Annotated in this window: 33 protein-coding genes and 1 tRNA gene (1 of these 34 only partly in view); 4 read left to right on the top strand and 30 right to left on the bottom strand. The window is 50.4% G+C overall.

What is annotated here, in order from left to right; all coding sequences use genetic code 11:
• Positions 1–287 precede the first annotated feature (287 nt).
• Both HZB31_04715 and HZB31_04710 read left to right on the top strand, forming a co-directional pair.
• Positions 288–755 carry a DUF3617 domain-containing protein gene (locus HZB31_04715; GenBank protein ID MBI5847241.1) on the top strand — a complete coding sequence of 156 codons (468 nt, stop codon included), beginning with the start codon at positions 288–290 and terminating at the stop codon, positions 753–755.
• A 134-nt stretch (positions 756–889) separates the two neighbouring features.
• A tRNA-Ala gene (locus tag HZB31_04710) sits at positions 890–965 on the top strand.
• 14 nt (positions 966–979) lie between these two features.
• Here HZB31_04710 and HZB31_04705 read toward each other — a convergent pair.
• From HZB31_04705 to HZB31_04690, 4 genes are read right to left on the bottom strand one after another with little or no spacing between them, the layout of a single operon-like run.
• Positions 980–2,098, bottom strand: coding sequence for a site-specific integrase (locus HZB31_04705; GenBank protein MBI5847240.1), 1,119 nt, complete (start codon positions 2,096–2,098; stop codon positions 980–982).
• Between the two features lie 58 nt (positions 2,099–2,156).
• A complete protein-coding gene (locus tag HZB31_04700; protein ID MBI5847239.1) occupies positions 2,157–2,456 on the bottom strand; it encodes a helix-turn-helix domain-containing protein in 300 nt (99 codons plus the stop codon).
• Positions 2,449–3,408: a helix-turn-helix domain-containing protein gene (locus HZB31_04695; GenBank protein MBI5847238.1), complete on the bottom strand. Its 960-nt coding sequence runs from the start codon at positions 3,406–3,408 to the stop codon at positions 2,449–2,451. Before HZB31_04695 ends, HZB31_04700 begins: the two co-directional genes overlap by 8 nt.
• Entirely contained in the window at positions 3,405–3,989 is a 585-nt protein-coding gene (locus tag HZB31_04690) for a sigma-70 family RNA polymerase sigma factor (protein MBI5847237.1), read from the bottom strand. The genes HZB31_04695 and HZB31_04690 overlap by 4 nt, the downstream gene beginning before the upstream one ends.
• A 133-nt stretch (positions 3,990–4,122) precedes the next feature.
• Here HZB31_04690 and HZB31_04685 point away from each other — a divergent pair, with 133 nt between their 5' ends.
• Positions 4,123–4,881, top strand: coding sequence for a helix-turn-helix transcriptional regulator (locus HZB31_04685; GenBank protein ID MBI5847236.1), 759 nt, complete (start codon positions 4,123–4,125; stop codon positions 4,879–4,881).
• Positions 4,882–4,909: 28 nt separating this feature from the next.
• Here HZB31_04685 and HZB31_04680 read toward each other — a convergent pair whose 3' ends face one another.
• From HZB31_04680 to HZB31_04610, 15 genes are all read right to left on the bottom strand, one after another.
• Positions 4,910–6,982: a DEAD/DEAH box helicase gene (locus HZB31_04680; GenBank protein MBI5847235.1), complete on the bottom strand. Its 2,073-nt coding sequence runs from the start codon at positions 6,980–6,982 to the stop codon at positions 4,910–4,912.
• A gap of 8 nt (positions 6,983–6,990) precedes the next feature.
• Positions 6,991–7,374, bottom strand: a complete 384-nt coding sequence (locus tag HZB31_04675; protein MBI5847234.1) for a hypothetical protein — start codon at positions 7,372–7,374, stop codon at positions 6,991–6,993.
• Entirely contained in the window at positions 7,364–7,594 is a 231-nt protein-coding gene (locus HZB31_04670) for a hypothetical protein (GenBank protein ID MBI5847233.1), read from the bottom strand. The genes HZB31_04675 and HZB31_04670 overlap by 11 nt, the downstream gene beginning before the upstream one ends.
• 113 nt (positions 7,595–7,707) lie before the next feature.
• Positions 7,708–7,869, bottom strand: a complete 162-nt coding sequence (locus tag HZB31_04665) for a hypothetical protein (GenBank protein ID MBI5847232.1) — start codon at positions 7,867–7,869, stop codon at positions 7,708–7,710.
• 17 nt (positions 7,870–7,886) lie between these two features.
• On the bottom strand, positions 7,887–8,636 hold the full coding sequence (locus tag HZB31_04660; protein MBI5847231.1) for a TatD family hydrolase: 750 nt from the start codon (positions 8,634–8,636) through the stop codon (positions 7,887–7,889).
• 13 nt (positions 8,637–8,649) lie between these two features.
• Positions 8,650–10,014, bottom strand: a complete 1,365-nt coding sequence (locus HZB31_04655; GenBank protein MBI5847230.1) for a hypothetical protein — start codon at positions 10,012–10,014, stop codon at positions 8,650–8,652.
• Positions 10,011–10,886, bottom strand: coding sequence for a hypothetical protein (locus HZB31_04650; GenBank protein MBI5847229.1), 876 nt, complete (start codon positions 10,884–10,886; stop codon positions 10,011–10,013). Before HZB31_04650 ends, HZB31_04655 begins: the two co-directional genes overlap by 4 nt.
• Entirely contained in the window at positions 10,886–12,847 is a 1,962-nt protein-coding gene (locus HZB31_04645) for an NTPase KAP (protein MBI5847228.1), read from the bottom strand. The genes HZB31_04650 and HZB31_04645 overlap by 1 nt, the downstream gene beginning before the upstream one ends.
• Positions 12,848–12,877: 30 nt before the next feature.
• Positions 12,878–15,673, bottom strand: a complete 2,796-nt coding sequence (locus HZB31_04640) for a site-specific DNA-methyltransferase (GenBank protein ID MBI5847227.1) — start codon at positions 15,671–15,673, stop codon at positions 12,878–12,880.
• Positions 15,674–15,727: 54 nt separating this feature from the next.
• Entirely contained in the window at positions 15,728–16,843 is a 1,116-nt protein-coding gene (locus HZB31_04635) for a DUF1016 family protein (protein ID MBI5847226.1), read from the bottom strand.
• Positions 16,836–19,901, bottom strand: coding sequence for a DEAD/DEAH box helicase family protein (locus HZB31_04630; protein ID MBI5847225.1), 3,066 nt, complete (start codon positions 19,899–19,901; stop codon positions 16,836–16,838). The genes HZB31_04635 and HZB31_04630 overlap by 8 nt, the downstream gene beginning before the upstream one ends.
• A gap of 1,011 nt (positions 19,902–20,912) precedes the next feature.
• Positions 20,913–21,449 carry a hypothetical protein gene (locus HZB31_04625; GenBank protein MBI5847224.1) on the bottom strand — a complete coding sequence of 179 codons (537 nt, stop codon included), beginning with the start codon at positions 21,447–21,449 and terminating at the stop codon, positions 20,913–20,915.
• A gap of 18 nt (positions 21,450–21,467) precedes the next feature.
• Complete coding sequence (locus HZB31_04620; GenBank protein ID MBI5847223.1) at positions 21,468–22,211, bottom strand: hypothetical protein; 744 nt, start codon at positions 22,209–22,211, stop codon at positions 21,468–21,470.
• A gap of 276 nt (positions 22,212–22,487) precedes the next feature.
• Positions 22,488–22,715 (bottom strand): hypothetical protein, encoded by a 228-nt coding sequence (locus tag HZB31_04615; GenBank protein MBI5847222.1) that lies wholly within the window; start codon positions 22,713–22,715, stop codon positions 22,488–22,490.
• A 47-nt stretch (positions 22,716–22,762) separates the two neighbouring features.
• Positions 22,763–23,152 (bottom strand): hypothetical protein, encoded by a 390-nt coding sequence (locus tag HZB31_04610; protein ID MBI5847221.1) that lies wholly within the window; start codon positions 23,150–23,152, stop codon positions 22,763–22,765.
• A gap of 210 nt (positions 23,153–23,362) precedes the next feature.
• Between HZB31_04610 and HZB31_04605 the strand changes: the two genes are divergently transcribed.
• Positions 23,363–23,593 (top strand): transposase, encoded by a 231-nt coding sequence (locus HZB31_04605; GenBank protein ID MBI5847220.1) that lies wholly within the window; start codon positions 23,363–23,365, stop codon positions 23,591–23,593.
• 100 nt (positions 23,594–23,693) lie between these two features.
• Here the strand turns inward: HZB31_04605 and HZB31_04600 are convergent, their stop codons facing one another.
• From HZB31_04600 to HZB31_04550, 11 genes are all read right to left on the bottom strand, one after another.
• On the bottom strand, positions 23,694–24,083 hold the full coding sequence (locus tag HZB31_04600; GenBank protein ID MBI5847219.1) for a response regulator: 390 nt from the start codon (positions 24,081–24,083) through the stop codon (positions 23,694–23,696).
• Positions 24,084–24,123: 40 nt separating this feature from the next.
• Positions 24,124–24,546, bottom strand: a complete 423-nt coding sequence (locus tag HZB31_04595; protein ID MBI5847218.1) for a hypothetical protein — start codon at positions 24,544–24,546, stop codon at positions 24,124–24,126.
• Position 24,547: 1 nt separating this feature from the next.
• Positions 24,548–25,516, bottom strand: coding sequence for a zinc dependent phospholipase C family protein (locus HZB31_04590; protein MBI5847217.1), 969 nt, complete (start codon positions 25,514–25,516; stop codon positions 24,548–24,550).
• A 104-nt stretch (positions 25,517–25,620) separates the two neighbouring features.
• A complete protein-coding gene (locus HZB31_04585) occupies positions 25,621–25,911 on the bottom strand; it encodes a hypothetical protein (protein ID MBI5847216.1) in 291 nt (96 codons plus the stop codon).
• A complete protein-coding gene (locus HZB31_04580; GenBank protein ID MBI5847215.1) occupies positions 25,895–26,413 on the bottom strand; it encodes a hypothetical protein in 519 nt (172 codons plus the stop codon). The genes HZB31_04585 and HZB31_04580 overlap by 17 nt, the downstream gene beginning before the upstream one ends.
• A complete protein-coding gene (locus tag HZB31_04575; protein ID MBI5847214.1) occupies positions 26,404–26,565 on the bottom strand; it encodes a hypothetical protein in 162 nt (53 codons plus the stop codon). Before HZB31_04575 ends, HZB31_04580 begins: the two co-directional genes overlap by 10 nt.
• 223 nt (positions 26,566–26,788) lie before the next feature.
• The gene (locus HZB31_04570; protein ID MBI5847213.1) at positions 26,789–32,446 is read right to left on the bottom strand and encodes a hypothetical protein; all 5,658 of its coding nucleotides are present in this window, start codon (positions 32,444–32,446) and stop codon (positions 26,789–26,791) included.
• A gap of 51 nt (positions 32,447–32,497) precedes the next feature.
• Positions 32,498–33,901 (bottom strand): hypothetical protein, encoded by a 1,404-nt coding sequence (locus HZB31_04565; GenBank protein MBI5847212.1) that lies wholly within the window; start codon positions 33,899–33,901, stop codon positions 32,498–32,500.
• A gap of 113 nt (positions 33,902–34,014) precedes the next feature.
• The gene (locus HZB31_04560; protein ID MBI5847211.1) at positions 34,015–45,255 is read right to left on the bottom strand and encodes an Ig-like domain-containing protein; all 11,241 of its coding nucleotides are present in this window, start codon (positions 45,253–45,255) and stop codon (positions 34,015–34,017) included.
• Between the two features lie 154 nt (positions 45,256–45,409).
• The gene (locus tag HZB31_04555; protein ID MBI5847210.1) at positions 45,410–45,886 is read right to left on the bottom strand and encodes an Ig-like domain-containing protein; all 477 of its coding nucleotides are present in this window, start codon (positions 45,884–45,886) and stop codon (positions 45,410–45,412) included.
• 205 nt (positions 45,887–46,091) lie between these two features.
• Positions 46,092–51,692, bottom strand: the 3' portion of a protein-coding gene (locus HZB31_04550) for an Ig-like domain-containing protein (GenBank protein MBI5847209.1). The gene runs 4,671 nt beyond the window's last position; only the last 5,601 of its 10,272 coding nucleotides appear in the window; its start codon lies beyond the right edge, outside the window; the stop codon is at positions 46,092–46,094.

The raw sequence follows: 51,692 nt of genomic DNA, 5'->3' as shown, positions 1-51,692 counted from the left end.
TCGTCTCCCGTAGCGGCAAAAGAGACCGCTGAGGCAGCAGCCAAGAGCAATTAAGACAACAAAGAAACCAAAAGACAGAGCAGCCATACAGAGGAAGGGGAGACAGACTGTCTCCCCTTCCTTGTGTACATACCTAAAACCATCTCCTTCGTTTCGGTGAAAAAGACCTCCTCAACCAATGACCGAAGCCTGCTGATCTGCTGAAATAAAAACGGTTTCTCTCAAAGATGTCTATCCAGTATAATGGATGCACAAATTATCTGAGACCGGAAGAAAAGGAGAATACCATGAAGATTACAAAAGGGTTATTGGCAGTTGTTGGTCTGGTCGCGCTGGGGCTGATCTCGTTCGGCTGCGGCAAAAAACCGGAGGGTTCTGCTCCGGCAGAAAAGCCTGCTGCGGCTGTAAAGGGTGTAAACATGAAAGAAGGCAAGTGGGAGATCACCTCTACGGTCGAGATGAAGGGTATGCCTGCCGGCATGATGAAACCACAGACCTTCACTACCTGCCTCAAACAGACGGACTATGTGCCGAAGAACGCTGACCAGAAAGACTGCACCATGAAGGACGTTAACGTCAGCGGCAATACCGTATCCTGGGAAGCGGTATGCAAGGACACGAGCGGCAAAGGCACGATCACGTATGCTGGCGACACCTACGACGGTAACATGGAGATGACCATGAAACAGGGCGGCAAGGATATGAACATGAAGATGACCATGAAGGGTAAACATATCGGTCCCTGCGACAAATAGCATTAAGAACATTGAAGACCGGCCTGGAGACTATCCAAGCCGGTCTTTTATTCTCTGTATCTCTCTGTCCATGCACAGTCACCTGCTGACAGGTTGCAAAGATTACCTGCAAATCGTTATATTATCAGACCTGTGGGGCTGTAGCTCAGTTGGGAGAGCGCTTGAATGGCATTCAAGAGGTCGTCGGTTCGATCCCGATCAGCTCCACCATTAAAATCAATGACTTACGCGGTTGAAGCTTTCCTCTCATCCTTGACTGTCAGAAAACTGTAAGAATTTTGCCCTTCCTGGGCCAACATCTCGACTGCTTTCACCTTGTGGCTTGGTGCAAGGTGTGCATACCGAAGGGTCATCTTAATATCCTTATGTCCGAGCAACTCCTTGACCGTCACGAGATCCACGCCTGCCATGACAAGCTGACTTGCGAAGGTATGCCGCAGGTCATGGAATTTGAAATCGTAGATTCCTGCCTTCTTCAGTGCTGTATGAAAGGTCTTTTTCCAGTCCTTAGTGAAAGGCCTGCCGGTCTCGGGGTTGCAGAAGACATAAGGAACATCAATACGCCTTACGATTCCCTGCAAAGTTTCAAGTAGGACTGAGTTAATGGGGATCTCTCGGCGCTCGCCATTTTTGGTCTTGTCGAGAAGAATGAACCCGTGCTTCAGATCGACCTGAGACCACATGAGATTCAGGATCTCACTCTTTCTCATTCCGGTATTCAAAGCCACGATGACGACAAATTTTATCATGCCGACGCAGGCGTTGATAAGGGCCTGTGACTCCTCGCGAGATAAATACCGTAGCCGCTTGTTGTGCTCCGGCAGCATCTTGACGTTAAGAGAGTCTTTGACAGTCTTGTCCATCATTTTCCAGTCAACGGCTTTGGTAAACATGTGAGAGAGAACAGCAAGCAAGCGATTAACCGTAGAGGGCTTGTTCGGTGCGTCAATGAACTCCTTCCCCTTCTTAAACTTCCTCACGCCAGCCTTCAGCCGATCACTCTGAAGCTGTTCGAGCATGTGAGTGCTGAAGTTGTTCAATGGCTCATCGCCAAAGCGATCTGTGAGCTGTTTGATCATAACTTCCTTAAACTGGATCGCTTTATACCGGCACTGAATCCATGCCTTGTACTTTTCCGCAAGTTCGGAAAATGCGTGCTGTTCAACTTTCTCTTCCTTTCGATCAAACCAAACTCCCGCAATAATTTCAGCATTGACCCGTTGTAGAATTTTCTCAGCCAAGGCCTTGTCAGAAGTCCCCGTAGATCTCTGATACGACTGTCCATTGGCAGTAAAATTCATCCAATAAAAACTGCTATTTTTTCTCCTGTATAGTCCTTTCACTTGTTATCCTCCTTTCCGAAAGGATAATCAGGAGCCTATAAATACCGGTTCAAGTATATCATGGGAGGGCCTCCTTCTTTGATCGCTCGACAAGGTCATCAATAAATCTATTTCGATGGCCATATTTGCTCTTTGCAGGTTTTGGTTTGATTGGCGCAGGCTTTGCTGAGACACTCTGAGACTCATCAGTTCCTTGGCTGCGATCACGAAGCCACTTCATAACATCCGTTTCGCGGAAACGAATGAGTCGACCTACTTTCATATAGGGCACTGTTTTTGCGTGAGTCCACGCATAGACCGTTGACAGTTGAATGCCGAGTGCGACTGCAAATTCTTCTGGTGTCAGCAATTTATCCATGATTTAACTCCTTCGAAAATTTCGAAAATTCTCCAAGTGCACCGGCCTCTATGGCTTCGGGGTGAGACGCAATATTTCGGCGACGAAATTTATTGCGAAATTCTTCTTTCTTGGCATCAGATAGAGTGGCAAATTCGGCCTCGATTTGAGTTCTCTTTTTGGTCGCTTCTTGTTTGCGAATTTCTACTTTGGCACGGTTCTTTTCTTTTCGGTGATTCGTTTCGAGGACCTGCGAGGGAGTTGGGCAATCCTTCAAATGTTCGAGGCTATGTTTGATTATGCCTTCAAGATATTTTTTTCGAGACACCTCGATTTTAAAATCTTTGATATTTTTTTCCTTCCATCCGAGAATCCATGCAGCATGATATATTTTGCCGATTGGCCATTCTGGGTTAGATGCATTTACTTTTTGTGCCGCTTCTAATATTTCACTGGGAAGAAGAGGAATTACGACATCGGGGTGGTATTCTTTTTCTTCCTCCGCGCAAACAACTACGATATGAGTGCCTGTTGTTGTTTTACTATTGTTTTTATTTGTTTTGTTAGGGTGCATGATATGCACCACCTCTGGCACTGCCGGTGCACTACAGTGGTGCATATCATGCACGGGGCGGTGCACACAGTGCACTACCCCAATTTTGCTTTCTTCGGGTTTTTTTGCGGAATATATCAAATACAGATTTGATTCGCGGTCGCCTGCCGCGCCCGTTCTCGGCTCGATACCGATTATGCCTTTTGCTTGCAGGTTTTGGAGTACATATATAATTTTTCGGAGCGAGACTCCAACTTTTTTTGCAAGAGTTTTGCGTGAAGGAAAACACTTGCCTCCTTTCGCGAAACGGCAAAGTGCGCAGTATGTGAGTTTATCGGGCCCAGCGAGGTCCTCGCGATCAATCAAATCGTTTTCGCACCACCACCAGTTTCCCTCTCTCATGTCCCTCACTTCATTCATGCCGCCTCCTTTTCCCGCGAAAAGAGCGGCCCCAGATCGGCAATTGTTTGCCGGGGCCACGGGGCGTGGGCGAGGAGAAGTCGCCGGAGCACGCCAATCGCTGCACACTCACAAGCGTAGACTTCACCCATTTTCATGTCGAAGCGCTTCGCGGTCGCTTCGATGGTTATGCCCGAGAAATATCGGAGCTGGATGATCTCTTGGCAGCGCGGCGATAATTTCGCTATTGCCGCGGCTACGGCCCCAAAAATCTCCGAGAGCTCCGCCATTTCCTCAGGATCATCTTCACCCGCTATATCGACAGCGAGCTCGTCTATGGTCATATAAATTCGAAGATTTCTCGCAGCCTCGTTAAGATACTTCTTGATGAGGCCATTCCAAGGGGTGGCATGGCGATTTCGTCGAAATAAAATCAGGGCTTCGTGGAATACGTCTTGACCGTTCTCTTTTCCATACATCTTAACGGCATACTTTTTGGCCGAACTTGCCAACCAGATTGCATCGTTTTCATCTTCGATCCTTGGGGAAATGCTATAATTCACCGAGGAGATGAAGGTGTTGCTTTTTTCAGGGTCAATCATCTTTGCCTCCTTTCAATTAATGGTTGCTACTATTAGCAAAATATAAGTAAATTGCTTATATTTTGTCAAGTATTGATTTAATATAGTCCAGTTGCTTATAATTAATTGCATTTTTATGGCGTAGACATGAGCTATGAACAAACAAATAAATAAACTTTTCCGTGCTCTTTTTGAGTATCAAAGAATAAGACAATCTCAGGTTGCAAAGAATATTCATATCTCCCAGCCTGCTTTGTCACAGTTCTTGGCCGGCGAATCTTCCCTGTCTATCTCAACGCTAAAGAAAATTGCCCCCTTGCTTTCTCTTAATCCAAATTACATAGAAGATATGAACGCTAATCCTTTTGGTGATGGTAATTTTTTTAAAATGATTATCCCTGAAAAATATTCACTACTTCCAGATTTGTCCCTTGTCGATCTGTTACTGGACCTAAATGATAAAGTTCGACTTATTTTTTTGTCTCCACCTCTTTTATCATTAGTAAAGTTCACTATGGGTCGAGAGTCTCCAATCTATGCAATTGCAGTCAAGGATGGTGACGGAAACTGTTTTCTCTTTCGAAGAAAACAGAAATCACCCCTTCACGCAATCATTGTTGGAGAAGAAGCATTAAAAAATAAGATTGACAGAATTGCGAATAAAGGAAGGAGCTTTCTTCATGAAACTAAAGTAATCGATAAAGAACTCTATTTGAAAATCAGGAATTGGGAAGCAGTTGAAAAAGCAGACATTGAGCCGCTATTCGATACAACGGAAGTATTGCCTCCGAAGCTTACTGATGAGCAAATGCAGGTTATCAACAAGATGACCGAATTAAATATCCCGGCATCGGAACTCCTCAAATATATACAAAATATAGCTACAACAAGAGATCATAACAAGGAGCAGTAGATAACTAAGTCATTCCGGAATAATATAATCACATCCTCAAGTCATCAAGAAACTCTGACGGTTCGTCGCCGCTCGTAACCAGCAGATGATCCCGGGCCCGTGTGCAGGCGACATACAAAAGATGGCGTTCGGTGTCGTAGACTTCCTGCAGATCAGCATCGTCTGAAACAGTTTCGATTCGGTCCTGAAGGGGAATGATCTCGTCATCGCAGGCCATTACGACAACAGCGCGAAACTCAAGTCCCTTTGCAAGGTGCATGCTGCTGATCGATATGTAACCGCTCGCTGTTTCCACATTCTCGTCAAGCACTTTGAAGGCAAGACCGGCCTGATTAACAGCTGCGCAGGCCCGTTCAAGTTCTGCCTCAGATCGTACAAAAACACCGATCTCATGGGGCTTGATGCCCTCACCAATCCGATCGACAAGCCATTTGCCGACAGAAGCAATTTCCTTATCCGAACTGTCCAAAACCATTATGACCGGTTCTGGTCCGTTAAACACCGAGATAGTGCCTTGCCGTTCTTCTGTGTTGCCATCAACATCTGACAGTTCTGGTCCCAACAGGCGATCAGCCTGCATCCTGATCTGATGAGAAGTCCGGTAATTGATTCGCAGGGTTCTTGAACGTCCGCGAATATCTACACCGAGTGATTTCCAGGAAAAGGGCTGCTGAAAAATCCGTTGGCCCAGGTCGCCGGCAAAGAAGAGAGCGTTGGGACTTCCGGCGCCCAGTGCAGCGAGAAATCGCAATTGGGGCACATTGATATCCTGGGCCTCGTCCACAACGGTGAAGTCAAATGGCGGGTTCTTGCTGTCTGCAATGCGTATTGCCAATCTGCTAAACATGTCGGCATAGGTCACAAGATTGAGACTCTTCAGTTTGGCTCTCACCTGCTCGAAGATTGACCAGAGCATCTGCCTCCTCTGTTCAGGAAGACGAGTTTTTCGACCTAATCGGGTGACGTCACGATACGCCTCCCAGCTTTCCAGTTGCCACGCATCCACCACCTGTTCCCACTCAGCCCTCAGAAAGCGCATACTGAACTTCTGCCCCTCAACAGTAGCAGCAGCTTCTTGCATAAGCTGACTTATAACCTCTCGCGATGCCACCTGTGGCCGACCAAAATTCAACTCATAAAGACGCCTGCCAATTGCATTCATGGCATGCACTTCCAATCTGTCTCCAAGCCGTGGTTCATTACCGATCAGTCGTTTCAGTTTTGTTCTCAAGGCACTTGCCAGGGTATCTGAAAACGTCGCAAGCAGTACACGAGCATCGGGGGTTGAACGGGTCAGGTATACAGCCCTATGCAGGGCAACAATGGTCTTGCCTGTTCCTGCTGATCCCGATACCCTCGCCGGGCCACCGTAATCTCTTTCAACAAGCTGCCGCTGTGCCGGATGAAGAAAGACAGCCCACTTTTCCCAAGGATATTCAAGCGCTGCTTCCAGTTCTTCAACGTTATTCATCACTCGGAACCTGCGTTGCGCGTCAGGATGATCGAATGGTCCAATATCGGCAGCCACAGGCTGCAATACTTGCGGTGTGACGCCGGTTGCCAGATCTAGCAGCGCTTCGGCAGCCTCACCAGGCAGATGATCGGTTAGAGCCAACAGGGAATCCTCGTCAGCCTTTTGGACATCTTCAATCCACTCTACTGGCACACCGTAGCTGAGCAATGCATCTTCGGAAATATGTGCAAACAAGGGAAGCTTGGATTGTACAGGTTGAACAGCCTCGACGTATTTGGGAATGATGATCTCCTGCACCGTCTCCCGAATCTCTACCAATTGAGCCGCTCCGGTCTTGGGATGGATCTCCAGCTTGCGTTTTTCAGCCCAGCGGTAGGCGTCATCATGATGGGCCACGTAGCACAGGAGCAGACTTTCGCTGGTTTTGTGAACGATCATTCGGATATCGCTGTTGACCCGAATCGACCAGAAGTTCTTATCCTTAGCCTTGTCGAGCTTATGGAACTGCATGCCGGGATTGGCAGGATTCAGTTGCAGGTCAAAGGCCGTGGTCTTTACAGCCTTCTGTTCTTCTCCTGTCAGTTTTGCCAAGCTATCGGTGAATGTGTCGGCGATGCGGAATTGCATAGGACTATCTATTCAGCTGCTTTCATGGATTCTTGCACAACCCGCTCAATATCGGGACGCTCAGAGGCAATTACGTCGTCAGGCAGATGTTTGTGATGAGGAAAACCCGGCAAGTCAGGAAAGTGAGGCGTACTGTCATAGCGAAAAATCAAACGATTTTGTTCATCCTGGCAATGATAACGATAATCAAGGGGAACAAGCTTGTTATCCACAATAACTACGGCTTCGTTGATTTCCAGAAGATGACCCTGTTCAAACCGGAGACGAATCCGAAGACTGGCCCGTTCCGGTGTCAGTATTTCCTCTGTGTAAATCTCAACATACGCATTGCGGCACTGGAGAATTGCGCGTTCAACACGATCCAGATAAGCAGACAGAACCTTATGCAGCATTTTGCAGCTTTTTTTCTAATTCCTGATGAAGATGCAGATAGTGTCGGTAATCATTAGCCCACTCAACAAACACTGCCTCATCCGACAGTTTTCCACGGCTGTATTGGTCAAAAAACTCCTCTGATCCCATCTGCTGCTTATTTTCGAAGGAATTCAGCCGCTTGGCCACCGCAACCAACGCATCCAGAGGTGATGTGTATTGAATCGTTTGCTTAAGCATGCAGACCTCCTTTGCTCACTCTTAAGTTATTATCACTATTTCAATCTACCATATAGATATCGGTATCGACAACGCTGAATCGCATCGTCACTTTTCACACCACACGCCTATTTCTACTGCCTGTCTTTCACCTTGTCGAGCTCATGAAACTGCATGCCGGGATTGGCAGGATTCAGTTGCAGGTCAAAGGCCGTGTTCTTCACGGCCTTCTGTTCTTCTCCTGTCAGTTTTGCCAAGCTATCGGTGAATGTGTCGGCTATGCGGAATTCCATCATTTCACTCTCTTCCAACCCTATGCGAGCAATTTATGAAGATTTTCTCGAATTCGCTCCACAATTGTTATCGCTGGTAGACCCAGCATTTGCCCCAACGTCTCAACAACTGCAGCTACGTCAGCAGGCTTTGAGTTACGACCTGCAGTTGTTGTGAACGGTCCATCTGTCTCTGTCAGTAGCCTCTCGAAGGGAACAACAGCAACTACCGCTGCATAACGAGCATTATCAAGCATCGCAGCGTTAACCGAAAAATAGCAACCCATATCTATAGCACGCTGTGCTTCTGCTTTAGTACCTGTAAACCAGTGGAGAACTACCTTTCCTCGACTGGAAGGTAGAAATGATTCTATATGATCCAAAACCATCTTAACAGCCCGAACACTATGTACTGAGATGACTTTGTCGCCAGCAGCTGCACATAGGCGTAACATCCGCTCAAAGACTTGTTTTTGCAAATCTAACGACTTATAGAAGCGTGGTCCGGCATCTAATCCCACCTCTCCGACATAGCGTGTTTCACCAAGGTGTGATTCCCAAAGAGTAATCTCGTCTGCGAGCTTGTCGACAAGCTGAGGATGAAGTCCAAGCGCAGCTCGCACATGGCGTGTTGCCTGAGCCAATTTATTGTTGCGTGCCCATGCTCTTGGAGTTGTCGTCACAGCAAGCGTATACACGCCAGCGTTGTCTGACTCCATAACGACCGATGGATAATTGGGGTACAAATCAAGATGGCAGTGAAAGTCCACAAGGCCATTTGTTGCGATCATAAATTATCCGACATCAGCTCGGTCTCGTTTCCACGCCATCGATTAGTTGAGCGACTTCGTTGAGGCCGCGCAGATAAACATTGGACAATTGATCGAGCCGTGAGATCTCATCAGTGAGCGGTCCCGGCTTGTGAATGAGCAGCCTTGCTAAATCTGGATTTCCACGCAGCCGCTCAATTGCAACTTGAAATGAGCGCACCTGTTTGCCAATCGACTCACGCGTATCCAGAGGATGAGCTCGAAGATCGGGTATAGTATAGACAGTAGAATCACGGCCATGACCCCAGGCCGCATCGAGTGCAGCACGACGAATCAAACAGGGCAGACAATAGCCACAATGCTCAATGCCGTGCCCCTTCCATCGGCCTTTGGATGGCGATGAACACGACAGGGAGTCAGCAACGAGTGTCTCCAACAAAGGACCGTTCGCGCATGCAGCTACCATCTCCCCTTTGGTCTTATCCCAGTAAGGGTTCTCGACGCGGCCATCGATGCCTAACTCGACCAGCAAATTGTTCCATCTCGCCATGTAAAATGGATGAGTTGTCCTCGTGCTATTTGAGCCAAGACGCAAAGGATCCAATGGGACATTAAGTGCGATCAGTCCGTTCTCCGGTACACGCAATACGAATTTCGAGCCGAGGCCAGTGCACGCAAAGACACCGAGGGCGAAGAATAGAAATGAACGACCGCGAGTTGTGTTCTCAGAACTCACGTTCCGCACCAACCCATTCTGAAAAGCCATCCACACACGAAGACGGTCAAACGATAACGCACTGTAATGTTGTTTCAACTTACCAAACAGTGTGTTCTGCGCATCGCTGGTTGCTCCATCACCTGCGTGACTAATAAGGAGAGGTGAGTGACCACTCTCTAAGATATCGACCGCGCTAATCAAGCTGTCCAAACCACCGGAAAACAAGCTTATAGAGTCGAACGTTGAAGATAGCAGCGTAGCTGGTACCGCGGTGATACTGACAAACCTATCGGGGCGGCGGCGAAATCCCACTGTCCATCGATCTCCTGTCAAGAATTCCAATATCCGGGTCAGCGTCGGGGTAGCAACCTGCCAGAGACCAGGATCGCTAACCGGCACGACCACCCTGATTTCGCGTGTCCATGAGTCTTGAGATTGTTCGGTTCGTGAGATTCTCGTATCGGCGGCATGAACATGGGCGGCGACAATGAGCAGATCAAGTCCGATTTCGGAAGGGAACACTCCCAAACCTTTAAGAATGACCAGAGCTCCGCCTATCCCGTGATCAAGGGAGGTCTCGCCTGCGACAAGTTGTAGTTGCGTAACCTGTTCGTCGGCAGCATACGGGATGTCGGCCTGATCGTCTGGGCCGAAGCGCCCTACGAGGAGGTGTCGCTTCATTGGTCGGCCTCCGCATCCCCAAGCGCCTGGAGAATGCCGAAAGCTCGCTCATAAACAGAATCAACGAACGATTGGACGCGATCTTGCGTCAATGTCGGATTCGCCGCACGGGCCTCGGTCAGTGCATCACTCACCCCATTGCGAATGAAATCACGCAACTGTTCCTGGACGCGTAGCGCAGCTTGTGCATCAGTAGGCACGGTGACAAGCTTGGCCCCAATGTCGTTGCACAAGCGAGCCTCAATGGCATGGGTCGCATACAGCTCGAATACCGTCTGCATCTGATCGGGAGTGAGTGCGCCCAGGTCAGTTACTTCCAGAGTTGTTAACTCAATTATCGTTTCGACAAATGCCTCCCGGGCTATGCCTTCGTCAACAGTCCCGGCACTCGGGCATATGTAGTCAGCCAACCCGACGAAGACTTCATCGATTGGACGCCCCGCCAACCCCTCCAGATTCAATGCGCGGAGAGCTTCCCTGGCGCCGCGAGCTTGAACATCCGTAAGAAAACTCAGCAGCCGAGCTCCGGTGCCTCGTGAAGCGCCCATGCGCATCGCGGCCTGTCGAGCACCACCCGAGGCTGTAGACACGTAGCCGGAAACCGCACGACCTAAACTTGCTCGATCACTGCCACCAGAATGAGCAAAGCGAGTGAAGTTGCTACGTGCACCGGCGAACCGATTGGGGTACGTCGGCACAGGTATATCGGGGCGATTCTCCGGTGCAGGGGGTAAGGGTGCTGGAGTCGTCGGGTCAGCGCCGGGCACTCCATCAGGAGCGGCAGGTGTATCACCTATGCCGTCAGCGCCGAGCCAAGATGGAACCAGTGGCGTGCCGCCGCCTGGTCCTCCGTATGGGGAAGATGTTCCCACTATCGAGTTCCTTTCGGCGTCTTGATAGCAGCTTGTGCTGCATGCTTCAGCATCGAGTTGTTCGTGACCTTTGACCAGCCGTCGAGTAGGTGATCGAAACGGGAAAGTGCGTCGGATTCCTTGATCACACCTTGCCACCCACCTACGATCCAAGGACCGCACTTACTGCTGGGTATCGCATGAAGAAAATCGAGTAATCTGCTCTGCAAGCTTGGATGTGCCTTGAGCAGCACAACCATTCCTTCGATCCCAGTTGGTTTGGTATCAAAAGAGTCGCCACTCATGATCTTGGTTCGCACCGCTTCAAATACTTTCTCCGCTTCGGGCTGAGCCAGTTGCTTCAGCTCCGACTCCAACGCTTGAACGGAAAGTTTTGGCCCAAAGAGCTTCTCGGCAACAATCGCAAGATGTCCAAGCGCTGATGCTGGTCCGAAATAGTCCTTTTTATCTTTTGTCGCGAACAAGTAGGGGCGAAGATCTGTACCTGCAACCGATGGCTGTACACGCCCCCAAGCCATAATTGCTGGCGATGCCTTCCATTCGGTAAGAACGGCGCTCTCTGTTACAGCGGCAACTTCTGCTGCCTTGGGTTCTTTCCTATCAGTAGCTTTCGTCGGTATAGTTGCGCTTTGAGCAATGGTACCGTCCTCCACGTTGACCTTCTCTAACTCCGCCAAGTCCATGCATTGCCCCTGCGGATGAGTCACCGCAATGGTTGCGATCTGATCAAACAGACTGGGCAAAAATCTCTCGGCAAGCATTAACTTCGCCAGTATCGGCAACTTGATCTCATCGCCGAAACCACGCGCATCTGCTGTCTTCTTTCGCAGAAGCAGTGTATTAAGGAACCGTTTAATTTGTCTTGGATTGCCTCTCGATCCACTTGCCAGAATCGGACCGATCTGATCACTGAGCATCAAGGCGTTATTAGCTTTTTCGGCATTCACGCCGAGCGCTGCATTAATTGCAGCGGCATCCAATGGCGCGCTTTCCCATGGGCGTTTCAAGCGTTCCCTGGCGGCTGCAATGAGTTCTACATAACCCTCATCGTCTTCCTCGATCTCTGCACCCGCAAGCAGTAAGGTCACATAGATTCGTGTTTCGGTTTCTCCCAGTGCCGGAATCCGAAATGGTATCTGAATCAGCTTCTCCAGATAGTTCCTGGCGTAGTCGCGTGGCCCCGTGGTTTCCGGTAAGTCTGGGAAGTGCTTGCGCACTGCATACTCGATCATTGCCTCGTCAGCAGCTACGACGAACGCTGTGCGTGAGGTAAAGACAAACAGCCGTATGGCTTCAAGTGTTTCAATGGCAGTGTCCGGCAAACAACGATCGAGGTCATCAATCAACACTACAAGTTGCTCGACGCCGGCATCCTTTAGTAGATTATCGAATGCCTTACGAAACTCCTCAACCTCCTCTGGAACATTTTTGCTTTCGTCCGGCTTTAATATCGACTTCACGCCGTCGATTGCGGAGGACATGTTTTCTTTAGTCACGAGTCCGCCAGGGTTTGCGAGCAGACCTTCCAAGGTGCTAACGATGGAGCCTATTTGGTCCGGTGTCGGCATGCCTGTGAATGCGGTCATTGCTAAACCTCCGGCTTTCTTCGCAACTTTCAGCCAATCGATGCGTTTAAAAACTTCTTTGACTGCTGTTGCGGCTTTCGTCATTAATGGGCGCTTCTTAATAAGGCCTGTCACAATACCCTCGATCAGCGCAATCTTCGCATCCTCGAAACCCTGAAACCTCCATCCATTGAATTTGAGACAGAGGACTTTTTCATGCTTATCAAACCCAGACTCAATCATCTCTAAGATGCTTGACTTGCCTGCCCCCCAGTCACCATGGACACCAATGGTAACTGGACAATCTGGGCGCTCCCTCAACAATCCAATGATTGTCGCAGCGATAGCTTCGTTATTCAGTAGATCGACTTTAGTTTCGTTGTCTGCCAGAATCATTTATTCCCCCCAAAAGTTCCGGATGGATATTTAAACCCTAAACACCTTCATAACCTCATCCCCCAAATGGTTTATAACCTTCACTGCAATGCGGCCGGTTTTGGGTTTGTCAAACGGGCGGGAGGTGTCGCTGTTCAGGGTTGCCCATGCGTCTTCGTTGATTTCAGCCTTAAGGGTAGTCTTAAGGGCTTTGTAAGGATCATTTGCCCCCAAGAAATAGGCATGGCGGACGAAGAAGCTTTCTTCGTTATAATCCGTGTCGATGAACCAACAGGCGATTCCTTCTGCACCATCGCTGCGGACTTCGCCTGTATTTGGATGAAAGACATCAACGCCGTTTACCTTCACCTTAATCTGTTCGTCTTCGGCATCAAGAATATCAATATCAGGTTCACCAAAGATTACGAACAGGTTACCCTTGCCAGTGTTCTTGAGATCATCGGCCATGTGCAGATCGGCGTTCATCCTCGCCTTGAGAACTGGGATGCGTCCGAGTTTGTCGAACTCTGAGGAGTGGGCATCGTAGTTAAACGCACAGGCGATGAGAACATCAAAGCCGGCATCTCCTGCCTCACGGGCAGCAGCCACCAGATCGGGGCGTGAGACGGTCCCAAACTCTGGGCCGATGAAGATTGCAGCGCGTTTTTCGCTGCCTGACTCCTCATATCGTCCTTCGGCGCAGACCATGTCACCCGGCCACGGGGCGAGTGATGTAAAGGTGATCTTGTCTTCCTTGTGTGCCTGCTGCACGCCAGCGGTCTTGAGGTTTTCAAGAATCATCTGGACGAAGTCTCGTTCTCCACCGTAGCTATCCTTTGATTCGCTCACTGTATCAATCAGCTCGTCGTCAGCGCCGACAGTCAGTACGCGGTGAGGTGACAGACTTTCCACAGTAAACGGCCCGGCAACGCGGACCTTTTTCTTGTCATCGTATGGTTTATCGTAAAGATACTCGAACTCAGCCTTCGCAGCAATGGAAGCGTCGATTTCCTTCTGCCGACCTATACGCTGCTCCCACCAGTGGGCATACAGTGTCTTCGCCTTTTCTGACCATTTCTCATCTGCTTCGCGAGGGATTTCCCATTCTTCCCATTTCTTGTTAAGCGCCTTATTGAGCTGCTCGCGCAGCGGGTCCAAGATTCCCTGAAACTTCTCCCAGATAACGTCTATCTCTGTATTGTTAGCGATGGACCTGAGAGTAATGTGAGGTACCCGCTCGTACACGAAGCCCTGCCTGATATCACCTCGCGTAGGCTGGTTTGATGGGACAGAGCGAGTGACCTCAGCCTCTTTGTATTGTCCCTCAGGCGAGTCGGCAAGGAGATAATATGAATAACGTGCCCCCATGATGCGGGCACGAGCAAGTGCAAGCGCGACGCGAGACGTGTCAATGGTAATCCAGCGACGACCCCATTGTTCAGCGACATAAGCTGTTGTTCCAGAGCCACAGGTGGGATCGAGTACAAGGTCACCGGGATCAGTTGTCATGAGGATACAGCGTTGTATAACACGCACAATTGTTTGAACAACATAAATTTTCTGGTCGCCAAATCCACTGCCGCCAGCGTCAAGCCAAATATTCGTTAGATCGGTAACCTGCCAGTCATCGAAATAACGTCGGTACTCTAATGTGTTGCCAACCAATTCCAACCGATCACTTTTGTTAAGGCGTTGCAAGCCAGAGATTGGTGTCTTCCATTGGCGAGTTACACCAGGGTGAAATTGCCGGCCCTCAAAATCAATGTTGATCGTAGCCGTGTTACTAAAGCCTTGGCGTCTTAGGTCTGCTGTTCGATATATTGCCCATTCTTTGTCAATTAGTCCAGGTCGCAGTTTCTCTTCGCTTGTCAGTCGTCTAACACTACGGTTTATTAATGAAAGTTTTTTGTCGTACTGGTCACCAGCACCGAAACCAACCTCCTTTTCGAGAAAAAGAGCACGATATTTTACTTGGGATTTATCCTTAGCCGCCCAAAGTATATAGTCGGCTTGAGATGTAAGAATCCCTGTTGTATCTCCAGCGGTTTTTCGAATAGTAATGACGCGGCAGAAGTTCTCATCACCAAATACTTCCTCGATCACTGCCCTAACTCTATGGAGGTTTTCATCCCCAATCTGCACAAAGATAGATCCTGAATTAGTCAGTAAATCCCGCGCTACAGTCAGCCGATCCCGCAAATAGGTGAGATACGAATGAATCCCATCCCGCCAGGTATCCCGGAACGCCTTCACCTGTTCCGGTTCGCGGGTTATATGATCAACGTTGCCGTCCTTCACATCCCGGCTGGTGGTTGACCACTGAAAGTTGGAGTTGAATTTGATGCCATAGGGCGGATCAAAATAGATCATCTGCACCTTGCCGCGCAGGCCTTCCCTCTCAGCCATAGACGCCATAACTTGCAGGCTGTCACCAAGAATCATACGATTGGCCCAGTGAGCATCGTGCTGATAGAACTCGGTCTTTGCGCTTTCGCTCGGCAGTCCATTGAAGTCAGAGAAGAGGTCAACCTGGGATGCGGCAGCTTTTGCCTCTGTCTGGCTGCGGCGCATCAGATCGTCTATCAACACCTTCGGCTGCACCTTCTCTTGTATATAGAGCGGTGGGGCATGAACTATCAGATCAGACCAGTCCTGCTCATCCTTGCCTCTCCAGACCAATTGCGGGTCAAGATCGCGGTTTCGCCGCTCATAGGCTACGCGGATAGGGTTCATTTCGACATCGTGCATGACCGACTGATGCTCTGCAGTGGGAATATTTTTACGCGTCGCATCCTCATGCTTGAGGGTTTCGACGGTCAGTTTGTTTTTCGCTGGTTTCTTTGCCATTGTTTATCCTTCAGCCTTTACTTTTTTTGCCCCTTTGCCCTTCCGCATGATGAGTCATTCCTCACTCTTCAACTGTTCCTCAATAAACCGCTGCATATCTTCTTTCTTTGGCAGCTCCAGCTGATATTTGGATACAAAGAGATTATTATCCATTCCAGCCAAGGCATACTCAGCCAGGGCATGATTTTTGTCTGTGCAGAGCAGCATGCCCACGGGAGGATTGTCTCCCTCGGTCATCATATTTTTTCGATACCAACTCACATAGGTGTTGAGCTGGCCGATGTTTTCCTGGCTAAATCTCTCCAGCTTCATCTCCACCAAAACGTGGCATTTGAGGATACGGTGATAAAAGACCAGATCAACAAAAAAATACTCGTCGCCGATAAGGATGCGTTTCTGTCGGGCCTCAAAACAGAAGCCGTGGCCCAGCTCCAGAAGGAACTCTTCGATCTTGTCAATCAGCTGGTCCTCCAGATGGGATTCACTCATCACCTCTTTCGGCTTTAATCCCAGAAACTCAAATATGTAGGGATCGCGTATAGTAAGCTGTGACTTCGCTGATTCAGTTTCCTGTCTTGTTAATTCAGACAGCTTCTTTTTATCGAAGGAGAGACCGGAACGTTCATAATAAAGGCTGTGAATCTGGCGTTTCAGCTCCCTTACCGACCAGTTGCCCTGGAGAGATTCGATTTCGTAGAATGCGCGTTTAGTGTCATTATCGATGGCAATCAGTTGCTCGATATGCGTATAGGAAAGCCGCTGCAGAAGCATCTGAGGATCAATTTGGAAAAGTGCGGTTGTTGACTGCACTTTTTCCTGTACATCTACCATGCCATGTGGGGCAAGATACTGTAATTGTGCGGGCAGTGACCGCACAATCTGAGGATAGGTCTGATAAAATCTAAGATATTGATAGAGTTGCCGTTTCCCGCATGAGCTTACGTTAAGTTTTTCCAGCTCAGCCGACAAACTCAACAAAAGCCGATCCCCATACTTAGCCCTATCTGCACCGTGCAGCTCATATTCCTCTATGTAGCACCCGATCAGCCAGTTGCGTATCGTAAGACTGACATTCACCGCCCGGCTCGCCTGAGCGGCGAGTTCATCATGAATCTGTCGGATTGAGCCGATCAGAGAGGTAAATGTCATATTATTTTTGATTTCATTCATTTGAACACTGCTTTTCAAGCATCTTATCAAATTCAGCTTCTACCTTTTTTGCAAAGTCCGTCTCGATCTGATACACCTCGGTAAACTCGGCAAAGGCCCAGCGCCCGTAACTCTTCAGGTTATTCACACCAGGAACCCAATAGACATCCATCGTAGACTTCTTCTCCTTGGCATCCTCTCGTCTGTAGCCCTTAATTTCGACAATAAGGTGCAGCAGATCATTCTCTCCGTGGCCATCATCCACCAGCACGATAAAGTCAGGCAAATATCTGCGCGTCTCGGAACCAAAGCGATATGGAACTTCCAGCCCGAGATTGTGGTTCTTGACGTAGGCCTTAACCTTGGGATGGGATTCGGCAACTCTGCAGAATTCAGCCTCCCAGTCACTGTCGAGGATAATCCAGTTGATGTGGCAGCGTCTGGCGTCTGTCTCCCAACGACTCATTTTCGATGTATTGAAGTTTACGTAGCTGGTGGAACCGGCAGGGTTATAGGGGTCGAGAACTGCCTTGATGGGACGCTTGCCTAATTCTGAACGGGTAATGCCTGCAGTAATCCGCTCACAGGCCATGTCAGCCAGTTCCTGATATATGAGCTGCGCAGGATAGGTGCCGCCTTTACAGACCAGACAGGTGTCGAGCCATTGCTTGGTGATCCGCTTGAGCTGGCCAAACAGGTGCAGCTTTGCCTCCTCGCCCGGGTCGCGCCATTTGGTGTAAAGAAGGCGCTGAGTAATATGGAACAGCAGCGTGGAGCGGCGCATATCTTCCAGATGCTTCAGGCTGAGATCAACATCCTCTCCGATGATTCCTGCATTCTTGGTAATTGAGGGACCCACAATATCCGGTGTCAGTTCCAGCACAGAGTCGTCATTGAATTCGGCAGTCAGCCTTTCTTCGGGGAGCTCTACACGATAGCCTGCAACACGCGGGAACCTGATTTCGAATGGATCGCGTTCTGGGCGAACGGCCTTGACATGGATGGTCTCACGCGGCGGCTGCGGGGGCGAGATAACAGGCTTGGCAGTGAAGTCAAAAGGAATGCCGAGCACGTCCGCATATTCAACATTGAACAGACCAATGTCAGGTCCGTCCTCATTAAGGTCATATGACTGGCGGCGCAGGGCGCGACCAATGACCTGCTCGCACAGAAGCTGGGTGCCGAAGGCGCGAACACCGAGAACATGGGTAACAGTGTTGGCGTCCCAACCCTCGGTGAGCATTGAAACAGATACAACACATCGGATTGATTCGCCAAGGCGGTTCTGCTTACCTACGGTGTTCATTACTTCCCGCAATAGTTCCTGATCAGTGAGGTTCTCTGCCTGCCTAACGTCACCGGTGCGTTCGATGATCTCGCGCCTGAAGCGGCTGATCTCATCTTCCGCCATTTTTCGGAAGTTATCGTCCAGAGCATCCCCTGATTCGAGCTGCTCGCTGTCTATCAGCAGTGTGCGAGGCCGGGCGATCTGGTTGCCATGCTCGTCGAAATTGCGGAACAGGGGAAGACGACCGTTCTCCAGAACAGTAGACCCGTCTTCATTTTCCCTCTGGAAGCCTGATATGTAGTCGTAGATAAGTTTTGATGTTGAGGTATTGTTGCATACGACAATAAAACAGGGCGGTACCTTGATGCCGCTCTGCTGCCACAGGGTATAGGTCTTTTCGTAGTGGCCATAGAGTGCCTCCAGCGCGGTCTGGAGTTCTACAGGAATGCTCAGAGGATCAAGGGCATTGGACTTTCCCCGGCCCTTCTTCGGCATGCGCTTGCGGATATGCTCCCAAAGGTTGCGGAACTTAGGCATGTCACCGCCGGGAATATTGTCGGCAACCGGTACGCGGGGCAGCTTGACGATCCCGCACTCGATGGCATCCATCAGCGAAAAGTCGCTCATTGTCCAGGGAAAGAGTGTGCCTTCGGCATAGCCGGAACCGCTCAGGAAAAATGGCGTTGCCGATAGATCGATAATACGATTCAACCCAAGTTTTCGGCTCACAATCTCAAGGCCGGAGATCCAGAGACGGGCAGCCTCATTGTTCTTTTCTGCTTCCTTCCTGTCATCGCCTTTCAACTCTTCTGCTTCATCTTCGTGGTTGGGCTTTTCGCGGTAGCAGTGGTGGGCTTCGTCGTTAAGCACCATGATGTTTTTGAGACCCATCAGGCCAGGCATGACCCGTTGCAGCATCTGGCCTTCTGTTTCAAGGGTATTGAGCTCCTCACCACGGCCCTGCAGGAGAGAGCGCCCACCTTTTGATAACTCCATCCGTTCGCGAAGCTTGAAGGCATGGTAGTTTGTGATGACGATCTTTGCCCGTTCAAGATCGGCAAGCATATCGCCAGGGACAAGTTCCCGGCTCTGGTAATAGCTGTCCGGATCGTTCGGCTGAAGCACTCGCAGGCGATCGCGGATAGTCAGTCCAGGAGTGACGACCAGAAATCCCCGTGTAAACCTCTTGCTGTTGGGTTTACGCACAGCATTGATCGTCTGCCAGGCAATCAGCATGGCCATGACAGTTGTCTTGCCGGCACCGGTAGCCAGTTTCAGTGCCAGTCGTATCAAGTCCGGGTTTGCGTCGTTGCTGGCGTTGACCAGATGCTCAAGAAAACCCTTACCGGCCTTTTCATTCGGTGCGACCTCAGTCAGCCAGATGGCTGTCTCTACGGCCTCGACCTGACAGAAGAAAGGCCGTATGCCGCTGAACGGATGATGCCGCCAGTGTTGAAGAAGCCGGGAGGTCTCGGGCGTAACCTGCCAGTTATTTGGATTTTGTATGCTGCGCCACTTGTCAACATGCCCGCGAAGCGCATTGATTATTGAGGTAGTGTCGTACTGCTGCTTTTGGGTCGAGAGCCCTTTGCCCTCATCAAAGACCATCTGCTGCTGTTCGCTGGCACTCTTGCGCTTTCTTGGCTTGGGTATGGGAGTGATGAACTCTGCGAGGCGGCGGTTCTCGATAATTTCCTGCGTCGGCTGACCACTGGCGTCAAGTTCCCAGTGACGAACGGGATATTCGTATGGAGAATTGAGGATAGGATGCTCGAAAAAACGATTATCCAAACTCAACCTCAATGCCCCCTTGTTCTATCTTTTCTCAGATTATTCAGGTTCTGATAGTCCATATGTCCCCATAAAATATAGCATATCGGTTGCCAAAAAAACTGACCGCCTCCTGCCTATATAGGTAAGGAGGTAATAGAAATACCAAGCTCGCAAAACCCTCTGACTTATGATAGTTTTTGAGAATAGTCAATATTCACTTCAAATGCCAGTATGCACGTAATCGTATACTGAACCCTGTTCGGCACCCTGTACGTGACCGTGAATACAATTCCCACATAACTTGCTGTGGATATTGCCTTTTTCTCCTGACTTATACTGATTCCACTCTTTTTTTAGGCTATGAACCTTTTGCGAGAATTTTCGCTATCTGTCAGCTCATTCGACCTATAGCTGAATTGTGAGCTATGTGGTTACAGACTGGAATGTGAGCCCATTAGGCCCAGTCCTCACAGGCAGAAATTTCACTGCCTGCCCATCAGCTGCCTTGAAAATAGTGTCAAAAAACCACTCCTCCAAAATTCATGAAATAGTGCGAAATATAAACCGTCAGAGACAACTTTGGTCTCTTTTACGGCTACAGGGCACATTTTTGTGAGCTGCTCAATTCTGCAATTATTGGGACACAACAGAATCCCAAGACCAAACATTCCGACCATCTTTTGCAGCACTTTTTTACTTGGCCAACGAGAGTCCAGCTCAATTTTGAGCAGTCTTATATGAGTCTTACCATCCTGGCGTATACTTAAACAACAAATTGACAAGGCCCGTATTTGTTATTAATATTATCTTATTCAACATTCAAAGAGGAGGATGGCAATTTTATGATCGAGATTCTATCCATTGTTGCTCTGCTCGTTGTAGCTGATGTCTTTTTTCTTCTTGTGGTGCAGCCCCGATTGAAGCGTCGTCCGGTGAAGGGAGCCTTTGTGAGGCCTCGACAGCATTAAATTGCTGTATTTTATCTATTCACCACCAGACGTCCCACTCACCAGACAGTCGTATCCTGAACTACTCATTTGCCAAAGACAATATCTCGATTCCTTCTGGCCCTAATCTCACAGGCAGAAATTTTACTTCCTGACCATCAGTTGCCCTGAACGTTGTCTTGAACAGACCGCCCATCAGGAATTCTCGATGAAGTGCAAAATAGACTCCGTCGGAGATAATCTTTGCTTCCATGGCGACTGAAGGGTAGGCTTCGATGAGCTGCTCGATTCTGCTCCTTTTGTCGCATAGCAAGACCCCAAGACCTGGCATCCCGAGCATCTTTCTCAGTATCTTCTTTCTTGCCCAGAGAGTATCGATCTCAATTTTCAGCAGCCTGATATGTGTTTTGCCATCGGGAGAGATGTCCGTCATAACGGTGAGATGAGGATATTCCAGGGTCCTGTCAGGCTCACACATATCGATAGTCCAGATCGAGTAGCTAATACACCTGATCTTCTGGCTCACACTGCTGACCTTGACTACTTTTGCAACCTTCATTACCTCCTTCTGCAGTTTTGCCTCTCTTTGCGTTTTTTGCTCTTTAGTGATCTTTTTCATGTGACTCCTTTCTTTGGCCTAATATATTTTGATAACGGTCGGTTCCTTCGAGGAATTTGAATACCACGTGCACGTCAGAAAGCTGTTGTCCGAGAAGTTCTTATATGTTGAGAAAAAAACCGGTCCGCTGATCTTCTCTGCCCGGAGGTACCACATGAGTAGGTCAATTCTTGCCAATGTCTTTGTAATAACAAGGACCCTGTCTTTGAAATAGTTGATCTTGCCAATGAAATCCCGACGACAAACTGTACCGCAGTCCATCTCAAGATAAAATATATTCAATCTTCCCGGTCCATCGATACCGAAAAGAATGTCAGGAAAATAAACTCCTTTCTTCAGTTTCCCGTTCTTTAGGCCACATTCGAGCACGAGGGCGTTAAGTTTAAACATCTTCTTCTCTTCGGCCTCTTTAATGATTTTCTTCGCACATCCTGAGGTGTATAGGTCATGCTCAATGGTCTTCTCACTATAATTCACCCAGATATTGGAAAGTTCCATGCCATAATGTGATGCAACGATAGGTGCCGCTTTCTTTGTGAGAAAATAGATTGTGTCCTTAACATTCGGACAGGTTGCGGACTTGATGAGGCCCTCCAGCTCATGTTTGGCGAGTCGCCTCAACATGACCCTCTCACGAGTCTTCTTATTTGACTCCTTCACCTCGAAAATATTCGAGAAGATACTTTTTCTGGTCGTGGGCCCCACCGACAGGTGCTTCAGCAAGGTCATGTCTCTGCCAGTCATTAATAACCCTTTTCTCATCTTTTCCTCCTGTACTCGATTTTGTACGCCTTCCTATACATATAAATGCATCGAGCACGGCATTTTTTCAGAATTTTCTTGGATAAGGTTGTTTTTGAGATCTTTCATGAAGAAAAGGCGCTTTGATTGCAACACAACTTGGCATGAATTTCACAAAACCTGACAGGAAATCTATGGCTAGCCAGGTTTTGTGAAGTTCACCTATTTCTGGCTGGATTCCGGATATTTCTTAACACAGCTTGTTCCATCCCCAACTTGCTATCTTCCTCTGCCCTTCTAATGGAAGATAATTTTGATGAGATAGAGTAAGGCTATCATCAGTTCGCAGATCGTTCCTGTGTTCATGCTTCTTCTTCCTCCTTGATATGTCAGTCGATCATGGGATTCATCACTTTTTTTGTTGCCCGTCTTCATGAACTCACCCAGAATCAGTCTTTTTGTTTCTTCGTCAAGCATCTCGTATAGCTCCTCGAAGTTATCATAATTTTCTTTCTTGATGCGCATGTACATTCCTCCCTCTCTTGTCCTTACAGAATCCTTAATTTCGTCACTCAGGCCACATCCTCTTCACTATCCCTCCAAAGGTGAAGCTGTTCTGTCCTTTTCATTGCTTTTTCCCCAGTTGTCTTCAGGTAGCAGCCAATCTCATTATCGTTTGCCTCCAATTCCGTCGCTATTCGTATCTGTTTGATCACAATCAGGGTTGTGTTGTTCAGGCTTTTTACATACCCTTTTACCTTTACGTGACATCCTGGCCTGATCTTATTGCCCATTTGGAGTGCGGACCATAGGTAGCCATTAATAACACATGTATCCCGCGTTAGCTCAAAGACCAAGTAATCTCTGTCATTTCTGCTCCTCTTCCTGATTAATGATTTGACTGTGAAGATAGCGGTGATTTCATAACCTGCTCTCAGTTCGTTGACCTTCATCTCGTTCATATTGACCTCCTTACAGGTATTCATACTGCGTATTAAGTTTTTAGGAGGTGATTGTCAAGTGCGAATGGAGGTTTCTTTATCAAAAAAAATGAAGTGGGGCCAAAATTCCAGGAGCCGAGAAATCGCAGAGATAATTGATGTCAGTCAGCGTAGTGAATTTACCTGCTTTGGAGCCAATATCTGTATTCAACTATGTGGAGTTTCCCCGGTTTGATAGACACAATTAAAGGTAGAATTGGAAGCAACAGAGGAGGTGTCTATGTCAAAAAAGAAGATCGGCGACTGGTCGGCTTAATTCAGAAACTTCATATGGCAAGCGATTGTTCCTATGGCAGCCCCCGAATAACAAGGGATCTGCGGGAGACAGGGGAGCGTTGCAACAAGAAGCGAGTTGCAAGACTGATAAAGCAGGAAGGGTTAAGAGCCAAGAGTTGGATATAAGCGTCAGCAGTATAAGGCCGAGAGGCCTGCACTGGTAGCTCTAAATCGTCTTGAGCAGAACTTTGATGTGCCGAGACCTGATCATACGTGGGTAACGGAATCATGCCGTGCGATGATCCATAGGTATGCCTGAACTTCCCAAGGCTTTTTGGACAGCAGCTATAATGACATTGTTATCAGCGGGCTTACGAATAAAATCAGAGGCTCCTGCGCGGATTGCTGCTTCGCCTAATGCCTCATTACCCGATCCGGTGAACATGACAACCGGCAGATCAGGGGCTATTTTCTTGAGTTCCTTCAGGACCTCTACCCCACTCATGTGCGGCATGTCATGATCGATGATGACGACATCCGGTTGATTGGACTCGAAATTCTTGATTGCGCTTACGCCACAGGAAGCGTCAGTAGTAATAAAATCTTCTCTCACAAATAGAGCCTTAACAAAGGCCCGAACATGCTCATCATCGTCTACAATCAGAATCTTCTTCAATGTCCCCCCTATTATCCTTCGTTTAATCAAAATAAGATTACTATCGAGTTGCACAAACCTTCTTAACATCAAGCATGTATTCACATGGAGACTTCGATGGACGATGCATATCAGGTCTCGTTGTGCAGGTCACATCCTCAATGATTCCCTCTTTACCGTCAGGATAACAAAGGAGAATAACGGCTGTATCACCCTCTATCCTCGCCCTTAACAGATACCCGGCAAAGGGTTTTGTCAGGCCGGGATCGCCACTTCTCTTGATAACTTCATCGAATATCGCCTGGTCCTTTGCATCCGGTGACAGCTTGCCCACCGTGACCTCGACCGACTTGGCAAGCGGAATCATAGAATCGTCGAACTGCATAATCAGCTTCTGCTTGGGATCAATTGGCGGGCAGAATGCGCAGCCGGAGGCCAGTGAGACTGTAACGATAAGCAATATGACCGTTCTCAAGTATTTCATATCAAGCCACCTCCCAGAACACAAGAGGCGCTGCTGAGGCACTCTTGTTTCTTCCTGTATCAAGGTCCCATTCATCTTTATAGAAGGGTAATGAATCCGATTCTCCCAAGGCATATTGAGTGACATTTAGCCAAACCTTCTGGACCTGCTCAGTCGCCCAATCGAATATCATGTCGTAATGCATATGCATCTCCTGGCGGCCTGCGTTTGATGGCACCCTGAGATTGTCGATATACTCTCCCATCTCTATCTCCTCAGGGGTAGGATATAGGAGACCATTTCTATTACAGGCATGCCGTGCAAAGCCAATTAGCCGGCCGGATGTAGGCAGAAGCTGCTCCAGAATGTTGTAACACCGCTTATGCCATTTATCCAGGTCAGGCATATCACTATTAAAGATTTCGGGGTGAACCTTCCTGAGAAGTTCCTCCCATAGGTTTTTGACATCTGGGTCTAAACACTCAGGGTCGTTCTGATCTCCGCATTTAAGTATCGTAGATCTGATATGCTGAGCGGTCTGGGGCATCCCGGTACCCATTCGACTGAATATGTAGGCATCCTGATGCATCTCACAGCGCCTATGAGGCGTTTCATTTCCCTTGTATGGTCCCACTTTAAGCTCAACAACAGGATGAATACACATATCGGTCACCACATGGGCAGTGTAGCCCATGAGCCAGGCCAGGCACTTATCCTTTGGAATACCGGCCGGAAGAGCACGAACAAGCTCAGCACCTATAAATATAGCCTGACCTGTATGGGCATAGTGCATGGCGTCAGCCCACTTTTTAGAATCTGCTGAAGTAATGTCCAGATAGGGATAGTCGGGACTGATGCATCCCAGTTCCAGAAACTTGGCATGGAGGCCTGCAGCATCGATTGCCTCAATTGGAAATCCAGCCATCTTCTTAAGGCGTCTTTTCTCAGATGCCTCATTTACAAGAGTAATGTGTGCATAGCTACCGGGCATTTATTGCCTCCTGATTTTCAGAATTGACTGGTTTCAAATTGATAATTGATACACCCTGTGGTGTCGCAGTGACTTTATTCACAGCTCGTCAATTGCAATATGCCTTAGTATTTTGATTTGTCCCAATTGTTTTCTAACCAGTTCACGACTCGCTCCTGGCCACGAACATCTGACGGCAATTCGTAGCGGATCATTTTCTCCAGCTTTGTCCCAGACGCTTTTTGCTTAAAAACGTTTCTTGCCGCAATCTTATTGATCAAATACAGGACCTCATAGCCTTCATGCCGATTGAACAAAGTGCTATCAGGTTCACCCGTTACTTCAGGATTATCTCCAGCGTACGCTTTCCATTGATAATCCTTAAAGTAAAGATCTCCCTTAGTCATCAATGCCATTTCCGATCCCTCCTTTTGTAACATATGGTATTTCTTCTGACTGATAGCGCCTGCAAAACTGACCTAATTCATCCTCAGCCCAAGGGACATAAATTAATCCTTTGCAGTATGACGAGTTCGCAATAGTTACAATCTGCTCGATTGTTGTGTAAACGGCAAGAACAGGGCCTGAGAACCTTCGGGGCGTTACGCGTTTTGTGATCAGATGGATATAAAATCCATTTAGATCAAGAACTCTATTTCGTTGCAAGAGGCCTACAGCTTCATCTCCTAATACGCCGCTAATTACACCATCTAAAGTGCTTTTTATTGGTACAGCCAGACCAGCTTGCGTAACACCACGTTTTTGGGCAAGGTCGCCACACTTTTTAAAGCCGGCTTTCAAGGCGTCTATATCCGGACCCATTGAATTAGTGTGATAATACATTATTGCTCTTCTTGGTGTTCCATCGCTGGCATTCATCTCATTCCCCTCCCCATAGAGGGAGATCGCTACTGCCACATTTCCGGCTGTGTCGTCTCAAGTGAATCCGGGATGTCTTTCTTTAGTGCCGAAAGGAAGTTCTGTCCCGTCAGTTCTTCGATCTTACGAATGGAAACGATATATTGAGGTATTGTCCCTCTTTTGAGCTTCGTAGATGATCTTTTCGACATTATTTACCCTCCAGTTAAATGTCCTTTCACTATTTCAGCGAAAGTTTACCACCCGACCAGCAATGCCTCTGATTCCCACCAGCATTTTCCCTGCACATTCACAAGTACTCTGCAACCTCCGTGATAACCAGGCAAAACTCGTCCTGTCCGATAGGCGCATAGTCAGTATCCTCGTGGCGTTCAGTATGATACGCTTCTAAAAGAGCTGCTGAATCCTGCATCATCAATTGACGGTAAGGACGATTTCCGGAGAGTCCGCCCAAAGGCCACTCAAATTATACGCTCTAGCCTTGAGGGTAAGTGTTGTTGCACCGTTTGGTGCCCTGAAGCGATAACTGAAAGGGGCAGATTCGTCGACGAACATCTCGACATCGTTTACAAGAAATGTGACTGAAGCGCTATCGCCATTGACCACGTCGACCTTTATCTCCACTTCCGCTCCTTGCGGGATGCTTGATCCCGAGGCAGGAGACGTTATAATAATCGAGGGTCTGGCGGCATTCACCGTCTCGATCTTGTAAATCCCGAGACCGCCTGTGCCGTTCGCTGAAAAGATATAGCCGCCTCCATCAATAACCCTACTGGTGCTAAATCCGGACTTGATTACGCCCATATCAGAGAGAGTGCCTTCAGCGGAAACCTCCACCATGCCCCAACCGTCGAGGCCGGAACAATAAAACCCGTATTGCCCCCTAAGAGATACAGACTTTATGGCGCTCCGTGGAAGGACGATATCGGACAATTTCGTAAAGATCGCTCCGTCATAGCCCAGAGATACCAGGCTGCTCGCCCACGTGGTTCCGATCCCTGTCGTCCCGCCGGCCGTAAAAGCATTTACCGGCCCCAGGCCGTATGTGGAGACAAGGGCAGGGTTCAGGGGATCATCCAGAGAAAAAACACTTAGAGGAGGGGTTGCGCTGCCATGTGCGGTATACAGATAATCCCCGTCAATTGCCGTCGTCATCACTTGCCCCATGTCGATAACTTGCGCAAGATCGACAATAACTTGCCGTGTCTCTTCGGTTACGTTCCCCAGTTGGTCATATGCTGCCACCTTTACAGAGTGGTTACCCTCTGGGGTCTCTCCGATGTTCCAGTAATATGAGACGCTCCCGCCTGTCTGTACCTTAACAAGGGTCCCGTCGATAGCGATCTCCATCCTCGCCATTCCGGCTTCACTGTCAGTGGCAGAAGCGCTGATAGTGACCGGGGTGATGAAGACCTCTCCCTGCAAGATATTGAATGCTGTTATCTTCGGCCCTTTGTTATCAGAAACAATATCTATCGCCGTTGAAGTCGTATTCCCGAGGGCGTCAGATGCAGTCAGGACAAAATGGTTCGTAATTCCAGCGCTGAGATTCACGGTAAATGACCACTTGGAATTGAGATCATCGGCCCCGAATATCTGTACCTCGTTTATCTTCACGATGCTTCCCGGTTCTTTTCTCCCTGATATGTTCTGCGTTGCAGCAGCCCAGGGGGTTTTATACGTGTCCACCGTAAAGACCGGCGGCGTTGAGTCGAGGGTAATCGTTACGTTAGCCGGTGTTGAATCGTTTTCCGAAAGATCCCGTGCAGTTATGGATAGGGAGTTCAGTCCTTCGGAAAGGGTATACACACAACTCCAGGTGGTCGATGCATCTAACGCCACCTTTTGAACGCCGTTTATCACAATGGCAGTATCGGCAGGCTTTGTGCCTGAGATCGTCTGAGTTGCAGTTTTTGTGGGCGATATAACAGCACTGACTGTAGGCTGTACAGGCGGCATGGTGTCGAGGACGAAGGTCCCAATCTCTGCAGATGAGATCTGATTGCCAAGGGAGTCTTGGGCGCTTGTGATCTTTATCGTATAATTGCCGTCGCCCATTGAGGCGGTGAAGGTGTAGCTTGCCCTCCAGGTCTTGGTATCTATCCAGGTTCCGCCTGCAAGAGGCCACTGGGTATAGGGCAATGTCGATCCGAACGAGACGACAGGCTGGGTCCCTGTTGTCATAGCCTTATTAAAGGTGATCGTAAAGGCAACAACCTCTGCCTTATGCGGACTGGTAGGGCTCATCACAAGTGACTGTACAACAGGAGGAGCCGTGTCCACGGTAAAGCTGAAGGAAGCAGTGCCCCTGTTGCCAAGCACATCGACAGGAGATATTGAGACCGTGTATACACCGTCTGCGAGGGGGTTAAAAGAAGGATCAGGAGTAAATACTGCATGGCCGTTCTGGGCATTCCAATTCCAGATCCCGCTGATCAAGGTATTTGAGTTCTTGCTGACTGTACCTTCAGGAGATGCACCAATATTTACGGTGGAGTTATCATCAACAAAGGCGACATCTATGGTCGCTACCTGGTTTATCCTACTATTTGCAGCAGGCACCGACGATGCAATCCTCGGAGGAGTAGTATCTTTGATTACCTGTATGTTCGTTGCCAGCCCCTGGTTACCTGCAGCGTCCCTGCTATACAGGCTGAAGGTATTGAGTCCTTCGCTCAGGTTTGCTGTATAGCTCCATGAGGTCGCTACAAAGGCAGCCGTTGACTTCGTGTTGTTAACATAGAGGTCGGTATTGGCCTCTTTGGTCCCGGTCATGGTTACCGTCGAGTTCTTCGTGGGAGACTGTACCGAATCTACATCTATAGTCACGGCAACAGGCGGCGTTATATCATAGAGAATGACGGCAGTAGTGCTGTCGCTCTGGTTGCCGGCAGCATCTTTTGCATAGGCTGTAATGGTGTTTGAACCCTGCTGCAGGTTCGCTACCGTTACGCTCCATGTAGTCGATGACGGATAGGAGACTGCTCCAATAGTCGCAGTGGAGGAGGCGACGATAACAGCCGCTGTGTCCGCTGTCTTTGTTCCCGTTATGGTCTGTGAAGAATTCCTGGTCGGTGACGTGACCGTATTGATCGTTGGCACAGACGGTGCATTGATATCATAGGTAAAGGTTATCATCTGTCCTATGGAGGATGCGTTGCCCAGACTATCTGTCGGGAATACAGTGACCGTGTAGGTCCCTACACCAAAGGATGCGGTCGGCGTGAAGACAATAGTATCCGCGCCGGACGGTGTCCATGTCCCTGGGATATCTTCGCCAAGAGAGTTTTTCACGGATGCACCGGTTTTTGTTGCTGCGAGATCCACTGATGAGAATGCATCGGTAAGTTGTATAGTAACCGTTGCTATCGGGCTGTTCACAAAGGCATTGTTTGCAGGGGCAGAGGAGGATATTGTCGGAGACGTGTTATCCCGGACAACAGTCAGGATGGCCGGCTGGCTATGGTATCCGTTTCCATCCTTTGCGGTGATATTAAGCGTGTTGCTCCCCGGCTGAAGCGCGTATGTTCCCTGCCATGCGGTCAATCCGTCGAACGGGTAAACCTCAGTCCCGTTAACAAAGACAGAGGTGTCAGCCGGCTTGGTTCCAAATAGGCTGACTGTCGATAAAACGGTAGGAGAGACCACAGGATCAACCGTTGGCGGAGCGATAGAAGATGTCTGATAATGCGTCTGGATCTCCTCGGTTGACAATGCGCGATTGTAGATGGTGACTTCATCGATGAGGCCGTTCCAGTATCCGTGGTACCCATTTCCAAAATATACATTTGCCGCATATTGTTGCCAAGTTCTGCCGCCAGTATAACTGCTGACAAAGCTGCCATCTTTATAGAGTCTCCATACCGAGCCATCATGAGTAAGCACAATATGATGCCAGTTGTTAAGATCAATGCTCGTGTTAATCTGATAGTTCCCATCCATATACATTTGAAGGGTTCCATTTGCATCATAAAAATAGATGAAAGGGCCGGTTGAACTTAATGTATTGGCCCATTGAAAAATGCCCTTATTACCGGCTGATTTCCTCATTATCCACATTTCTACACTTACGGTATTCATAGCAGTACCGTTAAGGCCTGCGGCTACATAATCATCCGCACCGTCAAAACTGCCTGAAGAAGCTCCTACCTTCGCATCTGTACTGAAAGTCGTTCCATTATATGGAGTGCCATTCTTCCCCATAACCGACGAATCAAGCCAGTCATTGTCCATATGCCACTGGCCGACTATACCTGCTTTGTTCAGTTTTACGTCCTTGGTCTTGGTCGTCTCAAGATTACCCGCATTGTCACGTGACCGATAACGAACTGTGGTCGTGCCGTCTGTATCGATAGCAAACGGTGCAGTATATGTGCTCCACGTTGTGCCATCCAGAGAGAATTCAGTTTTGTCTATTCCGCTTCCATCTGCGCTGTCAACGGCGGCAAGTGTTACAGTGACCGGTGTCGAGTACCATCCGTCGCTGCCAGGCGTTCCGGACAGGCTGATCGTCGTCACCGGCGGGGTGGTATCATGGTTGGTAAATACAATCTGCTTTGTACCCGTATTGTCAAGAGCATCTGTCGGACTGATTGTCACCGTATATGTGTCCTGGGGAAGGGGACTTGTCGGAGCGAATATGATCGTCTTTGGTTCGGATTTTGCCCATGAACCGGCAATCGTCAGACCTGCCAGATTCTTTACAGTCGCATTGGCGAAACTTGCCTCAAGGTTAATGGCTGAATAGGTGTCAACAAGAACAATCGTGATGTTGTTCACAACACTGGCAGTGTTCGAATTATGGACCGGCACTGAGCTTTCGATCGTCGGCGACTGGTTATCAAGCGTAATGTTCAGAGTGACCGGGCTGCTCTGATTATCGGCAGCGTCCACTGCCGTTACTTTCAGCGTATTGGGGCCATACTGCAGGGTATATGCCCCCTGCCAGGTGATGGAACTGTCAAGAGGGACTATCCTCGTGCTGTTCACCCATATTGCCGAGTCTGCATCCTTGGTACCTGAAAGAGAAACGGTCGCTATCCGGGTTAAAGGACTAACCGTGTTGACCATCGGCGCAGCCGGGGCAATGATATCGATCTTGCCATTGCGGTAATGACTCAGCACTTCTTCGAAGGAGAGGGGCCGGTTGTAAGCAGCAAGCTCGTCGATCAGGCCAGAGAAATAACCTGCGCCGGATGTTCCAGGGTGGTATGCCGCCCTGAAGGAGTTTTGGTATTTGATCGTAAGGGCGCCTGACGCAGCTTCATTGTCCTGCAATCCATTAATATACAGACGCAGTTTTTCGCCATCATAGGAACCTGCAATATGATACCAAAGCCCCTGGGTCAGCACCGTAGTGCCTGCTACCGTATGCCAGGAGCCATCTCCTATTTTAAATGCAACGGTCCCGTTTGCCTGAACAAAGAGGCCATAACCAGTCAGGGTGGTTTCGTCCGTATTGCCGGCAATATACATGCTTCCGGAGGCACCGCTGTTGATCTTGATCCACGTTTCAAGTGTTACGCCATGGGGGGGACAGAGCGTATTGGACGAACCGAAATCAACGTATGCAGTGGTGCCGTTAAAACCTGCGGCAGCATCTGCCTTGCCGCTTGCATTGAATACAGCTCCGCCCGAGATAGTGCCGGTATTGCTGTTTCCGGATGCGTCGGACCAGTTATTGTCAAAATGCCAGAGGCCGAGGAACCCGTTAATAACAACGCTCGCAGCCGAGGAATATGTATCTGTAAACATAGCTGAAGTCCATGAGACACTAACGGCAGGAGATATCAATGCTCCGTCAGCCAAGGGTGTGCCGGTAAAGCTGACACTTACAGGGTTGGAATAAATGGGCCCATCAAGCAAGGGTGTGCCGGTAAAGCTGACGCTGACAGGCCTAGCACTAATAATCCCGTCAATGGTATAGGGGAAGGTAACGCTGACAGGAGGGGCAAAGGCGTTGTCGCTGAATGCCGGCGACCAGCTGAGCAGAACAACCAGAAGAGATACGATCACGGCATTCGCCAGTGTGCGTCCCAAGCCGGAGCTTTTCCCTCTAAGCAGTTTAGTCATCACGTCTTATTGCCCCTTCTCACAATTGTCATCATCCCAAATTTTCCGTCTCTACATCTGAGCCAGGATCTCTTTGCCTGATTCTGTTATGTACGTTACAGAAGAGCCACCTCCCAGGACTGAGTCGACACGCATCTTGGCGATCCGGTCGCCTCCGGCAAAGACCGGCATCTCATTTGAGGCGACTACGGTAAAGGTTGCTGATACGGAAATGATATTAACATATTTGGCAGAGAGGGTAAGGGTTGCTGCTGCCGTCGATACTTCAGTTGTCCCTGCAAGTGTCGCGGTTTTGGAAGTCGAAGCCCCTAATTGCGATATCGCTGATATTGTTACCGTAGTGCCGGCCGGAATGTTATTGCCCTCAACTGCAACCGCTACAGGGTTCGCAATGTTCGCTGGCAGTAAGATGTCCGGGGCAGAATACTTTCCTGTTGGAGCAGACGGCACAGTCACGCCACCGATGCTCGTGATTTTCAAAACAGGCAGGTTTGGAGGAAAGACGTAGACCGGGGAATCAAGATAGGTAAAAGAAGGTGTTGAAGCGGCAGTCCTCTGAAGGGTATTTGTCTCAAGCCGAATCCTTCCGTCAGCGCCATTACCGCCGTCGTAAGATCCACCGGCAGGAGCACCGCTGCCACCTGTGGCCGAAAGTGTGCCATTGCCCTTGATGATATTGGCCATAAGTTTGATGGAACCACCGCTGCCTCCGCCACCCTTGCCTGAATAGTTGCCTGCAATGCCACCGTTGCCGCCGTTAGCCAATATGGAACCAGAGACATCAATCGTGCCGGTCGATGCAATAAGTATTGCTCCGCCGCCACCACCGCCCGCTCCGCTGTAGTAGCCGGAATATTGATTACTGCCACAGCCTCCGCCGCCACCCGAACCGCCAATGAGCGGCTGCAAAGAGGGGTTCCCATATGCCGGTCCCCCGGCTCCGCCAGTTCCGTAAATAACACCGGACCAGTTACCATCTGCGCCTTTTGACGCTGCTACTGCAAAGCCAGCTCCACCGCCACCTGCACCAACGTAGAAGCTCGTCGTGTTGCCGCCCATCTTCCCCCCGCCGGGGCCAAGTCCAACGCCGCCACAAGTGCCGCCGGCTGCGCCAAGCCCTCCGTCAAAACCGCCCGGTCCGCCTCTTCCGTTGGCAATTCCATTGGCACTGGTACCACTGATGCTGATCGAGCCTGCTACGGTCACGTTACCGGTCGCCAACATATATACAGGGGTGTTGGCAGCATTCATCTTGAACGTGACCGTAACGCCCGTCGGAATATTCACTGTAGTATAGTTGAGCTTACCGTCAGCCGGAAGCTCAACCTCCACACTCGTTACCGGGTTAAAGGCGCCAAGCGCCCCGGTGCTGCCGCTGTCAAAGGCAGAGGCAGGCACTGCCATCAATCCGATTAAAACAGAGAAAATAATCATCTGCATCCATCTTGCTTTCATCTCTCTTCCTCCATACAATTCTTAGTCAATCTTAACCATGTGTTTACCTTATTCATTATTCATAAAGCACATTTTCTTCATGTCATAACTGCTTAAAAGTTCTCCCCTCTTTTTTATGGAGCAACGGTGCTAATGTCTTGCGGATCGTGCACGTCAAGGATCATGAGTCCGCCCGCACCCATCGCACAATACGCATATCCGTTTCTAAACGATATATCCAAAACAGGATAGTTCGTTACGAACATATCCAGCACCACCGGAGCCGCAGGGTCAAGGACATCGACCAGGGTCAAGCCTTCCGGTCCATATATATAGGCCACCCCTTCGAACATACGCAGGCTGGTAAAGCTCCCCTGAAGCGGGAGGACGGCAATCTTCCCTGGCGAAGAAGGATTACGTACGTCGATTACCGAGAGGCCGATATCTTTCTCAAGCGCAAAGACGTATCCGCTATAGTATGCGACGTCTATGATCTCAGCGCCTGTGGATATCGTTGAAACCTGGCTGACACGCATAGGCACATTCAGGTCAATTAGACTTGAGATGCTATGGCCAAGGGTATCGGTCGCAATCGCCTCAAGGACAAGGGAAGAACCGAAAGCAGCTGACGGCACCTTATAGTCAGCCGAGATCGAAGCAGCATACACCTTGGCCAGACTTATGCCGCCGGCCTTAAGCTCCATTGATACCACACCGAAGTCGTCAGAAGACCTTGCCTCAAGCCTTATCGAAGCGCCACCTATAACGTTCTGCCCCGGCAGGGGCGACAGAATGGCCACTGAGGGAGGATTATCGGGGAAGACTTCTATGGTATAGGTCCCGGATGTTCCGATATTGCCGTTAAGGTCAGTGGCCCTGACTTCAAGCGGTACCCTTACGCTGCTCATCCCCGAAGTGATGAGGCTCTCAACGAGATAAGCAAAGGTCAGAGAATTATATGCAGGATTATTGATTGTTGAGACCACCTTATTGTTCACTCTGAGTTCAAGCGATGCAACGCCGATATTGTCAATAGCGGTCACCGTGATGTTTGCGTTATGGCCCTCGGTAAACCTCATAGCAGCAAGGTCGGAGACCATAGTCACAACGGGCAGAACCTTGTCCATTACAATGGTTATTGTTATGGCTGTCTCACCAGTCAGTCCGGCGGTATCTGTTGCCCTGGCCCGGAGCGTCCTGGTTTCGCCGTCCCTGGTCACAGCAGGCACTCTGTAGGAAATCAAATACTGCCCGCCTGATAAAGTGCCGGCGCCCAGGAGCGTATCCCCATCATAGAATTTTACGTCCTTTATGCCCCGGTCGTCCGTAGCAGCCGCAATCAGCGTGATCAGTGAATTCGCTGTCAGTCCTGAGGCCGGCAGTGTGCTCAGGGACGTTACTACCGGAGGATTGTCCTGTATGACATGCAGATTGAATTTACTTTCAGTAACATTCCCGGAGACATCGGTGACCCTGACCGTAACCTCGGATAGGTAGTCGGTATTATTCAACAGACCGTCATTAGGGACTGTGTAGGTGAAATCGAATACAGAAGAAAGGGTATAATCGACAAATATCCCATCCACATACAGCTCAATCACCGCCACGCCGAGGTTGTCCTGCGCAGAGCCCTTCACATGCAACGTCTCCCCTTCGAACAAGACCGGTGTCGTGCCAGGAGCCGGTGTCGTTATGGTGACCGTAGAGGCAACTGCATCGTCAGTAACGTTAAGAGTAACCTCAGGAGACTCGGCATAGATCCCGTTTAAACCTATGGCCCCGGCCTTTACGACAAGCGTGCTTGCATTGGCCGGCACACTAAACCTGAAAGCATACGGCTGCGTCGTGTCAGTGTATACTTCCCGGCCGTCTATAGAGAAGGTGACTGCCGCCGGATCGCTGCCTGTGACCTCAACCTGCAGTTCCACTTCCGCACCCTTTGAAACAGAGCTGCCCGATAAAGGCGACTTGATCTGGACAGTCGGGACTGTAGCATCCGCAGACTCAACCCTGTATATCTTAAGACCTGCGGTCCCATCGACAGTAAAGACATATCCTCTATTAAAGACCACCCGTGAGGTATTGCCGCCTGCAGATATATTTCCCAGATCATACAGGCCGGCTCCAGTGCCCTCGATCATATTCCAGCCTGCTGTGCCGGAAGAGGTGAAGGTATAGCGCCCCAGGGTATCGATTCCCTTTATGGCCGCAGACGGATTTGGAGTAAGGTCCGCAAGCTTGCTGATACCGGCACCTGAGCTGAGGCCGAAAGACGATATCTTATTGCCAGCTGTTATCCCTATTCCCGATGCTCCGGCGGCATTAAAGGCGGTCACGCTGCTTGCATTATAAGTCCAGAGACTCAAAGGACTTCTGGGCTGAGATAGAGAATAGACGCTCAGCGAGGGGTTGGCTGAACCACTCGAGACAATCAGATTATCACCGTCGATTGAGACACGCTGCGCATTGATGCCGGTAATAACCTTACCCAACGGTCTGCTGGGGTCATGAATATCCAGCACGAGCAGGCCGCTTGAGCCCATCCCGGCATACGCATGGCCCATCCTAAAGGCAATATCTGTTACCGCAGCCGGTGACTTAAAGCTCGCAATTGCCACCGGGGCTGCCGGGCTTGACGGGTCGATCAAGGTCACTCCGTCCGTCCCAAATGCAAATATCAATCCTTCATAACTGTCGATTCCAGTATAACTGCCCTGAAGGGTCAGACCTCCGACCTTGGAGGCAGTTGAAACGTCACGCAGATCCAGAACCGATATAACAGAGCCCTTCTCAAGCAGATAGGCATAGCCTCCATACATTGCCAGATCAATCGCCTCGCCTCCGGTAATCACTTCGGAAACCTTGCGTATCGACAGCGGCACGTTGACACTGACTGTCTTAGAGCCTGCCTTATCGAGAGTATCGGTTGCCAGGACCTCGATCGAGATCTGCGATTGCGCCAAATCCAGAGGAACGTTAAAGTCTGCGGAAATTGCCGCGCCGGAAGATGTTTTAATGCTCACGCCGTTGACTTTGACCTCCATGGATTTTACGCCGAAGTCGTCGCTCGCAGTCGCCTCGATATGTATCCTGCCGCCCGCAATAACGTTCTGCAGGTTTTGTGGTGACTGTACAGTCACCGTTGGGGCATTGTCCCTAAACACGTCGATCTGGTATACACCCGAGGTGGCCTGATTGCCGTCAGCGTCGTATGCGCGTATCTCAAGCGGCGCCTTCACGCTAGGAAGTCCCTGCGGTACCATGTTTCCGACAAGGTAATTAAATGTCTGGATGGATGGCGAGGGATTCCGCAGTGTTGAGACAACAGCGTTATTGACCAGGAGATCTATGGAAGAGACCACGATATTATCGCTCGCATAGAAACTCACCGAGGTGTTATGCCCCTCGGTAAAGCGCAGCGACAGAGGATTCGAGGCCATCGTAATTGCCGGAGGGACATTATCACTGATGATATTGAGCGTGATGCTCTGTATCTCGGAACCATTACCTGCGGAATCAAAGGCACGGGCAGAAAGGGTGAGCGGCTTTCCGGCCGTTGCAGGAGTGATAAACGAGCCGTTGTATGTGCCTCCAGAAAGGTATTTGCTGGTGGCAAACAACTGGCCGTTAATATAAAACTCCACCCTGTCCAAGGCATCGTTGTCCGAGGCCGTTGCCGAGACCTTAACCGTACTTCTGGACATTATGTTGCTGCCTGAAGACGGAGAAGCAATGGTCACAACAGGAGGCGTTGTGTCGTCCGTCACAAGTGTTATCCTCGCGGCATAGCCGACATTGCCTGCCAGATCGGTGGCAGAGGGCGCAACCGTGATCTTCGTGCCTCCTGCATAGCCGACCGGGACCGTAAGATAGAACTGGGCAATAGCATCATACGATGGCGGATCGACAATCATCGTCTCCGACAACTGCATGCCTCCTTCCGTCCTAAAATCCACACGGCTGATGGCCCAGTTGTCCATTGCATAGACTGTCACAGGAATTCTCTCTCCGGGCTTGATATGGAACCCCTGATTAAACGACGTTATCTTCACCACCGGGAGCGTCTTGTCCGCAGTCTTCAGGGTAATAGATGCTACAGTGCTTTGAAGACCCCTTACGTCTCTGGATACGACCTCCACCCGAATATCATGGCCAGGAAGCGCTGTTGACGGAATCGCAAAGGAGAAGTCGTGCGTAGAGGTAAGGACGTTACCGGATAGAGGGTAGACCTGGGTCAGCGATAAGTCCGTGCTTATCACCCGGAGTTCGATTTCCTTAAGACCCAGATCATCCGTTGCCTGCGCTCGCACCGTCACAGTCCCGCTGGTTGAGGCAAGACTGTTATTGGTAGGCGATACGATAGATACGGTCGGAGGATTATTGGGTACTGTGTTGATGACGATCGAAACAGGCGCTGCCGTATTGCCCGCATAATCCGTTGCAACAGCGGCAACCGTTACCGGCTCCACAGGGGTAATGGTCAGCGTATAGGGAGGCTTCACAAAGGTCTTCACCAACTGGCCCTTTACCCAGAAGTCTACGGTATAGATATCCGGCGAGTTCACCGGCAGCGCAGAGATCGTCACGGATGTGCCTTCGATAACCGTCGTGGCCGTGGCTGACAGACTTATCGTCGGCGGCTGCTTATCGCCCGTCAGATAAGAGGCGGTAAACACGGTCGTCTGGATATTGCCAAAGCCGTCGGAAAGCCCTGAAACCCGCAGCATATAAACGATGTCATCCTGCAGGGGCGACGATGGAGAAAAGGTAGCAGTCAGATTCCCGGCTGAATACATGACCGATCCGGCCACTGCACTGCCGGTAACCGTATTCGTCACGGTGATGGATTCTGTGCCGGTCTTCACAGCCTCGGAAAACTCCATAACAAAGGCGCCCTTAATCAGACGGGCCGACCGGACCGAAGGCGGCGTAATGTCCGCTGTTGTGAAGAGCGATTTCGTCGTGCCTGACATCACCTTGCCTGCATCGTCCACAATCGAGGCCACAGAGACGGTGATCGAACTGAATTCCGGCAATTTTGCGGCAGGCTTCATCGTAACGGACTTTCTGTCATTGCTTATCGTCAGAGTCCCTGCAAGCACGGATGAACCCGAGACAACCCTAATAGTTGAAGAGTTTAGGGAACTCGTCCTTATTGGTTCCGAGAACGTTGCCACGATGACCGAATCAAGGGGCACCTGGCTGGACCCTGAGACGGGGACGATGCTCACAACGTAAGGGGCCGCTTCATCCAGAACAATAGTGCCGACATCGGCCGAATCCGCTGCTGCATTGATAACTCCCGAGGCCCTTCCGGAGCCGCCACTGCTGTAATCGGTCACGGAGAGACTGAAGCTGCCAAAGGGCATCTCAGTAAAGGAGAAACTCCCGTCTGCTGCCGAGACTGCATAGAGAGAGAAGCCCCGTTTGTCAGCAGTCAGAAGATAACAGTAGATCACCGCATCCCTGCATGGCGTAACGCCGTCCTGCCTGAATACCTTGCCATGGATCTGTCCCGAGTCCTCAATCACGACGACAACGTTCCTAAGCACCGTGCCGTCTCCTGAGAGTGTTCCGCCATACACACCGCCCAGAATGCTACCCGGCAGTTTGGCCGAGATGCTGAAGTTCCCCAAAGGGATGCCGGTAAACTGGAAGTTGCCTACCAGATCACTGTATCCGGTAAAATAGTTTGTCAGCGCTCCGGTGCGCGTCAGGCTGAGGGTGGCAAATGTGCCCAAGGGCTGCCCGTCTGCCCTTACCACTTTCCCTTCAATCGAGCCGGTCCCGATAAAGACAATATCAACCGTTATGACCTGACCTTCGTAACTGAGGCTGGCCGCACCCTGCCCGCCGTCCCAGCCGTTTTGCTCCCTTGCAGAAATGGAATACGAACCGAGTGTCAGAAGATCGAAAGAGAAGTTGCCGTCAACATCTGTTGTCGCAGAGCGTCCGTTTGAAAGGGAAACTATCGCATAGGGAACGGCGGCGCCGTCAGCAGACAAGGTCCTGCCCTTGATCTGACCTGTGGGCTGCAGATATACGTTGGTTCGGACCAACTCTCCCTCTGAAGTAATATTCCCTGTTGCCGAGCCGGTCAGTCTGGTGAAAAGATCGGTTGCGGTTACCGTAAAGCTGCCGGCCGATATGCCAGAGGCCTTGAATCTGCCTTCGAGGTTCGAGGTCATCACAATCGATCCTGACCCGCTGTTGATCACCACATTGGCCTTCGATACGGGCCGGCCTGAGGCTGTGTACACATATCCCTCGACCGTGCCCTGGGCTATAAGCATGACATCGACCGTTACTTCCTCCGTGTCATAATGCACGATTCCGGATGCACTGCCTATCCGGCCAGTGCCGGGGTGAAAGACATTAAGCGTAAAGGAGATCAGGGGCACGTACGTAAAGCTGAATTTACCCTCTGAATCCGATGTGGTATAGAAGGCCGGACGGGAAGCACTCGTGAGCATTACCTGAGCATACGGCACTACACCCAGGCCGTCGGCAGTATATATCGTGCCCGACACTGTCCCGCTGGCCCCGACTATGACCGTAGTATTGATGACCGCCTGATCGGTCGGCATGGTCCCGCCTGCCTTGCCGCCAGTCATGGTTCTGGTATCTTCGCCGGTCACGGAATACGGCCCTTCGGGAACGTTCTGGAACTCAGCCTCTCCGTTTTGGTCGGAATTAAAATGCGGGAACCCTCCCATAAGATGCGCCACAGCAGAACCACTATTGAGCGTAATCTTCACACCAGACAGAGGATCACCGGAGCCATTGATCACTTTCACCTTGACGGTGCCCTTGCCTAACAGCCGAATATCAACGTCCGCCTCGTCACCCGTCTCTACACTGCCACGCGAAATCCCATAGTTGCCGGTCATAGGGTCATAGACAGTCAGGGTAAAACCCTCCGGCGGCACCAGCGTAAACACAAAGGTGCCGTCATCCCTCGTGATCGCCTGAATACCCGATATTGTTCTGCAGGTCATCGTCACCGTAAGGCCCTTGGGAGCCTTTTCACCATTGGCAAGATAGACCTGTCCTCTTACGGTGGAGGTGGGTATCATCACGATGTCTATCACCTGCGTCTCATCCGGACTGGTGATCTTCCCCACCTTTACCACCGGCTGCGAGTAGAAGGCATTTGAGGCCTCAAGCCGGAAGTCGCCGACCCGGACTGCATCTATCACGTATTTGCCGCTCAGGCCGGTATTAGTCAATTGATCGCTTACATATCTGACCTGTTCGTAGTAGGGACTGCCTATACCGGTAAAACGCGTCCTGGTGAAAATGATGCTGGCCACCACAGGAGAGACGCCGTCAGGGCCGTATACCGTGCCCATCACCTTGCCAAAACCTTTTAAGTTCAAATCGATGGTGATCGTCTGCTTGTCCACTACGAGGGACACGGTCTTCATGTCCCCATCGGTCAATTCGTTATTAACGGTCCTCACTGAATACCCGCCCATATCCAGGTCAGACACCTTGAAGAAACCGTTTCCATCGGTAGAAGTACTTTTTTCGAGTACATCGCCCCTCATCAGTATGACCCGCTGGCCCATAATTGCCTTGCCAGAGGCGTTCCTGACATAGCCCTGTATCGTACCCGTCTTCTTCGGCTCCGGGAAGATGATGTTCACCCGTGCCACTTCTCCTGGGTTCGCTATCTGGACATATGACGTAGCGATTTCAAGGGTCACCGGGTGCTGGGCCTTTACTTCAACGTCACCGAGCGGCACCTTTTCAAAGGCAAAGCTTCCGTTTTGGTCGGTCTTTACCAGATTGATTCCCGAGATCACATCAGCACCGGCCACCGGTGTTCCATCGAAATTGACGACGCTGCCGACAATGCCGGCATTACCGGGGTATATCAGGTTAATCGTAGTGACAGCGTTGTAGGTCACCGAACTATGCATCGTTACCCTTTCCCCGGTTTCCTGACGGAAGGACTCGATATCGATACTGCCGGTCGGTACCCTGTCAAAGGAGAACGATCCGTTTGCATCCGAGTACATCCAGTTGGTATAACCGCGGTCGCCCCGCACAATTACCGGGACTTTGGAGATGGGCGTCTTGAGGTCGGCTTCGAATACCCGGCCGTTGACCTTGCCGGTAGATTCCATGTTATAGGCAGGGACGAGGGTATCGACCGAAGAACCGGCCAAAGGCATGGTTGCTGCAATCGCCCCCTCATAATAACCATATTTCGCCCGGATATTGAGAATCCCGACAGGCACCATCTTCATAATGAATTTGCCGCTTGCGTCCGCATTCGTCTCAAAAACAGATCCGCCGCTGGTAAGGCTGCTGACCGTCACCCGGGCGCCCGGCAGAGGCAGATTATCTTCCGCACGGACCACCTGTCCTGTCAGGGTCCCCAGGCCAAGCAGCAGGATATCCAGCCTCAGATGCTGCCGGTCCATGATGATCTGCGATGTCATGCTGCCCTGCTGACCGGTCTCAGGGTCGCTGCTGCTCACGGAAAAGCCTTCGCGGTTTAACGTGGCATAGTCTATCTGGTAACTGCCTGCCGCATCCGTCATCGCAAGGTTCGTGATCACCCTGAAAGGATACCCTTCGTCATCGATGAACATCTCCGACAACTGCACCTCGGTATAGGGGATAGGATCGCCGTTGCCCTTTCTGACGGTGCCGGAGATTATCCCGCCGGGCGTTGTAAGCGTCGTAACGATAGGTATGCGGGCCAGAGGAGGCTCCTGCATATTCAGATACGGATCTGTTATGCCCGAGAGCTTCAGGTCATATTCGAAGAAGGGAGAAATAGTGCCCTTGAACATGATCTCTATGATCCTGCCGCCCGGGAGGATCTTGACCGCTTCAGGCGGATTGATCAGCCGTCTGGAGAGTGTCCTGTACACCACTTCGTAATTCTTCGGGTTATTGGCAGACTCCGGCTTGATCTTCTCATCGAACAGGACAACCACGACCCTCCCGCGATCGCGCATGTCCCCTTCCGATAGCTGCATGGCGCCTATGGGCCTTGGGCCGGCATTGGCCGGATACGTATAGACATCGGAGGCGTTAATGTCCGACTGGCCCTTTCTCAAGACCGGGGCCTGGGCACTGGCCACGATCCGCGCCGTTATCGTCTCGCCGGCGGTGATTGCGATATTTTTGTAAGTCGCCTGGCTGAACCCGCCATACTGGTCCGGGAAGATCAGGCCGAAGTTGATCAGGCCTGAAGCCACTCCCTTAATCTTGAGATCAAAAACATCACCGGAAGCCGTATTGTTCACAATAGCCATATCGCGGAGGCCCAGGGCCGGATCTCCGTCCATGTCCAGAACAAACCCTGAAGGCATATCAGTGATGATCGAGCCGTCCGCCCTTCTGCCAAAAGACTTGCCTGCGCTGTTGCTGATCTCGATAAATGCTGCCGAAGATGCGCCTCTGTTATCGATGACCGCAGAGATAAAGGGTTGACGATACTTCACCACATCCCCAAACACCCTCTGCATATCTAACGGTTCCCCGTTGCCGATAATCCTGCCTGCCTCAAACAGGAAATCCCTGCCGGCCTCGGTTGTCCGTATCAACTCCGCAAGTCCGGTGTCAGACTGGCCATTGCCAAGCCAGTCCATCACAAGGTCTGAAACAGACCTCTGGACCGGCTCGCCTATCCTGATCCTGAGCCCGGCCTCTGCCAGTTCGTAGGCCCTGAGCACTACAGAGTATTTCGAGATTCTTGTCACCCCGGGCGGAAGCGACGGCGCAGTGGAGACGCTATGCGCAAGGCCCAGCAGACGTATGGCCTGAAAAAGCAGATCAGAGGGCAGGTTTTCCGCAAACTGAGGAACCACGATCGAATCCGGAGAAAGGGGTATGCCGCTGTCTCCTATGCCGGTCCGAAGGCGGAATACGCCGTTTACGCCTTCATCGCCCACAAATGCGGTGGACGTCACCTTGCCGGTCTTGCGTGCGATAAACCTGAACTCGGCAACCGCAGAGTCGCCTGCCCTGATAGTCTCGAACTTGACCATGCCAAGCGGCGATCCAGGGTCTGAGTCGGAAACCATGGTTGCGCCAGAAATGTCTCCTGGGTAGAGCGTCAGGCTCACGAGGTTCGCGTCGGACGTTGAGGTATTGTTGATCGTAATGTACAGTGAGTATTTCTCTCCGTCGCGCACTACGTCAGGATGTCCGAAGGTGAAGGAGAATTTGGGGTTTCTCACCACCACCGTACCTGCCGCCTTACCGCTTATCTTGATGGGGCCGCTCGGAAGGCCCAGGAGTGTTCCGCTGATGTCTATATTGACCTGATGTGTTCCTTCGCGCAGTCCCTCTACCAGAAATCTGCCTTGCCCTGACTGCTGGCCGGACAGTTGGCTTCCGCCGCCCGAGGCAATCACAGGTACCTTCGAGGCTGTGCCATTATTGGTTGCCGCAATTCTGAGCGGGTCATCCAGAGTCGAGGGGATATTGTCTTTACCTGCAGGCAGATATATCTGGGCGCTGATGTCGCTGACGATCAGGTTCGAGCCTGTAGGCGCATTGTTCGTCACCATCAGCAGCACTTCGAAGAACTGGTTTAGAAAACCGACATCTCCGGGGATAACAACAGCCCCGGCTATCGGCGGGCTGAACGCTATAAATCTGAGGTCCTCCACCTCCTCCGGTTTTATCTCCATCTGAAAACCCTTGACCTGAAAGTTGGGGACCTTCAACTGCGGCATGCTCGCAAATTGGGGCGGCATATCCATTGCCACCTGATCGGTTACGTTCTTTATGTCGTCCCGCCGGTCCATCACAACCGGAATATCCATCTTCACCGTGCCGGTCTCTGTGCCAAAGCCTACCGTGAATTTGTACGCAGTGAAGTTCGAGGGGTTGATGGTAATGCCGAGGCTCTCGATCTCACTTAGGCTCAGGGGGCGGGAGACCACCTGGGTTATCAGTATCTTCTTGATGGTATCGATCATCGCCATGGACGGGTCGGCATAGAGAATCACCACATCCCCGGACATCAGCCTGATCTTATCCAATATATAGGTGCCTTCCTGCGGAAGGGGCGGGATGACGAGCTGTGCGCCGGGCCGGGCCGAAATAGTAATCGGGTTTGTTATGCCGGGGCCGGTCAGTTCGGCCACTACGAGAAAATCAGAAGGTGTGCCTATGCCGCCGCCAAAGTCGATGTTCGGCATTACCAGTTTCGTATTGACCGCAGTGCCGGTATTGACCGGCGCGTTCTGATGGGACGGGTCTGCTGCAAGGCCGACGCCCAGCACGTGGAGAGCGCCGCTGCCGATAGGATCGGAGGCAAAAGCAAGGGATGAGTGGGCAAACAAAAGGGTCAGAAGCATCAGGGCTGCAAGCACCGCTTTCCTGATCATTCTTTGTTTCATCATTCTGTCCCCTCTTGTTTACTCATACTGTCTTTCATCTCCCGATCTATACACTTTCTTTTGTTTCAGCCCTTCCTCTGTTGTTTCCGCCACAAAATTGGCGCTGTCAATATGTCGTCCCTCAAGTGGCTCTCTACTCAAGCTGCATAGCATGTCCTCATTGTTTATACGGCTTTACGACAACCTTTACCGTCGCGCTGTATTTGCCGTTTATAACAGTGATTGTCGCAGTGCCGAGACCCTGTGCAGACACCTTGCCATCGGGACTCACAGTTGCAATATTTTCATTGCTGCTGGTATAGGTCGTGCCACTGGTAGCTGAAGTCATTTCGCGATTGACATTGTCCGAGTATTGACCATGAGTAGTAAGTTGACGAGTTCCATACCGCTCAATATCAATGGCGGCACTTCCCACAGGCATCTTCTTTAATGAGATTAAATCATCACCGGCATCGCCCGCCACAATCCCCTTCAACACCACATTGGGAGGAAGTTTGATGAAGATACTTCCTCTAAGCTCAACTGCATTTCCGGATTGATCAACAGCAGATATGGAGAGTTCTTGATTACCCAATAAGTCAATTGGAATTTTAAGCGTTGCTTTGTATTGTCTGTAAATAAAGTTATAATCCATCGGATTGACGTAATAGAAAACTTTAGCCCAGTCTTCACCATCGCCCGGTTTAACAATTATGTCAAATGTTGATCCGGCATAAAACACCTCACCCTCTTTGGGCGATGTAATCTCTATAGCATGCGATTCTTCTATATATATGACCAGTAGCACAAACATAATAATTCCAAAAATAATTTTCATTATATATTCCCCCTTGCGATCTTCATTTTGTAAATAAACTCGAACCAGCTGCCGAATCAAGCAGCAATCTAATCTTATTGATTGTCACATTAGAATTTCTAACTGAGAAGTGATCCTCGCCATTAACAATGGTCGTATATTGGCTGTCAACTCCACCTCGCTGACTGCTCTGTTTTACAATTCGATCATTCAGGTTAACTTCCGAACCAAACAAATTATCGCGCCCTATTCCGCAGTTTAATAAAACCATGGTCCATAAATCCTTGATTTGAGGATGCACACCATCTTCGCTCGTCGGTGCTATTCCAACAATGATGTGTGAGCTAATCATGCTTGGTAGTGGGGGAAGATCAGCCCATCGCCCCATAGAAGTCTTACTCTTGCTCTGCATAAAAGGTGGAAGCGTACCTGTCGCAAGATCATCGATTGCGCCACCACTCGGGGAAATAGGATGCGGTTCAACCATCTGATAATTAGCGTAGGGTATGATTGCCCCTCTGATAAATCTATCAACAGCTGTCCGGCAAAATGGCAATAGAGGAGGGCCAGGGAAATTATTTCTATCATCTCTATACACCAACAACAAGTCAGCCAGTTCTGACCCAAAATGCGGCGTAGCAATAGTGATGAATCTGTGAACCCTATTCTGACAATCTGTTTTATTATCGAAGCAGTATTGGCGGGTTAACAAACCTCCCATGCTGTGGGCGATAATGTCGGCTTTGGAAACTGCAAAACCAGAGGCCTTCAGTTTATCAAAGGCATTATCCATCTTATTCCCTAATCTGTAGGCATGCTCTGTAATACTTCGCACCTGGTTCCTTTCAAAGTAATCAACACTGAAAATATCATATAGTCCCTTATCCACGGGATTGAACTTAGATTCAAATTCTTTCCATGCATACATTTTGTTGTTCGGATCTCCGCATCCCCACAACCCATGCACCAGCACCACCGGTGGGCGTTTGACCTTAATAGTATCCAAAATTGAACGCAGCTTATCGCTTCTTAGAACCACTTCAATATTACGATACTTATTATTTGCATCGTTTTTCGCTTGATCTGTACCCCATCTCACAAAGGTATCCGGCGCCCGATAGACTGCTTCAGCAACTCCATCAGCATTAAAGGTCAACGGCAATATACTTTTTTCTATTCCATTGGCATCCAGCAACGTGCCCATCTGCGATGTTTGATTGGCAGAACCCTGTTCGTCTGCAATAATCAATGAGGGGTTTTTATACAACTTCTCGCTGCCATTCTTGGCTATAATCTGTAATCGCAAGAGTGCAGCACCATCTGTCACAGCGCCTTTCATTTCTTGACTTGGATCATCATATGCCACTATTTTTAACACGGGTCTCGGGGCATTCAAATCCACCACCTGCACCTTCCCGTCAATGCCCACCTTGTAGAGCAGCTCCCGCCCCATACTATCCATCTGCACTATACCAGCCGTAAACGCGTAATTATTCATCACAGTCTGGCCGTTCTCATCCACATAGGTGCTCGGCGCCAACACCGCCACGATCCTGTCGTCCCTTCCATCTCCATCCTTGTCTATCAACCCAATGCCTCTGGGGTCCTTCAGGCTTATCGCAATAAGGTCATTGCCGATTGAGGTATAGGCAAGCCTCTTGGCCCTGTTTATCACTATCTTCCCCGGTAGCCCTCCAGTCGGAATCACCGCAAGCTTCTCAGGCGCTGATGGATTATTGAGATTGACGATTACCACCCCGTCCGCTGTCGATACAAAGGCAAGGTCAAAGGTCTCGTCTTCCGATTTCATGGCGTCGCCGTCTTCGTCTTCAAATTTGCCGACGTTTCCATCTCCGTCGATATCTATCGGAAACGCAGGCACCCCGGTCACCTCATAGGGGAAGTTCAAGTCCTTTATCTCGGCGATGATCCTGTCCTCCGCAAAGATCACATCGTGCAGAAGAACAGGCACCGTCATTACCGGGACTGAAGTGCATACAAACGTTGTCTGAGTGCTGGGGTCAGTGATTACCGGCGTTACAGTGGCGCTGCCGGTCAACGTTATATTGCCTGCTGCGTCTTTGGCCCATGCATAAAGCGTCTTCGTCCCCGCTGTCTTAAAGGTGTAGCCCGAAGGCGGCGTCTCGTTCCATCCGGCATTCCTGGGCGATGGGGTGGTATTGGTCTCGGTCAGCATATACCCTGTCACCCCAACGTTGTCCGTGGCGGAAAAGGCGGTTATGCATACAGTAAGGGAGTTCGGGTTGGCCTGCACGCTGAACGTCCCGGCCTTCGGCGCCTCACTATCTCTGAGCGGATCGATGATCGAAAGCGTATGGTTCTTTGTCGCAAGCAGAAGGTTGTTCACCTTCGAGATGCTTCTGTAGGAAAGCTCTGCTATCGTCCCTTTGATCGCCTCTTTCTGCGCCTGGTATTGGGTCGGTGTGACCCTTGTCAGATCAACCGCCTGAAGACCAAGACCCTGATTGGCCACATACGCATTGACGCCAAGCAACGCCACTTCATAGGGCCTGCCGCCTGGATCAGGGACATGGGGCGGAATATCCTCGGTATACATCGGGTTCCATGAAAGATAGAGGTCTTCGTAGATATACGGATGCCAGGGGTCAGTGATATTCATAAAATTCAGGTATCCGATAGTGTTTGCCTGGCCCCCTACCACTACCGCAAAATCCCCGGTAACGGAGTTGCCGCTACGGTCCATAAAGGTGATGTTCGGCAGGGCCTTTACATCAAAGTCATATCCGAAGGTATGGGCGCTGCCCTTGATCACCGGGTTTTCCGGGTCTGAAACATCGATGATGATAATCCCCGACTGCTCCACCACATTGCCGTTTTCCGTGTATGTGCCGGTAACCACGAGATAGTCCCTGTATTTGTCTATGGCGATTACGTTGGTTATCTTGTCCACCGTAGAGAAGACAGGAGGGTCGAAGGTGGTAAAGGTGCTTGAATAGCCCTCTAACAGATTGCCGCCAAGGTCCTTTATCCCGTTTAGTGTCACGGTATATTTCGTGTTGTATGCGTATCCGTAGGTCGGCACAAAGACAATGGTCTTTCTGTCTTCGGCAAGATAAAACGTACCTTTAACCCGGTTGCCTGCGCTGTCTGTGACTACGACAGCATCCGGGTTATTCTTTATGTTCAGGGTATCAGGATCAATCTGCTCGCTCATCTCTATGATGAGGTTGTCGGCAAGCAGTATCCCTGTTGCTCCGTTAGGGATCGAGCTTTTAAATACCGAGGGCGGTATTGGGTCGTTTTCGAGTTTCTGTATCTCTTCGGTAAACTCCCCTCTCTTAGGCGGCCCCTGTATCGAGATTGTCTTTACCGGCCCCTCAAGGTTTGAGAGGGTCAGATTATAAGGCTGGTTTACCGGCACTGTTACAGGAAAGGTTATGAGCTCGGTTGTCGATGCAGGAAATACAAAGGCAAAGGCCCCCATAACAAACGTAGTTTCATAAGGGCTCCAGGTCTGGACAAGCGCATACCCGACGCCCTTGCCGGGGTCGCGCCATGTTGCCGCAACATACGTATCAAGGCCGCCGCTTGTAACGCCGACAAACGGCGGGGAGGTTGAGACTATGTTTCGACTCTGGCCGGCTGCATCGTCCTTGAGTATTGCAGGACAGGCAAGCGTCAGCTCGTCAAACCCCCTGATATTGATCTTCTTTGCAAGGAGTATCTGGTGCTCTGCAGTGATCCAGTCAGGCGCAGGAAACGAGACCTTGATCTCCTGCTTGCTCTTGATCCCACCGCTGTCTAACTGAAATACACCGGCAGGCATCATTTCAGGGTCCATGGTAACGTCTTTTATGGTCTCTTCAGGCACCATGGTTATCTTTACGACCACGATATCATCAAACGCCCCTTCAGGAACAACCGCCTTGATACCGCCCGGCCCGTAGATCGTCCCGCCTTTGGGCCCGACTGCCGCAGTGCCGTCGTCGCTCTGCAGCAGCCCTGTGCTCAGGGTTGTCGTATTGCCAAGAAGGTCCTTCACATCTACTACGATCTCATCCGGAAGATCGGCCTTTACCTTTGCCATAAAACTGCCATCTTCGTCGGCAATGACCGTGACCGTGATATTCTTTGTCCTGTTGATGATCACAACAACCGCCCCACCATACGTCAGACCGACACCGCCCCGAACAGTCACAAATCCATCGGCATCCGGCATACTCGCCTTGAGCGTTCCGGGGGGCAGGGCCTCGTTGCCAAGGACGTTCGAGGTCGTAAAGACCGACTCAAACGGAACAAGCGAGTTGCCGAAGACATCCTTTATCCCGTCCGTGAGTTTTACACGATAGGTTGCATTGGGTTTGAGCCCGGCATCGGGGATGAATTGTGCCATGTTGTTATTCCCTGACAGCGAAATATGGCCCTGGATCACAATATCCGGCTGACTGATGAGTTCCGGCGTCTGAATAAGCCTGAAGGTATTGGTGTCCAGAGTCAATGGATCAACTGCATCAGAGAAGGTCACCTTCACCTCTGCCTTAAGGTCGATCGAGGCCGTCTTGTCTGTCGGGACCACTGCAAGCACAGTCGGGTGGTAAGGCACGAGATTAAGCAGGATGTTCTGTGTCTGCTCACCTGCGAGCGTTCCGGTCTCAGAAACCCTCTGGCCGGTCGAAGGCTCCAGAGCGGTGATCGCATAGTTACCTGCAAGGCTGACCATCGAGAACGATCCGCTGCCATCCGAGAGGGCCTTGTACGGCAGATTATCCACCCCTAATAGCGCACCCGACACTGCCACAGCCTCTTTCAATACCCTGCCGGTTATATATCCAATAGGCGATGAGGGGATATGGAAACCATACCTGCCGCTGATAATGCAGGGGCCGGGGGTCGGGGACTGGGGGTTGGCAAGGCATCTGTCGATAACAACCTTCCCGCCAGCGACCGAGCCTATTGCCACTGCCTTTAACCCATTCTGCCCGTTCATCGTCTCAAGCTTCGAGACAATCACCCGCGTCCCCTCTGGGGCGGATAATCCCGGGACAGTGAACTGGGGGAAGACTCCGGTCTTAAAGCCTCCGCCATCCATCTGGAGGTTGAGCGCACCGATAAATGTCAGGCCCGGAAATCCCTTGATTTGCAGGTCCTGCTCCAAAAGCCTGCTCACGCCAAATACCGTCCCGCTAATCACAGACGATGGCGGTATGATGATCGCCGTGCCGTCCGGCGCAGAGACCGTGCCGCCGCTTTCGCTGATCACATTGTCCGCAGGCTGACCCGCGTTGGACGGAATAAAGATATCAATACCCACCTTCCCGTAATAGAGCTGACCAAGGGGATATATCTTCGATGGGGTTGCCGGGAATTCCGCAGAAAGCGTATTAGGCTGGCCGATAGCAGGCAGCGCATACCCCCCATACATGGTTATGTCCTGCGTGTACGTCTCAGGGGTGATGACCTGCCCTTCCTTGAGGGTATACTGCTCCGTGAACCTTGCCTCAAGGGCTGTGCCTGAGGGCAGTGGAGAGGCCGTTGTCATAATCACCTTCGTCAAACCATGTGCGCCTTCCCGGGAGAGGACCGCAGGCGGCACGACCTTGACTTCGGCTGTACTGCTGTCTATACCGATGCTGCCTGAGGGCAGTATGGGGTCACCGGGCTG

It is taken from the genome of Nitrospirota bacterium, from assembly GCA_016235245.1.
Classification (GTDB): Bacteria; Nitrospirota; Thermodesulfovibrionia; order Thermodesulfovibrionales; family UBA6898; genus UBA6898.
Note: the sequence above shows the minus strand (reverse complement) of the source record. Positions and strands in the feature narration are given on the sequence as shown.

What these genes read in the sequence shown, in the direction of transcription:
- HZB31_04565 (MBI5847212.1), bottom strand. Translation starts at nt 33,901, where the DNA reads ATGAAAGCAAGATGGATGCAGATGATTATTTTCTCTGTTTTAATCGGA.
- HZB31_04590 (MBI5847217.1), bottom strand. Translation starts at nt 25,516, where the DNA reads ATGCCCGGTAGCTATGCACACATTACTCTTGTAAATGAGGCATCTGAG.
- HZB31_04715 (MBI5847241.1), top strand. Translation starts at nt 288, where the DNA reads ATGAAGATTACAAAAGGGTTATTGGCAGTTGTTGGTCTGGTCGCGCTG.
- HZB31_04700 (MBI5847239.1), bottom strand. Translation starts at nt 2,456, where the DNA reads ATGGATAAATTGCTGACACCAGAAGAATTTGCAGTCGCACTCGGCATT.
- HZB31_04695 (MBI5847238.1), bottom strand. Translation starts at nt 3,408, where the DNA reads ATGAATGAAGTGAGGGACATGAGAGAGGGAAACTGGTGGTGGTGCGAA.
- HZB31_04680 (MBI5847235.1), bottom strand. Translation starts at nt 6,982, where the DNA reads ATGCAATTCCGCATCGCCGACACATTCACCGATAGCTTGGCAAAACTG.
- HZB31_04690 (MBI5847237.1), bottom strand. Translation starts at nt 3,989, where the DNA reads ATGATTGACCCTGAAAAAAGCAACACCTTCATCTCCTCGGTGAATTAT.
- HZB31_04685 (MBI5847236.1), top strand. Translation starts at nt 4,123, where the DNA reads ATGAACAAACAAATAAATAAACTTTTCCGTGCTCTTTTTGAGTATCAA.
- HZB31_04675 (MBI5847234.1), bottom strand. Translation starts at nt 7,374, where the DNA reads ATGCTGCATAAGGTTCTGTCTGCTTATCTGGATCGTGTTGAACGCGCA.
- HZB31_04595 (MBI5847218.1), bottom strand. Translation starts at nt 24,546, where the DNA reads ATGAAATACTTGAGAACGGTCATATTGCTTATCGTTACAGTCTCACTG.
- HZB31_04615 (MBI5847222.1), bottom strand. Translation starts at nt 22,715, where the DNA reads ATGCGCATCAAGAAAGAAAATTATGATAACTTCGAGGAGCTATACGAG.
- HZB31_04645 (MBI5847228.1), bottom strand. Translation starts at nt 12,847, where the DNA reads ATGATTCTGGCAGACAACGAAACTAAAGTCGATCTACTGAATAACGAA.
- HZB31_04640 (MBI5847227.1), bottom strand. Translation starts at nt 15,673, where the DNA reads ATGGCAAAGAAACCAGCGAAAAACAAACTGACCGTCGAAACCCTCAAG.
- HZB31_04620 (MBI5847223.1), bottom strand. Translation starts at nt 22,211, where the DNA reads ATGAGAAAAGGGTTATTAATGACTGGCAGAGACATGACCTTGCTGAAG.
- HZB31_04660 (MBI5847231.1), bottom strand. Translation starts at nt 8,636, where the DNA reads ATGATCGCAACAAATGGCCTTGTGGACTTTCACTGCCATCTTGATTTG.
- HZB31_04570 (MBI5847213.1), bottom strand. Translation starts at nt 32,446, where the DNA reads ATGACTAAACTGCTTAGAGGGAAAAGCTCCGGCTTGGGACGCACACTG.
- HZB31_04585 (MBI5847216.1), bottom strand. Translation starts at nt 25,911, where the DNA reads ATGGCATTGATGACTAAGGGAGATCTTTACTTTAAGGATTATCAATGG.
- HZB31_04575 (MBI5847214.1), bottom strand. Translation starts at nt 26,565, where the DNA reads ATGTCGAAAAGATCATCTACGAAGCTCAAAAGAGGGACAATACCTCAA.
- HZB31_04655 (MBI5847230.1), bottom strand. Translation starts at nt 10,014, where the DNA reads ATGAAGCGACACCTCCTCGTAGGGCGCTTCGGCCCAGACGATCAGGCC.
- HZB31_04670 (MBI5847233.1), bottom strand. Translation starts at nt 7,594, where the DNA reads ATGCTTAAGCAAACGATTCAATACACATCACCTCTGGATGCGTTGGTT.
- HZB31_04635 (MBI5847226.1), bottom strand. Translation starts at nt 16,843, where the DNA reads ATGAATGAAATCAAAAATAATATGACATTTACCTCTCTGATCGGCTCA.
- HZB31_04555 (MBI5847210.1), bottom strand. Translation starts at nt 45,886, where the DNA reads ATGGATTATAACTTTATTTACAGACAATACAAAGCAACGCTTAAAATT.
- HZB31_04560 (MBI5847211.1), bottom strand. Translation starts at nt 45,255, where the DNA reads ATGATGAAACAAAGAATGATCAGGAAAGCGGTGCTTGCAGCCCTGATG.
- HZB31_04610 (MBI5847221.1), bottom strand. Translation starts at nt 23,152, where the DNA reads ATGAACGAGATGAAGGTCAACGAACTGAGAGCAGGTTATGAAATCACC.
- HZB31_04625 (MBI5847224.1), bottom strand. Translation starts at nt 21,449, where the DNA reads ATGAAAAAGATCACTAAAGAGCAAAAAACGCAAAGAGAGGCAAAACTG.
- HZB31_04665 (MBI5847232.1), bottom strand. Translation starts at nt 7,869, where the DNA reads ATGATGGAATTCCGCATAGCCGACACATTCACCGATAGCTTGGCAAAA.